Annotated in this window: 60 protein-coding genes; 38 read left to right on the top strand and 22 right to left on the bottom strand. The window is 73.1% G+C overall.

What is annotated here, in order from left to right; genetic code table 11:
* Window positions 1–13: 13 nt before the first annotated feature.
* The 8 genes from O2V61_RS03680 to O2V61_RS03645 all read right to left on the bottom strand — a co-directional run bounded on the left by O2V61_RS03680 (window position 14) and on the right by O2V61_RS03645 (window position 6,486).
* The gene (locus O2V61_RS03680) at window positions 14–775 is read right to left on the bottom strand and encodes a hypothetical protein (RefSeq protein ID WP_269181974.1); all 762 of its coding nucleotides are present in this window, start codon (window positions 773–775) and stop codon (window positions 14–16) included.
* Window positions 772–1,119 (bottom strand): hypothetical protein, encoded by a 348-nt coding sequence (locus O2V61_RS03675; protein WP_269160031.1) that lies wholly within the window; start codon window positions 1,117–1,119, stop codon window positions 772–774. The genes O2V61_RS03680 and O2V61_RS03675 overlap by 4 nt, the downstream gene beginning before the upstream one ends.
* A 190-nt stretch (window positions 1,120–1,309) precedes the next feature.
* Window positions 1,310–2,407, bottom strand: a complete 1,098-nt coding sequence (locus tag O2V61_RS03670; RefSeq protein WP_269181973.1) for a flagellar biosynthesis protein FliA — start codon at window positions 2,405–2,407, stop codon at window positions 1,310–1,312.
* Window positions 2,408–2,510: 103 nt separating this feature from the next.
* Entirely contained in the window at window positions 2,511–3,104 is a 594-nt protein-coding gene (locus tag O2V61_RS03665; RefSeq protein WP_269181972.1) for a hypothetical protein, read from the bottom strand.
* Between the two features lie 142 nt (window positions 3,105–3,246).
* Complete coding sequence (gene csrA, locus O2V61_RS03660; protein WP_269181971.1) at window positions 3,247–3,495, bottom strand: carbon storage regulator CsrA; 249 nt, start codon at window positions 3,493–3,495, stop codon at window positions 3,247–3,249.
* Window positions 3,496–3,636: 141 nt separating this feature from the next.
* Complete coding sequence (gene flgL / locus O2V61_RS03655; protein WP_269181970.1) at window positions 3,637–4,548, bottom strand: flagellar hook-associated protein FlgL; 912 nt, start codon at window positions 4,546–4,548, stop codon at window positions 3,637–3,639.
* Window positions 4,549–4,552: 4 nt separating this feature from the next.
* A complete protein-coding gene (flgK, locus tag O2V61_RS03650; RefSeq protein ID WP_269181969.1) occupies window positions 4,553–6,001 on the bottom strand; it encodes a flagellar hook-associated protein FlgK in 1,449 nt (482 codons plus the stop codon).
* Complete coding sequence (locus O2V61_RS03645) at window positions 5,998–6,486, bottom strand: flagellar protein FlgN (protein ID WP_269181968.1); 489 nt, start codon at window positions 6,484–6,486, stop codon at window positions 5,998–6,000. The genes flgK and O2V61_RS03645 overlap by 4 nt, the downstream gene beginning before the upstream one ends.
* Window positions 6,487–6,672: 186 nt before the next feature.
* On the opposite strand from O2V61_RS03645, the gene O2V61_RS03640 reads away from it, so the two are divergent.
* The 34 genes from O2V61_RS03640 (at window position 6,673) to O2V61_RS03475 (ending at window position 39,514) form a co-directional block, all read left to right on the top strand.
* Window positions 6,673–7,596 (top strand): sigma-70 family RNA polymerase sigma factor, encoded by a 924-nt coding sequence (locus tag O2V61_RS03640; RefSeq protein ID WP_269181967.1) that lies wholly within the window; start codon window positions 6,673–6,675, stop codon window positions 7,594–7,596.
* A gap of 143 nt (window positions 7,597–7,739) precedes the next feature.
* The gene (locus O2V61_RS03635; RefSeq protein ID WP_269181966.1) at window positions 7,740–8,903 is read left to right on the top strand and encodes a flagellin N-terminal helical domain-containing protein; all 1,164 of its coding nucleotides are present in this window, start codon (window positions 7,740–7,742) and stop codon (window positions 8,901–8,903) included.
* Between the two features lie 127 nt (window positions 8,904–9,030).
* Window positions 9,031–10,308 (top strand): flagellin N-terminal helical domain-containing protein, encoded by a 1,278-nt coding sequence (locus tag O2V61_RS03630; RefSeq protein ID WP_269181965.1) that lies wholly within the window; start codon window positions 9,031–9,033, stop codon window positions 10,306–10,308.
* A 215-nt stretch (window positions 10,309–10,523) separates the two neighbouring features.
* Complete coding sequence (locus tag O2V61_RS03625; protein WP_269181964.1) at window positions 10,524–11,801, top strand: flagellin N-terminal helical domain-containing protein; 1,278 nt, start codon at window positions 10,524–10,526, stop codon at window positions 11,799–11,801.
* 104 nt (window positions 11,802–11,905) lie between these two features.
* Window positions 11,906–13,294 (top strand): flagellar filament capping protein FliD, encoded by a 1,389-nt coding sequence (gene fliD / locus O2V61_RS03620; protein ID WP_269181963.1) that lies wholly within the window; start codon window positions 11,906–11,908, stop codon window positions 13,292–13,294.
* A gap of 37 nt (window positions 13,295–13,331) precedes the next feature.
* Window positions 13,332–13,718 carry a flagellar export chaperone FliS gene (gene fliS / locus O2V61_RS03615; RefSeq protein WP_269181962.1) on the top strand — a complete coding sequence of 129 codons (387 nt, stop codon included), beginning with the start codon at window positions 13,332–13,334 and terminating at the stop codon, window positions 13,716–13,718.
* On the top strand, window positions 13,715–14,089 hold the full coding sequence (locus O2V61_RS03610; protein ID WP_269181961.1) for a hypothetical protein: 375 nt from the start codon (window positions 13,715–13,717) through the stop codon (window positions 14,087–14,089). Before fliS ends, O2V61_RS03610 begins: the two co-directional genes overlap by 4 nt.
* A gap of 283 nt (window positions 14,090–14,372) precedes the next feature.
* Entirely contained in the window at window positions 14,373–14,702 is a 330-nt protein-coding gene (locus O2V61_RS03605; protein WP_269171957.1) for a flagellar basal body rod protein FlgB, read from the top strand.
* A complete protein-coding gene (locus O2V61_RS03600) occupies window positions 14,702–15,106 on the top strand; it encodes a flagellar basal body rod protein FlgC (protein ID WP_269181960.1) in 405 nt (134 codons plus the stop codon). Before O2V61_RS03605 ends, O2V61_RS03600 begins: the two co-directional genes overlap by 1 nt.
* Before the next feature lie 2 nt (window positions 15,107–15,108).
* On the top strand, window positions 15,109–15,435 hold the full coding sequence (gene fliE / locus O2V61_RS03595) for a flagellar hook-basal body complex protein FliE (RefSeq protein WP_269160015.1): 327 nt from the start codon (window positions 15,109–15,111) through the stop codon (window positions 15,433–15,435).
* The gene (fliF, locus tag O2V61_RS03590; protein WP_269181959.1) at window positions 15,435–16,988 is read left to right on the top strand and encodes a flagellar basal-body MS-ring/collar protein FliF; all 1,554 of its coding nucleotides are present in this window, start codon (window positions 15,435–15,437) and stop codon (window positions 16,986–16,988) included. The genes fliE and fliF overlap by 1 nt, the downstream gene beginning before the upstream one ends.
* Before the next feature lie 137 nt (window positions 16,989–17,125).
* Window positions 17,126–18,202: a flagellar motor switch protein FliG gene (fliG, locus tag O2V61_RS03585; protein WP_269181958.1), complete on the top strand. Its 1,077-nt coding sequence runs from the start codon at window positions 17,126–17,128 to the stop codon at window positions 18,200–18,202.
* Entirely contained in the window at window positions 18,186–19,037 is an 852-nt protein-coding gene (locus tag O2V61_RS03580; protein ID WP_269181957.1) for a FliH/SctL family protein, read from the top strand. The genes fliG and O2V61_RS03580 overlap by 17 nt, the downstream gene beginning before the upstream one ends.
* Window positions 19,034–20,362 carry a FliI/YscN family ATPase gene (locus tag O2V61_RS03575; protein WP_269181956.1) on the top strand — a complete coding sequence of 443 codons (1,329 nt, stop codon included), beginning with the start codon at window positions 19,034–19,036 and terminating at the stop codon, window positions 20,360–20,362. Before O2V61_RS03580 ends, O2V61_RS03575 begins: the two co-directional genes overlap by 4 nt.
* A gap of 10 nt (window positions 20,363–20,372) precedes the next feature.
* Window positions 20,373–20,843, top strand: coding sequence for a flagellar export protein FliJ (locus tag O2V61_RS03570; RefSeq protein WP_269181955.1), 471 nt, complete (start codon window positions 20,373–20,375; stop codon window positions 20,841–20,843).
* Window positions 20,831–21,781 carry a transglycosylase SLT domain-containing protein gene (locus O2V61_RS03565; protein ID WP_269181954.1) on the top strand — a complete coding sequence of 317 codons (951 nt, stop codon included), beginning with the start codon at window positions 20,831–20,833 and terminating at the stop codon, window positions 21,779–21,781. Before O2V61_RS03570 ends, O2V61_RS03565 begins: the two co-directional genes overlap by 13 nt.
* Window positions 21,778–23,181, top strand: coding sequence for a flagellar hook-length control protein FliK (locus O2V61_RS03560; RefSeq protein ID WP_269181953.1), 1,404 nt, complete (start codon window positions 21,778–21,780; stop codon window positions 23,179–23,181). Before O2V61_RS03565 ends, O2V61_RS03560 begins: the two co-directional genes overlap by 4 nt.
* Before the next feature lie 15 nt (window positions 23,182–23,196).
* Window positions 23,197–23,646, top strand: coding sequence for a flagellar hook capping FlgD N-terminal domain-containing protein (locus O2V61_RS03555; RefSeq protein WP_269181952.1), 450 nt, complete (start codon window positions 23,197–23,199; stop codon window positions 23,644–23,646).
* Between the two features lie 44 nt (window positions 23,647–23,690).
* On the top strand, window positions 23,691–24,989 hold the full coding sequence (locus O2V61_RS03550) for a flagellar hook protein FlgE (RefSeq protein WP_269181951.1): 1,299 nt from the start codon (window positions 23,691–23,693) through the stop codon (window positions 24,987–24,989).
* Window positions 24,990–25,185: 196 nt separating this feature from the next.
* Window positions 25,186–25,473 (top strand): flagellar FlbD family protein, encoded by a 288-nt coding sequence (locus tag O2V61_RS03545; protein ID WP_269160005.1) that lies wholly within the window; start codon window positions 25,186–25,188, stop codon window positions 25,471–25,473.
* A 3-nt stretch (window positions 25,474–25,476) separates the two neighbouring features.
* Window positions 25,477–26,247, top strand: a complete 771-nt coding sequence (locus tag O2V61_RS03540; RefSeq protein WP_269160004.1) for a motility protein A — start codon at window positions 25,477–25,479, stop codon at window positions 26,245–26,247.
* Window positions 26,244–27,191 (top strand): OmpA/MotB family protein, encoded by a 948-nt coding sequence (locus tag O2V61_RS03535; RefSeq protein WP_269181950.1) that lies wholly within the window; start codon window positions 26,244–26,246, stop codon window positions 27,189–27,191. The genes O2V61_RS03540 and O2V61_RS03535 overlap by 4 nt, the downstream gene beginning before the upstream one ends.
* Window positions 27,188–27,667 (top strand): flagellar basal body-associated FliL family protein, encoded by a 480-nt coding sequence (locus O2V61_RS03530; protein WP_269181949.1) that lies wholly within the window; start codon window positions 27,188–27,190, stop codon window positions 27,665–27,667. Before O2V61_RS03535 ends, O2V61_RS03530 begins: the two co-directional genes overlap by 4 nt.
* A gap of 197 nt (window positions 27,668–27,864) precedes the next feature.
* Window positions 27,865–28,836, top strand: a complete 972-nt coding sequence (locus tag O2V61_RS03525; RefSeq protein WP_269181948.1) for a flagellar motor switch protein FliM — start codon at window positions 27,865–27,867, stop codon at window positions 28,834–28,836.
* Window positions 28,833–29,579: a flagellar motor switch protein FliN gene (fliN, locus tag O2V61_RS03520; RefSeq protein WP_269181947.1), complete on the top strand. Its 747-nt coding sequence runs from the start codon at window positions 28,833–28,835 to the stop codon at window positions 29,577–29,579. Before O2V61_RS03525 ends, fliN begins: the two co-directional genes overlap by 4 nt.
* Complete coding sequence (locus tag O2V61_RS03515; RefSeq protein WP_269181946.1) at window positions 29,576–30,007, top strand: FliO/MopB family protein; 432 nt, start codon at window positions 29,576–29,578, stop codon at window positions 30,005–30,007. Before fliN ends, O2V61_RS03515 begins: the two co-directional genes overlap by 4 nt.
* The gene (gene fliP, locus O2V61_RS03510; RefSeq protein WP_269181945.1) at window positions 30,007–30,837 is read left to right on the top strand and encodes a flagellar type III secretion system pore protein FliP; all 831 of its coding nucleotides are present in this window, start codon (window positions 30,007–30,009) and stop codon (window positions 30,835–30,837) included. Before O2V61_RS03515 ends, fliP begins: the two co-directional genes overlap by 1 nt.
* The gene (gene fliQ / locus O2V61_RS03505; protein ID WP_036336255.1) at window positions 30,834–31,109 is read left to right on the top strand and encodes a flagellar biosynthesis protein FliQ; all 276 of its coding nucleotides are present in this window, start codon (window positions 30,834–30,836) and stop codon (window positions 31,107–31,109) included. The genes fliP and fliQ overlap by 4 nt, the downstream gene beginning before the upstream one ends.
* 7 nt (window positions 31,110–31,116) lie before the next feature.
* Window positions 31,117–31,881 carry a flagellar biosynthetic protein FliR gene (gene fliR, locus O2V61_RS03500; protein ID WP_269181944.1) on the top strand — a complete coding sequence of 255 codons (765 nt, stop codon included), beginning with the start codon at window positions 31,117–31,119 and terminating at the stop codon, window positions 31,879–31,881.
* Between the two features lie 18 nt (window positions 31,882–31,899).
* Window positions 31,900–33,033 carry an EscU/YscU/HrcU family type III secretion system export apparatus switch protein gene (locus O2V61_RS03495; RefSeq protein ID WP_269181943.1) on the top strand — a complete coding sequence of 378 codons (1,134 nt, stop codon included), beginning with the start codon at window positions 31,900–31,902 and terminating at the stop codon, window positions 33,031–33,033.
* Between the two features lie 180 nt (window positions 33,034–33,213).
* A complete protein-coding gene (flhA, locus tag O2V61_RS03490) occupies window positions 33,214–35,259 on the top strand; it encodes a flagellar biosynthesis protein FlhA (protein ID WP_269181942.1) in 2,046 nt (681 codons plus the stop codon).
* Window positions 35,260–35,353: 94 nt separating this feature from the next.
* Entirely contained in the window at window positions 35,354–38,185 is a 2,832-nt protein-coding gene (locus O2V61_RS03485; protein WP_269181941.1) for a hypothetical protein, read from the top strand.
* Window positions 38,182–38,415, top strand: coding sequence for a hypothetical protein (locus tag O2V61_RS03480; protein WP_269181940.1), 234 nt, complete (start codon window positions 38,182–38,184; stop codon window positions 38,413–38,415). Before O2V61_RS03485 ends, O2V61_RS03480 begins: the two co-directional genes overlap by 4 nt.
* Window positions 38,416–38,587: 172 nt before the next feature.
* The gene (locus O2V61_RS03475) at window positions 38,588–39,514 is read left to right on the top strand and encodes a hypothetical protein (RefSeq protein WP_269181939.1); all 927 of its coding nucleotides are present in this window, start codon (window positions 38,588–38,590) and stop codon (window positions 39,512–39,514) included.
* Between the two features lie 125 nt (window positions 39,515–39,639).
* Here the strand turns inward: O2V61_RS03475 and O2V61_RS03470 are convergent, their stop codons facing one another.
* The 6 genes from O2V61_RS03470 to O2V61_RS03445 form a co-directional block, all read right to left on the bottom strand.
* The gene (locus O2V61_RS03470; RefSeq protein WP_269181938.1) at window positions 39,640–40,935 is read right to left on the bottom strand and encodes a PhoH family protein; all 1,296 of its coding nucleotides are present in this window, start codon (window positions 40,933–40,935) and stop codon (window positions 39,640–39,642) included.
* A gap of 234 nt (window positions 40,936–41,169) precedes the next feature.
* Window positions 41,170–41,979: an ABC transporter permease gene (locus O2V61_RS03465; RefSeq protein WP_269181937.1), complete on the bottom strand. Its 810-nt coding sequence runs from the start codon at window positions 41,977–41,979 to the stop codon at window positions 41,170–41,172.
* Window positions 41,976–42,971 carry an ATP-binding cassette domain-containing protein gene (locus O2V61_RS03460; RefSeq protein WP_269181936.1) on the bottom strand — a complete coding sequence of 332 codons (996 nt, stop codon included), beginning with the start codon at window positions 42,969–42,971 and terminating at the stop codon, window positions 41,976–41,978. The genes O2V61_RS03465 and O2V61_RS03460 overlap by 4 nt, the downstream gene beginning before the upstream one ends.
* 61 nt (window positions 42,972–43,032) lie before the next feature.
* Complete coding sequence (locus tag O2V61_RS03455; protein WP_269181935.1) at window positions 43,033–43,224, bottom strand: hypothetical protein; 192 nt, start codon at window positions 43,222–43,224, stop codon at window positions 43,033–43,035.
* Between the two features lie 5 nt (window positions 43,225–43,229).
* Window positions 43,230–44,447: a DUF885 domain-containing protein gene (locus O2V61_RS03450; RefSeq protein ID WP_269181934.1), complete on the bottom strand. Its 1,218-nt coding sequence runs from the start codon at window positions 44,445–44,447 to the stop codon at window positions 43,230–43,232.
* 46 nt (window positions 44,448–44,493) lie between these two features.
* On the bottom strand, window positions 44,494–45,267 hold the full coding sequence (locus tag O2V61_RS03445) for an isoprenyl transferase (RefSeq protein WP_269181933.1): 774 nt from the start codon (window positions 45,265–45,267) through the stop codon (window positions 44,494–44,496).
* A gap of 133 nt (window positions 45,268–45,400) precedes the next feature.
* Between O2V61_RS03445 and trhA the strand changes: the two genes are divergently transcribed.
* A complete protein-coding gene (gene trhA, locus O2V61_RS03440) occupies window positions 45,401–46,222 on the top strand; it encodes a PAQR family membrane homeostasis protein TrhA (protein WP_269181932.1) in 822 nt (273 codons plus the stop codon).
* A 13-nt stretch (window positions 46,223–46,235) separates the two neighbouring features.
* On the opposite strand, the gene O2V61_RS03435 is transcribed toward trhA, so the two are convergent.
* The 4 genes from O2V61_RS03435 to O2V61_RS03420 form a co-directional block, all read right to left on the bottom strand.
* Window positions 46,236–47,234, bottom strand: a complete 999-nt coding sequence (locus tag O2V61_RS03435; RefSeq protein WP_269181931.1) for an HAAS signaling domain-containing protein — start codon at window positions 47,232–47,234, stop codon at window positions 46,236–46,238.
* Window positions 47,231–47,563, bottom strand: coding sequence for a PadR family transcriptional regulator (locus O2V61_RS03430; protein WP_269181930.1), 333 nt, complete (start codon window positions 47,561–47,563; stop codon window positions 47,231–47,233). The genes O2V61_RS03435 and O2V61_RS03430 overlap by 4 nt, the downstream gene beginning before the upstream one ends.
* 97 nt (window positions 47,564–47,660) lie before the next feature.
* Entirely contained in the window at window positions 47,661–48,911 is a 1,251-nt protein-coding gene (locus O2V61_RS03425) for a geranylgeranyl reductase family protein (RefSeq protein WP_269181929.1), read from the bottom strand.
* Between the two features lie 41 nt (window positions 48,912–48,952).
* Entirely contained in the window at window positions 48,953–49,531 is a 579-nt protein-coding gene (locus tag O2V61_RS03420; protein WP_269181928.1) for a hypothetical protein, read from the bottom strand.
* A gap of 180 nt (window positions 49,532–49,711) precedes the next feature.
* On the opposite strand from O2V61_RS03420, the gene pstS reads away from it, so the two are divergent.
* Both pstS and O2V61_RS03410 read left to right on the top strand, forming a co-directional pair.
* Complete coding sequence (gene pstS, locus O2V61_RS03415; protein ID WP_269181927.1) at window positions 49,712–50,812, top strand: phosphate ABC transporter substrate-binding protein PstS; 1,101 nt, start codon at window positions 49,712–49,714, stop codon at window positions 50,810–50,812.
* A 92-nt stretch (window positions 50,813–50,904) separates the two neighbouring features.
* Entirely contained in the window at window positions 50,905–51,984 is a 1,080-nt protein-coding gene (locus O2V61_RS03410; RefSeq protein WP_269181926.1) for a transglycosylase domain-containing protein, read from the top strand.
* A 46-nt stretch (window positions 51,985–52,030) separates the two neighbouring features.
* Here the strand turns inward: O2V61_RS03410 and O2V61_RS03405 are convergent, their stop codons facing one another.
* Window positions 52,031–52,825 (bottom strand): DUF427 domain-containing protein, encoded by a 795-nt coding sequence (locus O2V61_RS03405; protein WP_269181925.1) that lies wholly within the window; start codon window positions 52,823–52,825, stop codon window positions 52,031–52,033.
* Window positions 52,826–52,977: 152 nt separating this feature from the next.
* Here O2V61_RS03405 and O2V61_RS03400 point away from each other — a divergent pair, with 152 nt between their 5' ends.
* Window positions 52,978–53,553: an AMIN-like domain-containing (lipo)protein gene (locus O2V61_RS03400; RefSeq protein WP_269181924.1), complete on the top strand. Its 576-nt coding sequence runs from the start codon at window positions 52,978–52,980 to the stop codon at window positions 53,551–53,553.
* A 25-nt stretch (window positions 53,554–53,578) separates the two neighbouring features.
* Here the strand turns inward: O2V61_RS03400 and O2V61_RS03395 are convergent, their stop codons facing one another.
* The 3 genes from O2V61_RS03395 to mca all read right to left on the bottom strand — a co-directional run bounded on the left by O2V61_RS03395 (window position 53,579) and on the right by mca (window position 55,454).
* The gene (locus tag O2V61_RS03395; protein ID WP_269181923.1) at window positions 53,579–54,094 is read right to left on the bottom strand and encodes a phosphate-starvation-inducible PsiE family protein; all 516 of its coding nucleotides are present in this window, start codon (window positions 54,092–54,094) and stop codon (window positions 53,579–53,581) included.
* Between the two features lie 140 nt (window positions 54,095–54,234).
* On the bottom strand, window positions 54,235–54,570 hold the full coding sequence (locus O2V61_RS03390) for a hypothetical protein (protein WP_269181922.1): 336 nt from the start codon (window positions 54,568–54,570) through the stop codon (window positions 54,235–54,237).
* Window positions 54,567–55,454, bottom strand: a complete 888-nt coding sequence (mca, locus tag O2V61_RS03385) for a mycothiol conjugate amidase Mca (protein WP_269181921.1) — start codon at window positions 55,452–55,454, stop codon at window positions 54,567–54,569. Before mca ends, O2V61_RS03390 begins: the two co-directional genes overlap by 4 nt.
* Window positions 55,455–55,750: the final 296 nt, after the last annotated feature.

Raw genomic sequence — 55,750 nt, 5'->3', positions numbered from 1 at the left:
ACCACCCAGCGGGTCAGGCCCAGCCGAGGTCGGCCAGCTCCTGCCACGGCAGGGTGGCGCAGGCATCGGTCGCCTCCGCCACCAGCCGGCGCGCCACGGCGGCGTCCGCGCAGGCGACCGGCCGGTGCGGGGTGACGACGACGTGCATGTCGTGCAGCCGCAGCCCCGCGGTGGCCATCTCGACGAGCAGCTCCTCGGGGCGCACCAGCACCGCGGTGTCCACGCCGGGGACGCTCGTCGAGGTCCACAGGCCCACCGGGCCCTCGACCCGGAGCGCGGTCCGGACGATCGCGGCGCGGCCCAGCGCCGCCGAGCGCACCCGGTGGACCAGGGGCAGCGTCGCGGTGCGGGACGGGCGCCAGGGCACGAGCAGCTGCTCGCGGGCGACCACCACCCGCCAGCCCAGCGCGGTGTGCCGGGCGTCGGACCAGTCCAGGACGGCGACGCCGGTGGCCAGGGCGACCGGGTCGGGCACCGGGCGGCGGGCGAGCCAGGCACCCAGCGCGGTGGCGACCGACTCGGCCGTCACGGGCACCCGGGCCCGGGTCATCTCCGCGGCGAGCTCGGCGAGCAGGACGCGGGTGCGACGACCGGTGTCGTCCAGCACCAGCATCGGGCCGCGGCCCGTCCCGTCCAGGACGCCGAGCTCCAGGTCCGGGTGGACGCCCCGGTCGGCCAGCAGCTCCACGGCCGCCCACACGTCGGGCACCCGGACCTCGGCCCGGTTCAGTCTCTGCAGGAGCCCGGCAGGGGTGCCGAAGAGCGCTCCGGTCATGCGCTGCGACCTCCGGTCAGGGCTTCTCGGGCCACGGTCGCCAGACCGGGCAGGGACAAGACGCTCGCCAGTTCGACGGCGGACAGCCGCACCGGGACGACGTCGTCGGACCAGCCGGTGGCCCGGCGGACGCGCGCGGTGGGCGCGGGCCAGACGACCTCGCGGGCGGCGGCCACGTGCAGCTCGGTGAGCACCTCGCCCAGGTGGACGGCGGCGACCGGGTGCAGCGGTCCGCCGTCGAGCGCGGCGCGCACCGCCCGCTCGACCTCCAGCCGGTCCGGGCTGCTCAACCAGTGCGGCACCAGGACCGCCTGCGCCGGGTCCTCGGCCGGGGGGCCGCTCACTCCCCCACCGCCGGGCGCTGGGCCCCGACCGGACGACCGGCCCGCGCAGTGCGGCGAGTGGGCTCCGGCGCGTTCACGACTTGGATATCGGCAGGTGAGAGGCCCGATGGACCCGGATCGCAACCTTTTCCGCCCACCGTCGCCAGCTCCCGGACACCGAGCCGCCGCACGTGCCGGCGGCCCGGCGAGCTCAGCCGCCCAGCTCGGAGAGACGGTCCTTGAGGGCCTTCTCGGCACGATCGGCGTGCACGTTCATGTTGCGCACCGACGTGCCCAGGTCGGCCGACAGCTGCGTCTTGGTCTGCCCGCCCCAGGTCGTCAGGTACCAGGTCGCCCAGCCCAGCACGTTCGGCTGGGCCGCCCGCTGGTCCCGCCGGGCCGTCGGGTCGGGGGCGCATGCGGCGGTCAGGGCGTGCGACAGCAGGCTCTGCTCGGCCTCGCCCATGATCTCGTCGGGCACCTCGGCGCTGTCGGGGACCACGAACTCCACCGTGTCCGCCCCGCCGTCCAGGGACTGCAGGTTGCGCAGACCGTTCAGGGTGGCGACGGTCTGGGAGTTGCGGCGCAGCGTGGCCACGCTCTGGCCCATGTAGGCAGCCAGCTCCTTCTCGCTGGGCCGGCGCTGGTGCTCCGCGGTGAACGCGGCCACCGCCTTCTGCTGCTTGTTCTCCGTGTCCGCCGCGGTCCGGCCGTAGGCGTTGCGTCCCAGGTCGTGGACCCACTTGGAGAGCTGGGTCGCCAGGAAGGCGCCGAAGGGGACGGACTTGGTCTCGTCGTACTGGCTCACCGCCTTCAGCACCCACTCGGCCACCTGCTGGTCGACGTCGTCGTTGTCGGGCAGGTGCAGCCGGATCGTGCTCATGTTCCGCTGCAGGCGCTTGAGGCTGACCCGGCAGTAGTGCCGGCACAGCCCGTCGAGGAAGGCGGCGGGCAGGTCGCGGGGCGCCCGGCGGCGCACGCCGGTCTCCGGCCGCAGCCCGACCGTCGCGTAGCCCTCGGTGCCGCACCAGGCCCGGATCAGTCCGGCGAGCTCCTCGGCCGTCCCGGTCTCGCCGTCGACCCGGTACAGGCCGTCGCCCTCGTCGTAGGTCACCGTGACCTCGGCCGGCAGGGCCGCCCGGAAGGTGTCCAGCGGCAGCTCCCGGTCGGTGCGGAAGTGCACCCGGTCGCGGGGGGTGATCGGGGCCAGCGCCCAGCCCTCGGCCTCGGTGAGGCCGCCGAAGACGAGCGGCTCACGGGTCCGGGCGGGGTCGGTGGCGAGCTGGGTGGTGAGCATGTCCTGGGACACCGGTCCTCCTGAGGGGAAGTGCAGGTGGGCTGGGGTGGGGCGTGCCTGGGGTGCTGCGGCAGCGAGCGGGGAGCCGGCCACGGTGGGCCGACGGCGTCCGGCCTCAGACGAGGGCGGGCACCCCGCGGCGGGCAGGGGCGTGGACGCTGTCACCGGAGGGACGGCGGGGCGAGGGGATGCGCGGGGCCGGGACCCGCGGCGCCGGCATGCGGGGCCGGGGCGTCTCGACGGCCTCGAGCACACCGGCGGCCGCTGCGCGCTCGACCTCGTTCGGCTCGGCGACGTACACCGGCATGAAGTCGTAGAGGTCGGTGAAGAGCCCGTCCACGAAGGCGTAGGCGGCCTGCGCCTGGTCGGAGAACTTCGCGATCAGCTCGCGCGGGCCGAGCTCGACGCCCACGGTGATCCGGACGGCGCGGTCGTCGCCGCTGAGGCCGGTCAGCGCGAAGGCCACCGACTCGTGCCGGGCGGCCAGCCCCGTGAGGGCGGCGAGGCACCGGCGGGTGGCCGGCCGACGGGGGCGCAGTTGGACGTGCACGACCACCGTCTCCGACCAGGCCGCGGCAGCCGGCTCACCGGAGAAGCCGTCGACGGCATCACAGGGACGCAGGTCGTCGGCGCCGGACGGCCCGACGCGCAGGTCGACCGACAGCTCGACGCCGTGTGCCAGGCCCGATGCGAGTGCGCTGAGTTCCATGTTCGTCTCCCCCTGTAACCGTGGTGCTGTGGGGAGAGACTTGCGCACGATCGAGGCCGCCGACGGCGAGACTCGCCGCCCTGTGACTACTGTGACGGCTGGGGTGAGCTGTTATTGCGGCGTATTGACTACCCCTGTGGCACTACTTGACAGTCGACTGGTCCGGCCCTGGTGCAAATGCCGACAACGCGGCCAGCGCATCTGCGGCCACCTCGGCGGCCAGGCTCTGCGCCTCGGCGATCTGCCGGTAGACCTCTTCGCGGTGGATCGTCACCTCGCGGGGGGCCTTGAAGCCCAGCCGCACGGTCCCGCCGCGGACCTCGACGACGTAGACCTCGATGTCCTCGCCGATCCGGATGCTCTCGCCGACGCTGCGGGTGAGAGTGAGCATGGGTACCCCTCCATGGGTTCGTGTGGGCCGTCCGTGGCATCGCCCCGCCGGTCGGCGGGACCGGGCGTGCCCACCCGGGTGGGCACGCCCTGCTCCTGTTCTCTCGGCAGGTGGGCCGCGGAAAGGGCCACCTGCCGACGATCAGCGCAAGAAGTCCAGCAGAGTGGGCTGGATGGCCTTCGCGGTGGCCCCCAGCGCGGCCTCGTAACCGACCTGCTGCATCTGCAGGTTCATGATCGTCTTGGGCAGGTCCACGTTCTCGATGACCGCGGACCGGCTGGTCAGCGACAGCTCCAGGTCCTTGTTCACCTGCTGTGCCGTCTCGATCCGGTTGGTGCGCGTCCCGATGTCCGCGGCCGCCGTGAGCATGCGGTTCAGCACGGCGTCCAGGTCGTCGAGGTGCCCGGCGAGGGCGGCCGGGTCGTCGACCAGGTCGGTGGCGATGGACTGGACGACGGAGAACAGGTCACCGGTCGCCGGGTCCCCGAAGGCCTCCGGCCCGGTCAGATCGACCCGGATGGTGTCGGCGTCGGACACCTGGCGGTTGACCGGGATCACCGGCACCGGCGGCACCGTCGTGCCACCGAAGCCCTGGTACGCGCCGGTCGTGACGTCGTAGGCCGTCGACCCGCTCGTCACCCCGCCGAAGACGGGCACGCCCTGGACCGTGGTGTTCGCCAGACCCAGCAGGCTCTGCCGGATCCCGGCGACCTCGGTCTGGTACGCGGCACGGGAGGGACCGGACAGGGCGCCGTCGTTGAGGCCGGCCACCGTCTTCGCCCGGACGTTCTGCACCTGCTTGATCATGTTCTGCAGGGCGGAGTCCGTCGCGTCGAGCAGGCCGATCCCGTCGCTGATGTTCCGGGCGTACTGCGCGGCGCCGGCGAGCTCCTGGCGGGTCTGCATCGCGGCGTTCGTGCCGGTGGGGTCGTCGGAGGGCTTGTTGATGGTCTTGCCCGACGTCAGCTGCGCCTGCAGCTTCGAGATGGCCGCCCGGTTGCTGTCGATGCCCTGGAGGGCGGTGACGACGAGCGAGCGCTGGGTGATCCGCATCAGGTCACAGCCCCACTCGGCCGGTGCGGTTGATCAGCACGTCGAGCGTCTCGTCGATGACGGTGATCATCCGCGCGGCGGCGGAGTAGGCGTGCTGGAACTGCAGCATGTTCGTCATCTCCTCGTCGAGGTTGACCCCCGAGACGGACTCGCGGGACGCGTCCACCTGCGCGGCGACGACCGTCTGGGTCTTGAGGTTGCTCGTGGCCACCGACGCCTCGACGCCGAGGTCGACGATCAGCTGCCGGTAGGCGACGGCCGCCCCGGAGTCCGCCTTCGCCATGGCGGCCAGCTTCGCGGCGTTGCCGGCGTCGGCCGACGGCCTGGCGGGGACCGCCGGCGGTCCCGCGACCGCCGGGATCGGCGCCGTCGACGCGGCAGCCAGCTTCGCCGGGTCGGTGATCAGCAGGGTGATGTTCGCTGCGGTGACCGGAACGGCGGGCACGGCGCCCGAACCGAACATCGGGCCGCCCGGGGCGCCGGTCTTGTCGTAGGCGCCCGGACCGGTGTGCACGGCGTTGACCTGGTCGGCCAGCTGCTGGGCGACCGCGTCCAGCTTCTGCTGGTACCGCGGGATCGTCTGGCTCAGCGCCGTCAGCGCACCGCCCGCCGTGCCGCCGAGGGCCAGCCGGGTGCCACCGGGGTCGGTGACGAACGAGGGGTCCAGGGCGGTGGCCTCCGCGGGCACCTCGGTGCCGACGACCCGGATGCCGATCGCCGAGACGCCGGAGACCAGCATCGCGCCGGCGACGGAGACGTCGACCTGCCCGTCGTCCCCGGGGCTGGACGTGGCACCGATGGCGGTGGCCAGGTCCTGCACGAGCCCGTCCCGCTTGTCGGCCAGCTCGTTGACCGGCAGGCCGGCCTGGGTCGCGCGCTTGATCGCCCGGTTCAGGTCGGCGATCGACTGGGTCGTCGCGTTCACGTCCTGCGCCAGCGTGTCCAGGCTGTCGCGGGTCTGGGTCCACTGCTTGTCCAGGTTGGCGCTCGTGGTGTGCAGCTCGGCGACCAGCGTGGCGGTCTTCTGCAGCACGGCCGTGCGGGCGCCGTCCTCGGTGGGGTGGTTGGCGACGTCGCCCCAGGCGGTGAAGACGCCGGTGAGCTTCGCCTGGATGCCGGTCTCACCGGGTTCACGGAAGGCCTGCTCGATCTGCGCGAGGGTGGCATCCTGAGCGGTCATCCGGGCGGTCGAGGCGGACTCGATCTGCGCCCGGCTCTCCAGGAAGCCGTCCCGGATGCGGATCACCTTGTCGGCGTCGACGCCCTGGCCGACCTGGTTGCTGACCGCGTACATCGCCGGGACGGCGTTGCCGCCGATCGACTGCAGTTCCGCGCGCTGGCGGGAGTAACCGGCGGTGTTGACGTTGGCGATGTTCTGGCCGGTGACGTCGAGCCCGCGCTGCTGCGCCCAGAGAGCCGTCGTCGCCGTGTTCAGACCGGAGAAGGAACTCACAGCGCACCGTCCAGGGTGACCGAGCGGTAGGCGTTGCCGGCCGCGCGGCCGGACTGGGTGTAGGTGCCGGCCGCCGTGTTCGGCTGGGTGGTGTTCAGGGCGTCGTTGATGACGGCCAGGCCGCTCTCGATCAGCTCCTTGTTGGCGTCGGAGAGCCCGCGCAGCTCCGACACGAGGACCAGGAGGGCCTCGTGGTGCTTGGCGTAGAGGTCGTCCCACGGGGCCGGGGCCGAGTCGGCGAGCTGGCGCAGCGAGGGGTTGGCCTCCAGCCCCAGCCGGCCGGCGATCTGCTCGGTGGCCGCGGCCCGCTCGAGCTCGAGGGTCCGCAGCTGCTCCAGGACCACCTCGATCTCGTGGGCGATCCGGGCCAGCCACCGGCTCTTGCCGGTGACGATGAGGTACTGCTTCTCCTCGGCCTTGAAGAGCAGGAGGTCCAGCAGTTCCTGCTCTCGCCAGAGCAACGTCGACAGGTGCTGGTGGTCCATGCCGGCCGCCTTTCCGTCGTCGTGTGCAGCCCGTCGTGCAGGGCCTGCGCCCACCGGGACCGGCGGGCGCTGTCGATCTCCACTTCGGCACCCGGCAGCGCCCGGTCAAGCCGAGATGGCTCAAGGTCACCCGGAAATGTGCCGATGGCGGTGCCACGCGGTCGACGGTCAGCCGAGAAGGAGGGTGTGACCGCAGCCCGCCCCGTAGTGAGTGAGCGCCGACCCGCAGACGTCGACGCGCTGGTGACCACCCATCTCGCGCTCGCCCAGTTCGCGGTGAACGCGGTGGCCTCGCGCATCTCGCTGCCCAGCCACGTCAGCCGGGACGACCTGCTCTCCTGCGCCAGCGTCGCGCTGGTCGAGGTGGCCCGCCGCTTCGACCCGACCGCCGGGGCGACGTTCGCCACCTACGCCCTGCCGCGCCTGCAGGGCGCCGTCCTGGACGAGCTGCGCTCCGGCGACTGGGCCAGCCGCTCGGTCCGGGCCGCAGCGCGGCGCACGGACGCGGCGACCGATGCGCTGACGATCAGCCTGGGCCGCCCGCCGACGAAGGAGGAGCTGGCCGCCAGCCTCGGCGTGCAGCGCTCGGAGCTGGACTCCCTGCAGATCGACGTGCACCGGGCCGTGATGGTGAGCATGGACGCCGAGACCGGCACCGACGGCGGCTCGCTCGACCTGCCGGACACCGGCGACTCCCCCGAGCGCGCACTGCTGCGCGGGGAGCGGGCCCGGCACCTGCACGAGGCGATCCGCGCCCTCCCCGACAAGCTCGACGAGGTCGTGGAGCGCAACTTCTTCGGCGACGAGTCCCTCACCGACATCGCCGACTCCCTCGGCGTCACCCTCTCCCGTGTCTCGCAGATGCGGGCCCGCGCGCTCACCCTGCTGCACGCCGCGATGAGCGAGATCTGGGACGGCACCGCCGTCCCCGCCGACGGGGGTGTGCGCGCCCGCAACCAGCAGCGCGCCTACGTCGAGCGGGTCGCCGCCCGTCAGTCCGCCGGCCGGACCGCGGCGGCACCGCTCCCCTTCCCGGTCCCCCAGCCACGTGGCCGGGCCCGGCACGGCTGGGTGATCCCCGAGCGCGGCCCGGCCGCCCAACCCGCCTGAGCCGACCGCCCGGCCCCAGTCACATCCACACCACGGACCTCACCCGTTCGGGTTGAGACCGGGGTCTCCGGACCGTAGAAGAGATCGATCCCGCCGCACGGCTGCGGCGGTTCCTTCTCGTTCCCGGTCCACGGAGGGCCCGCATGAGCCTGGTCGTCAACAGCAACATCGCCGGGCTGAACTCAGCCCGCGTCCTCGGCATCGCCGATCGGCAACAGAGCACGTCGATCGAGCGGCTCTCCTCCGGCCTGCGGATCAACCGCGCCGCGGACGACGCCGCCAGCCTGGGGATCGCCGAGGGCCTGCGCACCCAGATCGGCGGGTTCAAGGTCGCGCTGCGCAACAGCCAGGACGGCATCTCGGTGCTGCAGACCGCAGAGGGCGCGCTCACCGAGACCCACTCCCTGCTGCACCGGATGCGGGACCTCGCCGTCCAGGCGGCGAACACCGGCGGGCTGGACGACGCCGCCCGGGCCAACGTGCAGACCGAGATCGGGCAGCTGCGGGCCGAGCTCGACCGGATCGCGGAGACGACGTCCTTCAACGGCCGGACGCTCCTGGACGGCAGCTACCGCGGCACCTTCCAGGTGGGCGCGGACGCGGGGCACACGATCACCGTCGGCTTCGGGCCGGCGATGAGCGCAGCCGGCCTCGGGCTGGCCGGCGTGGACGTCACCGCCGCCGGCACCGGCGGGACGACGGCCTCGTCCGCCACCACCGCCGCCGTGGGCACCGCCTCCTCGATCACCCTCGGCACCGCGACCCTCGCCGCCGCCGACTTCGACTCCCTCAGCGGGTCCGTCAGCCATGACGGCCGGACCCTCGACCTGGGGTCGCTCCGGTTCGGCCCGTCCGACACCGCCACCGAGAAGCTGGCCCAGATCGACGCGGCCCTGACGACGACCTTCGGCGCCGGTTCCGTCACGGCCACCAACTCGGGAGGGCTGGTGCTCACCGGCACGGCGCCGCCGCCCGGCGCCTCGGCCCGGGACCTGGCCGACGCGACGGTCCTGTTCTCACCCGCCACGGGAGCCACCAGGGCGCTCGAGGCGATCGATGCGGCGATCGGGCAGGTCTCCACCGCCCGCGCCGAGCTCGGTGCCGCGCAGAACCGGTTCGAGCACAACATCGCCAAGCTCGGCGTGGCACTGGACAACACCGCGGCCTCGGAGAGCCGGATCCGGGACGCCGACATCGCCGCGGAGATGTCCACGGCGACCCGGGCGTCGATCCTCACCCAGGCCGGCACGGCGATGGCGGCCCAGGCGAACCAGACGCCGCGCGGCGTGCTGCAGCTGCTGGTCTGACCGGGTCTCCCACCCGAACGGGGGACATCACCGCAACACCCTCAAGGACCCACCGGCCCACTCCGTTGACAGGGGTACGAAGGCCACGGCACGGATGCCGCGGTCACCCCGTCCAAGGAGGAACACCATGGGTCTGTCCGTGAACAACAACATCGCGGCGATGAACTCGTACCGCAACCTGTCCTCGACCGACAACCAGATGGCCAAGTCGCTGGAGAAGCTGTCCTCCGGCTTCCGGATCAACCGCGCCGCCGACGACGCGGCGGGCCTGGCCATCTCCGAGGGCCTCCGCTCGCAGATCGGTGGCTTCAAGGTCGCCGTCCGCAACACCCAGGACGGTGTCTCGGTCGTGCAGACCGCTGAAGGTGCGCTCACCGAGACGCACAAGATCCTCCAGCGCATGCGTGACCTGTCGGTGCAGGCCTCCAACGAGGGCTCGCTGAACGCCGACGCCAAGAAGAACATCCAGTCCGAGATCGGCCAGCTCAAGTCCGAGCTGGACCGTATCGCCGACACCACGACGTTCAACGGCAAGAAGCTGCTCGACGGCAAGTACGCCTCCACCTTCCAGGTGGGCGCGAACTCCGGCGAGACGATCGCCGTCAACATCTCCACCGCGATGGGGCAGAAGGGTCTCGACGTCGCCGGCGTCGACGTCACCAAGGCCGGCGCCTACACCACCAACGCCACCTCGGGCACCGCCGGTGGCGTGACCACCACCAACGCGACCACCGCGGCGAACTCCGACATGGTGTTCACCAAGGCGACCGGTGAGGCGGACTTCCAGGCCGCCAGCGGCAGCTCGGCGGCCTACGAGAACCTGTCCGGCACGATCAGCTTCGCCGGCAAGAGCTTCGACCTGAACACGGTCGACTACTCCGTGGCCAAGGCCGACAGCGGTGGCGACGGCGCCGTCAGCGACGTCGAGGCCCTCGCGGCCCTGAACACCGCGGCCAAGTCAGCCCTCGGGCTGACCAGCGCCACCGGCCCGTTCACCGCCGCCGCCGGTGACCTGACCTTCCAGGTCAACGAGGCCGTCACCGGCTACACCGGTGCCGGCGGGTTCGCCCTGGGTGGCACCGCCGCCCAGATCAACGACGCCACCCCGACCTTCACGGCCGGCAGCGGCGCCACCGACGCCATCGACGCCATCGACGCCGCGATCAAGTCGGTCTCCACCACTCGCGCCGACCTGGGTGCCATCCAGAACCGGTTCGAGCACACCATCAACAACCTCAACGTCGCCGTCGAGAACCTGACCGCGTCCGAGAGCCGGATCCGCGACACCGACATGGCCCAGGAGATGACGAACTTCACCCGGACCCAGATCCTGACCCAGGCCGGCACCGCGATGCTGGCCCAGGCCAACCAGGCCCCGCAGGGCATCCTCCGCCTGCTGGGCTGATCCACCCGCACCAGCTGAGCACCACCCGGTGAGAGGGGGAGACCTCCGGGTCTCCCCCTCTCCTCCGCGCGCCCGCGACCGCGGGCGGACCGGACCGGAAATCAGTCCTGCGTTCGGGTCAAGACCGGCTCAGTCCCAGCCGTAACAGGGAGTGCAACACCCCGCAGCACGGATGCAGCGGATGTCCCTGTAGGCCCCTTCCAAGGAGGAACACCATGGGTCTGAGCGTCAACAACAACATCGCGGCGATGAACTCGTACCGCAACCTGTCGGTCACCGACAACCAGATGAGCAAGTCGCTGGAGAAGCTCTCCTCCGGCTTCCGCATCAACCGCGCCGCCGACGACGCGGCGGGCCTGGCCATCTCCGAGGGCCTCCGCTCGCAGATCGGTGGCCTCAAGGTCGCCGTCCGCAACACCCAGGACGGCATCTCGGTCGTGCAGACCGCTGAAGGTGCGCTCACCGAGACGCACAAGATCCTCCAGCGCATGCGCGACCTGTCGGTGCAGGCCTCCAACGAGGGCTCGCTGAACGCCGACGCCAAGAAGAACATCCAGTCCGAGATCGGCCAGCTCAAGTCCGAGCTGGACCGCATCGCCGACACCACGACGTTCAACGGCAAGAAGCTGCTCGACGGCAAGTACGCCACCACCTTCCAGGTGGGCGCGAACTCCGGCGAGACGATCGCCGTCACCATCGGCACCGCGATGGGGCAGAAGGGTCTCGACGTCGCCGGCGTCGACGTCACCAAGGCCGGCGCCTACACCACCAACGCCACCTCGGGCACCGCCGGTGGCGTGACCACCACCAACGCGACCACCGCGGCGAACTCCGACATGGTGTTCACCAAGGCGACCGGTGAGGCGGACTTCCAGGCCGCCAGCGGCAGCTCGGCGGCCTACGAGAACCTGTCCGGCACGATCAGCTTCGCCGGCAAGAGCTTCGACCTGAACACGGTCGACTACTCCGTGGCCAAGGCCGACAGCGGTGGCGACGGCGCCGTCAGCGACGTCGAGGCCCTCGCGGCCCTGAACACCGCGGCCAAGGCAGCCCTCGGGCTGACCAGCGCCACCGGCCCGTTCACCGCCGCCGCCGGTGACCTGACCTTCCAGGTCAACGAGGCCGTCACCGGCTACACCGGTGCCGGCGGGTTCGCCCTGGGTGGCACCGCCGCCCAGATCAACGACGCCACCCCGACCTTCACGGCCGGCAGCGGCGCCACCGACGCCATCGACGCCATCGATGCCGCGATCAAGTCGGTCTCCACCACTCGCGCCGACCTGGGTGCCATCCAGAACCGGTTCGAGCACACCATCAACAACCTCAACGTCGCCGTCGAGAACCTGTCGGCGTCCGAGAGCCGGATCCGCGACACCGACATGGCCCAGGAGATGACGAACTTCACCCGTACGCAGATCCTGACCCAGGCCGGCACCGCGATGCTGGCCCAGGCCAACCAGGCTCCGCAGGGCATCCTGAAGCTGCTGGGCTGATCCACCCGCACCACCTGAGCACCACCCGGTGAGGGGGGAGGCCCCCGGGCCTCCCCCCTCACTGCACTCACCGTCCCGAGCACCGGAGGTACCCCATGGCAGGCATGAGCGTGAGCACCGGTCTCATCTCGGGCATCGACTACCAGACCATGATCAGCCAGCTGATGCAGGTGGAGGCGAACCCGCAGAGCCTGCTGAAGAACCAGCTGACCGCGACGCAGTCCGACGCGACCGCATACCGCGCCGTCAACACCCGGTTCGACACGCTCCGCTCGGCCGCCGCGGCCCTCAACGACCCGGCGGCCTGGACCGCCACGAAGGCCAGCAGCTCCTCCACCGCGGTCACCGCGACCGCCGGCCCCGCGGCCCTGGCCGGGTCGGTCACCTTCGCCGTCGACCGGCTCGCCACCTCCCACTCGATGATCACCGACGCCACCTGGACGGGCACCGACCAGGCCTACGGCGCCGGCTCGATCTCGATCACCAGCGGCGGCACGACCACCGCCGTCACGATCACCTCCTCCACCGCGGGCGACCCCTCCCTCGCCGACGCGGTCGCGGCCATCAACGCCGACCCGAAGGCCGGCGTCACCGCCACGGCGGTGCAGGTGAGCACGGGGAGCTACCGGCTCCAGCTCACCGCGAAGGCCTCCGGTGCTGACGCCGTCTTCACGATCGGTGACAACACCGGCTACAAGTCGGTCGTCGACGGCGTGGACGCGAAGGTCACCGTCGGCACCGGGATCGGCAAGTACGAGGTCACCTCGGCGACCAACACCTTCACCGGCCTGATGGCCGACACGACCTTCACGGTCTCCAAGGCCGACCCGGCCGCCCTCGTCACCGTCTCGGTCGCCAAGGACCCGAGCGCTGCCGCGACGAAGGTGAAGAACCTGGTCGACGCGGCGAACGGCCTGCTCGACTCGATCACGTCCTACACCGACCCCAAGAGCGCGACCGCCCTGCTCAAGGGCGACAGCACCCTGCGCGGCCTGGCCAACGAGATCCTCGACGTCGTCTCCAGCGCGATCGGCGGGGCCTCGGCCTCGATCGCCGGCGTGCAGACCACCCGGGACGGCAAGCTCACGTTCGACACGGCGGTGTTCACGGCCAAGCTGGCCAGCGACCCCACGGTCGTGCGGGACCTCTTCACCAAGAAGACGATCACCAGCACCGGCGCGGACGGGATCAGCGGCAACGCCGACGACGTCACCGCACCGGTCGGGATCGCCGCCCGGCTGGAGGCCCTGGCCAAGGGCGCGTCGGACGCCACCACCGGGTCGCTCACCCTGCTGGCCAAGAGCCAGGACGCGCGCGCCACCGACCTGACCGAGCGCATCGCCGACTGGGACACCCGGCTGGCCATGCGCAAGGACACGATCACCCGCCAGTTCACCGCCATGGAGAAGGCCCTGGGCACGATGCAGAACCAGGCCTCCTGGCTCAACTCACAGATCGCCGGCCTGCCCTCCTGGTCGAAGTCCAACTCCTGATCCCGCTGACCCGCCACCGACCTGGAGCATCTTCCCGATGAGCACCGCTTCCCTCCGCGCCCGCTACCTGGGTGACACGGTCACGACCGCCTCCCCGCAGCGCCTGCTGGTGATGCTGTACGACCGCCTCGCCCTGGACCTCGAGCGCGGGCACGCCGCCCTGACCGCGGGTGACCGTGACGCGGCGACCGAGCAGCTGCAGCACGCCCAGGACGTCGTCTTCGGGTTGCTGGAGAGCCTGCAGGTCGACGCCTGGGACGGCGCTCCCCGGCTGGCCGCCCTCTACAACTGGCTGATCACCGAGCTCGGCCAGGCGATCCTCAAGGCCGACCTGCGCCGGGTCGCCGACTGCCGCAAGATCGTCGAGCCGCTGCGCGACGCCTGGCGGGAGGCCGCGGCCTCCCTCGCCGTGGCTCCCGCGTGACCGCCGGCCCGCCCGCCGGGCGCAACCGGGTCGGGGACGTCCCCGCCCTGGCCGGCGGGCGGAACTGGCCGGCGGTGCTGGACGCGCTCGAGGGCGACGTGTACGAGGCCGAGGAGACCCTCGCCCGCGGGCGGGCCGAGGAGATCGCGGCCTGGGGCCGCCGGTCCACCGACTGGATCCCGCCGAGCAACCTGGGCCCGCTGCCCGACGACCTGCGCGAGCGCGCCGCCCGGCTGCTGCAGCACCAGCTGGCGGTCGCCGAGGCGCTGGTCGAGCAGATCACCCAGTCGCAGAAGCAGCGGGACGTCGCCGCCCGGATGTCCTACGCACCGACCCGGCCGGTCGCCTCCTTCATCGACCGGGTGCTCTGACCCCACCCGCACCACCGGCACTCCCCCGTCCCCCGCGACAGAAATGGCCATTTCTGTCGCGGGGGACGTGTGCGTTGTGTGACTGGACGCGCCCGATCGGGTGCAAGTGGTCATGACAGCCGCTGCCGCTGCCGATGACTCAAGGGCACGGAACGCACCAACTTCGCCACGGATCGGCGGCCCCCTCGCTCCCAGGTTCCCCTGGGAGCGCGTCCCGCCGTACCCGGAGGTACCTCGTGCTCCGTCGCTCCCTGCTGGGCGTCCGGTGATCACCGACTCGACCATGACGGCGCTGCACGCGTCCCTCACCGGACTGCAGCAGCGCCAGCGGGTGACCGCCGACAACATCGCCAACGTCCAGACGCCGGGCTTCCTCGCCGGCCGGGTCGACTTCGAGTCGACGCTGCAGGCCGAGATCGTCAACGGTCAGGTCCCGGCGGGTGGCCGGAGTTCCGTCACCCGCTCGATGGACCCGACCCGGACCGACGGCAACAACGTCAACCTGGACACCGAGACGGTCATCGCCACCGAGACCGGACTGCGCTACCAGCTGTCGATCAGCGCCCTGGACGGCAAGTACGCCCTGCTGCGCTCCGCCCTGCGGACGCAGTGATGGCCGTCTTCGACACGCTCCGCATCGGCGGCTCGTCGCTGTTCGTCCACCGCAAGTGGATGGACGCCGTCGCGGACAACATGGCCAACATCAACACGGTCAACGGCCCCGGCGAGGACGCCTTCCAGGAACGGATGGTCGTCGCCGAGGCGGTCCAGTACGGCTCGGGCCAGGGCGGCGTGCGCGTCGCCGGCACCGAGCTCGGCAGCGCCGAGGGCCGGATGGTCTACGAGCCGAACAACCCCCTGGCCGATGGCGAGGGCTACGTCCGCTACCCCGACATCGACCTCGGCGACCAGATGACCCAGCTGCTCATGGCCCAGCGCGGCTACCAGGCCAACCTGGCCACCATCAGGAGCGCCACCGAGGCCTACCAGCAGGCCCTCCAGCTCGGGAAGGGCTGATCATGACCTCACCCATCGCCGGCATCTCCATCGGCATGCCGGGCATCACCGACGTCACCGGCGTCGCCGGCGCGGCCAACGCCGCCGCTCCGCGCTCCGTGTCCGGGGACGGTGGCTTCGCCGCCGTCCTCACCGGCTCGATCGACTCGCTGAACGCCGTGCAGGGCAACGCGGACGCCCTCGCGCTGCAGGCTGCGACCGGTGACCTGCAGGACGCCCACGACTACATGATCGCCAGCACTGAGGCCCGGCTGGCCACCGACACCGTGGTGACCCTGAAGAACTCGGCGGTCGCGGCCTTCACCGAGATCATGCGGATGCAGATCTGATGCCCGCCGCGCTCGCCGGACCGATGGACCGGGTCCGCACGCTGCTGGCGACGATCGGCGCCGGCCAGAAGATCGTCATCGGTCTGCTGCTGGCCGGGCTGCTCCTCGGCGGCTTCTTCTTCACCCGGTGGGTCACCGCCCCCACGCTGTCGCCGCTGTTCAGCAACCTGGCCTCCACCGACGCCTCGGCGATCGTGGAGGAGCTCAACGCCCAGGGCGTCGCCTACGAGCTCACCGACGGCGGCCAGACGATCATGGTGGCCAAGGAGAAGGTCTACGACCTTCGCCTGGCGATGAGCGGCCAGGGCCTGCCGGCCGGCGACGAGACCGGCTACTCCCTCCTGGACGAGCAGGGCATCACCACCAGCGAGTTCCAGCAGCAGGTCTCCTACCAGCGTGCGCTGGAGGGGGAGCTCGCCAGCACCCTCAAGGCGCTGGACGGCGTCCGATCCGCGGTCGTGCACGTCGCACTGCCCAAGGACGACGTCTTCGCCACCGAGGAGGGCAAGCCGACCGCGTCGGTCCTGCTGGACCTCGCCCCCGGCACGAGCCTCGCCGGTGAGCAGGTGCAGGCGGTCACCCACCTGGTCTCCTCCAGCGTCCAGAAGATGGACCCGGCAGACGTCACGGTCGCCGACTCCACCGGCGCGGTCCTCTCCGCCGCCGGCGAGGGCACGTCCTCGGCCGCCGGTGACGCCCAGTCGCAGATGGAGCAGGAGTTCGAGGGCAGGCTGGCCGCCAACGCCCAGCAGATCCTCGACCGGGTCGCCGGTCCCGGCAACGCGGTCGTCTCCGTGCGCGCCGACCTGGACTTCGACCAGCGCGGCACGACGATCGAGAGCTACGACTTCAACGAGGGCACCCCGGCGCTGTCGGAGAGCACGACCATCGAGAACTACGCCGGCAACGGGGCCGCCGTCGGCGGGGTGCTCGGTGCCGAGGACCTCGGGGTCAACGGCAACGGCGAGTCCGCCTACGACAAGGAGACGGCCACCCGGAACAACGCCGTCGACAAGACCGTGGAGACCATCGAGGGAGCGCCGGGTGCCGTCCAGCGGCTGACCGTCTCGGTGGTGATGGACCAGGCTGCTGCCGGTGCGCTGAACCAGGCCCAGGTCCAGGACCTGATCGGCAACGCGGTCGGCCTGGACGTCGCCCGCGGGGACGCCATCACGGTCGCTGCGATGGCCTTCGACCAGACCGCCGCCGAGCGGGCCGCCGCCGACCTGGCGGCCGCCGAGGAGGCGGAGAAGACCGCCCAGATGTGGTCGATGATCAAGACCGGCGGCATCGCCCTCGGCATCGCCCTGCTGGTGCTCATCGTGTGGCTGCGCTCGCGGCGCAACCGCGAGGAGTACGAGGAGTACGAGGACGAGGAGGCCGAGGAGCGCATCCAGGTCGAGAGCGTCCGCGACCCGGCCCTCGACGACCGGACGGCGTTGCTGGAGGCCCAGCAGCGCGAGCGGGTGCGCGGCGAGATCTCGGAGATGGTCAGCGACCGTCCCGACGAGGTCGCCACGATGCTGCGCGGCTGGTTCGCCGACGCCAAGTGAGCACACGGCCCGGGGCCTCCCCCGGCGGGGCACCAGCCCTGCCGGGTGGGGCCCCGGACTGCCGATGCAGGAGCTGGGCGCCGGTGGCGTCCACCGGACAAGAGGACTGCCGTGAGCATCGCGAAGGGAGTTGAGCAGTGAGCATCGCCAGCGTCGAACAGCTCGTCGGGGTGCCGGCGACGACGTCGCCCGCCCAGCTCGCCAAGCCCCGCAAGGAGCTGCCGGGCCTGCGCAAGGCCGCGGTGTTCCTGGCCCAGCTGACCAAGGAGGAGGCCGGCGCCGTCCTCGCGCAGATGCGCCCCTCCGAGGTCGAGAAGCTGACCAGCGAGCTCATGGGGCTGCAGCGGGTCAACGGCAGCGACGTCGACGACGTGCTCGGCGAGTTCCACGCCCTCATGCAGGCCCGCCGCTTCGTCGGCACCGGCGGCATCGAGTTCGCCCGCGAGGTGCTCGCCGCCGGGCTGGGCGAGGAGAAGGCCGACGGCATCCTCTCCCGGCTCAACGTCGTCTACACCGAGCTGCCCTTCGCCTCGCTGCGCAACAGCGACGTCCGGCAGCTGGTCACCTTCCTCAAGGACGAGCACCCGCAGGTCGTCGCCCTGGTGCTGGCGCACCTGCCGGCGCCGCAGTCGGCCGAGGTGCTCTCGGGTTTCCCGCCGGACCAGCAGGCCGACGTCGCCTACCGGATCGCGATGATGGACCGCACCGCCCCGGAGATGGTCCGGATGGTCGAGGAGGAGCTCGGCCGCCGGATGGGCTCGCTGCTGGCCTACCAGGACATGGCGACCGTCGGTGGCGTCGAGACGCTGGTGGAGATCATCAACCGCTCCTCCCGGCCCACCGAGCGCTCGATCCTGGAGTGGCTGGAGAACAGCGACCCGGAGCTGGCCGAGCGGATCCGCTCGCAGATGTTCGTCTTCGAGGACATCGTCACCATCGACGACCGGTCGCTGCAGCTGGTGCTGCGCGACGTCGAGGCCAACGACCTGGCCACCGCGCTCAAGGGCGTGAAGCCCGACGTCCGGGACAAGGTGGTCCGCAACCTCTCCGAGCGCGCCGGGGAGAACCTGATCGAGGAGATCGAGCTGCTCGGCCCGGTCCGCACCCGGACCGTCGAGGAGGCGCAGGCCAAGATCGTGGCGGTCATCCGCACCCTCGAGGAGCAGGGTGCGCTGACCATCTCGCGGGGTGGTGAGGATGACTTCGTCGCCTGACGGCAGCGGACGCGAGACCCTGCTGCTGCGCGGGGCTCCGGCGGCCGGCGCCGTCCCCTACCAGCGCGCACCGCAGGGTGCGCCGGTGTGGGGCCGGCCGTCGGCGGTGCGCCCCGCCGCGCAGGACGCCGTCGCGCCGGCCCCGGCCGCGCCGGTCCCCCCGCCCCGGGCACCCCGGGCGCCCTCCGTCGTCCCCCCGGTCGCCGAGCACCCCACGGCGGCGCACAGCGACCGGGCCGCCACCGCACGGGTCGGGCTCCGGCTGGGCGAGGTCTACGCCGAGCAGCTGGCCCGGCTGCGGGAGGAGGCCCGCCGGGAGGGCTGGGCCGCCGGCCACGCCGAGGGCCTCGTCGCCGCCGAGCAGGTCGTCCGCGCCGCCGAGCAGGCCGCCGAGGAGCGTCTCCTGGAGGTGCAGGCCCGCTGGGAGCGCCGGCTCGCCTCGGCCACGGCGGCCATGGGCGCCGCCGTCGAGCGGCTGGACGAGACCGCCGCCCCGGTGGTCGACGAGCTGCGGGACAGCATCCTGGACGCCGTCGTCATCCTGGTCGGCGACCTGTTCGGCCGGGAGCTGGCCATGGCTGCGGAGCCCGGCCTGGACGCCCTGCGCCGGGCCCTGACCCTGTGCCCCGACGACGTGCCGGTCGTCGTCCGGCTGCACCCCGACGACCTCGCCGAGGTGCCGGCCGAGGCGCTGGCCCAGCTGCCGGCGTCGGTCACCGTCCGCGGGGACGACGCCGTCGAGCGGGCCGGCGCGCTGGCCGAGGCCGGCACCCAGCGGGTCGACGCCCAGCTGAGCGCAGCGCTGGACCGCGTCCGCGAGGTGCTCCGGTCATGAGGGCGACCGTCGACGCCCTGGACAGCAACGACCTCATCGACCGGGCGCGTGCGGCTGCCCGACCCCAGCTGACCGGGATCGTCACCGGCGCGATGGGGCTCACCCTCTCCGTCGAGGGCGTCTCGGCGGCCGTCGGCGACCTGGTCGAGGTCCGCACCGGCCCTCAGCCGCTGCTGGCCGAGGTGGTCGCCGTGCAGCGGGACCGGCTGACCTGCATGCCGCTGGGCGACCTCTCCGGCGTCCGCTCCGGCGCCCGGGTGCGGGCCACCGGCATGCCCCTGCAGGTGCCGGTCGGCGAGGCGCTGCTCGGCCGGGTGCTCGACGGGCTCGGCCGGCCGATGGACGGCGGCCCGCCGCTGGGCAGTGCGATCCGGTACGTCGACCTGACCAGCCAGACCCCCAACGCGCTCACCCGGGCCCGGGTGAACCGGCAGCTCACCACCGGTGTCCGGGCCCTGGACACCCTCGTCCCGGTCGGCCGCGGCCAGCGGCTGGGCATCTTCGCCGGGTCCGGCGTCGGCAAGTCGACGCTGATGAGCCAGATCACCCGGGGCACCGACGCCGACGTGCGCGTCATCGGGCTGATCGGCGAGCGTGGCCGGGAGGTCCGCGAGTTCCTCGAGGAGGACCTCGGCCCGGAGGGGATGGCGAACACCGTCGTCGTCGTGGCCACCTCCGACGAGCCACCGCTGGTGCGGCTGAAGGCCGCCTTCGTCGCCACCCGGATCGCCGAGGGCTTCCGCGACCAGGGCCGCGACGTGCTGCTGATGATGGACTCGATCACCCGCACCGCGATGGCCCAGCGCGAGGTCGGGCTCTCCGCCGGCGAGCCACCGGCCACCCGGGGCTACCCGCCCAGCGTCTTCGCGATGATGCCCAAGCTGCTGGAGAAGGCGGGCACCTCCACCACCGGCTCGATCACCGGCCTCTACACCGTGCTGGTGGAGGGCGACGACCACAACGAGCCGATCGCCGACACCGCCCGGTCGATCCTGGACGGCCACGTCGTCCTCACCCGCAAGCTCGCCACCGCCGGGCACTTCCCGGCGATCGACGTGCTGGAGTCGATCTCCCGGGTCGCCACGACCATCGTCCCGTCGCCGCAGATGACCGACGCCCGGGAGGTCCGCCGGATGATGGCCGCGCTGCGCGACGTGCGGGAGCTGATCGAGATCGGCGCCTACCAGACCGGCTCGGACCCGCTCGTGGACCGGGCCCGACGGCTGGTACCGCAGATCGACGCCTTCCTGCGGCAGGCCGTGGACGACCCGACCTCGACACCCGAGGCGTTCGCCCGACTGCACGCGATCGCCACCACGGCGTGAGCGACCCGCGGTGAAGCAGCCGGCCTTCCGCCTGGAACCGGTGCTGAAGCTGCGCCGGACCGAGGAGCGCGCCGCCGCGCTCGCATCGGCCCAGGCCGCCCGCGAGGCGACCGAGGCCGCCGAGCGCGCCGAGCGGGACGCCGCCGCGCTGACCGAGCGCGCGCTGCCCGGACACCCCACCGGCTCGGCGTTCATCGCCGCGATGGTCGCATCGGCCGCCGCGGCTGCCGATGTGTCTGCTGCACGGGCACTGGCCGTCGCACGCGCCGAGCAGGCCGACCTGGTCCGGGCCCGGTGGACCGCCGCCGCCCAGCGCACCAAGGGCCTCGAACGCCTGCGCGAACGGCACGTGGCGGCCCTGCAGGCAGCGGCCGACGCCGCCGAGGAACGCGTGGTCGACGACCTGGTCACCCGCCAGCACAGCACCACCCGAGCCAGCACGGACGAGATGAGCAGGGAGGAGACGACGTGGACGGACTGATCGCGGTGCACAGCCGGATCGGGCAGATCCAGGCCCGCTTCACCCCGCCGGTGACCCAGCAGACCGCCTGGGCCAGCGCGGCCTCCGCCGCCGGCCTCACCGGCAGCAGCGCGGCGGCGTCGGCCTCGGCGGCCCCCGCAGCGACCGGCACCGGCGCCGAGGTCGTCGGGGCGGCGACCAAGTACCTCGGCGTCCCCTACAAGTGGGGCGGCACCGACCCGGCGACCGGCCTGGACTGCTCCGGCTTCACCCAGCGGGTCTACGCCGACCTCGGGATCGCCATCCCGCGCACCTCCGCCCAGCAGGCCACCGCCGGCCGGCCGGTCGCCTCGCTGGCCGAGGCCCTCCCCGGCGACCTGGTGTTCTTCGACAACACGTCCTCCCGCCCCGGCATCGACCACGTCGGGCTCTACATCGGCGGCGGCAAGATGATCGCCGCCCCGCAGGCCGGCGACGTGGTCAAGGTCCAGGACGTCGGCGACCCGACCCTGATCCGCCGGGTGCTGCCCGAGGGCGCCGGCACTGCCCCCGTCGCCCCCGCGGCCGGCGGCGGCCTCGCCGGGGTGCCCTACGCCGACCTCTTCGCCCAGGCCGGGGCCCGGCACGGCGTCTCCCCCGCACTCCTGGCCGCGGTCGCCAAGACCGAGTCCGGGTTCAACAGCTCCGCCAGGTCGTCCGCAGGCGCCACCGGGCTGATGCAGTTCATGCCCGCCACCGCCACGGGGCTCGGCGTGGACGCCACCGACCCCGCGTCCTCGATCGACGGCGCCGCCCGCTACCTGAGCAGCCTGACCAAGCAGTTCGGCTCCACCGAGCTGGCGCTCGCCGCCTACAACGCCGGCCCGGGCACGGTGCAGCGCCACGGCGGCATCCCGCCCTACCCCGAGACCCAGTCCTACGTCCAGAAGGTCACCAGAGCCGCGGAGGCCTACGCATGAGCAGCCCGACCACCCTGCCGGTGATCTCGGCCCCGGCCCGATCCGGTGCCGTCACCCACGGCTCCGGCCGGTCCTCCGCCGGCGACCGCGCACCGGCGTTCGCCAGCGCCCTCGACGACGCGCTCGGCAGCGAGCGCGGCCCCTCCCACGCCTCCCAGCGGGCCGCCGAGCGGGCGGCGGAGCGGTCCGCCGTCCGGACCCCGGACCGCTCCCCCACCGGCCGGCCCGACCGCCCCACCGACGCCCCCGCCGACCGGGTCGACCCGTCGGCGGCCGACCCCGCGGCGGAGGTCGCCGACGGCAGCACCGACGCCGCTGCTCCGCCGGTCCCCCTGCAGCCCGGGCTGTGGGCGCTGCTGGCCGCGGCCGCGCCGCTGACCGCGGAGAGCACCGCGGGCCTGGGGACGACGGCCGCCGCAGCCGGCCTGATCGGCGCCGTCACCGGTGCCGGGCAGTCCGCCGACGGCGCCGTCCCCCTGCCGGGCGTACCTGCCGCTGCGGGGCCGGCGCCGGCCGCACCGGCACCGGGTTCGCCGCTGCCCGCCCCGCTCCTGCCCACCCCGCCCGTCCCCGCCGCTGCGGCCGCTGTCGACGCGACCGCAGCGCTGGCCGACGCCGCTGGGCTCATCGTCGTCGTCGATCCGGCCGGTGCTCCGGCGGCGCTCCCCGCGACTGGCCCGGTCACCGCATGCGCTCCCGGTACCGACCCGGCGACCACCACCGACGCCGCGGCGACGCCGCTGCTGCTGCCCGCCGGTGCGGCCGCGGACTCGGCGGGCACCGGGGCGGGGAACGCCGGGGACGATCCCACCCCGGCGGCCACCGGGCCGGCGCCGTCGACCGTCGAGGCCGATGCCGGGTTCGGGCTCCCCGGCCCGACGCCGGCTGCGGCTGCGTCCGCAGCGGCGGCCGGGGCTGCGGTGCCGGCCCCGGCGGAGCCCCCCGTCGCCGCCCAGCTCGGCCGCCAGCTCGCGGTGCTGCACAACGCCCCGGACGGCAGTCAGACGATGACCGTGGTGCTCACGCCAGACGACCTGGGCCCGGTGTCGGTCCAGGTCACGATCACCCGTGGCGTGCTCGACGTGAGCCTGCACGGCGCGCACGAGGCCGGCCGGCAGGCGCTGCTGGACGCCCTGCCCGACCTGCGCCGCGAGCTCGACAGCGCCGGACTGACCGCCGGCCGGGTCGAGGTCGGCGCGGACGGCGGCGACGCCGGCACCGGCGCGCGGACCGCGCAGCAGCTCTTCGACGCCCAGACCGGTCAGCAGGGCCGCTCCGGCCAGCCCGACCAGCAGGGCGGCTCCCGCGGCAGCGGGCAGACCACCGATCCCCTCGGCCGTGGCAGTGCCGCCCCGGCCGCCGACCAGTCCACGTCAGCCGGCGTGGACGTCCGCGTCTGATCTGGAGACCGTGCGATGACCACCCCGATCACCGGGACCGTCGGTACGCCGACCACCACCGCGACCACCGCGACCGACCGCTCGGACCAGATGGGCAAGGACACCTTCCTCAAGCTGCTGGTCGCGCAGATGCGCTTCCAGGACCCGAGCAACCCGACCAGCAGCAGCGAGTTCATGGCCCAGACCGCGACCTTCACCCAGGTGGAGAAGCTCGAGGAGATCGCCAAGCAGAACGCCGAGCTGCTCACCCTCCAGCGCTCGCTCAGCGCCGGCGCGCTCGTCGGCAAGCACGTGGCCTACACCGCCGACGACGGCACCACCGTCACCGGCGCGGTCTCCTCGGTGATCGTGACCGGCGGGAGCGAGCCCCGGGCGGTGGTCGGCGAGAAGACGGTGCCGCTGGGCCGGATCACCGAGATCACCGTCCCCGAGGTCGCCACCCCCGCCACCACCACCACCCGCTGACCTGGCGTCCCCGCCTCCCCACACCGATCGCGAGGAGCTCCACCGTGCTTCGTTCCATGTTCTCGGCCATCTCCGGCCTGCGCGCCCACCAGACCAAGCTCGACGTCGCCGGCAACAACATCGCCAACGTCAACACCGTCGGCTTCAAGGCCAGCCAGACCGTCTTCGAGGACACCCTCAGCCAGGTGCTGCGCAACGGCTCCGCACCCAACGGCGACGTCGCCGGCACCAACCCGGCGCAGGTCGGGCTGGGCGTCAAGGTCGCCGGCATCACCACGAACTTCGGCCAGGGCTCCACCCAGAACACCGGCCGGGCCAGCGACTTCATGATCAGCGGCGACGGCTTCTTCATGACCAAGGTCGGCAACGAGCAGCTCTACACCCGGGCCGGCTCGTTCGACACCGACGGCGTCGGCAACCTGGTCACCCCGGACGGGGCGAAGCTGCAGGGCTGGATGGCCAACGCCCTGGGCGTCGTCGACCCGAACGGCCCGATCGAGGCCCTCCGCATCCCGACCGGCCAGGTGCTCGCCCCGGTCGCCACCACCGGTTCGGCGATCAGCGGCAACCTCTCCGCCGGGGCGCTGAGCACGGACACGGCCGTCACCTCGCAGATCCAGATGTACGACGACCTCGGCAACGCCCACGCGGTCAGCGTCACCATGTCCAAGATGGCCGCCCCGGCCACCAACCGGTGGTCGGTGAACCTGGTCGACACCACCACCGGGACGACGTTGACGCCGACGGCGGTGGAGCTGCAGTTCGCCGACGGCAGCGCCACCTATCCCGACCCGGCCAACCCCGGGCAGAACCTCCCCGCCGGCACGCTCGCCGACCCGGCGCCCCCCACCTTCACCATCGCGGCTCCCACCGGGGCCGTCGCGGCCTGGACCAAGCCCGTGGTCGTCGACCTGTCCTCGCTCACCCAGTTCGGCGGCAAGAGCGACGCCGCGGCCAAGACGACCGCCCAGAGCGGCTCGGCGATGGGCGTCCTGGAGGGCTACTCGCTGGCCAACGACGGCACGATCGTCGGCATCTACTCCAACGGGCTGCGGCAGAACATCGGCCAGCTCGCACTGGCCACCTTCACCAACCCCGGTGGGCTGGAGAAGGCCGGCAACAGCTCGTTCCGGGCCGGCGACAACTCCGGCAACCCGCTGGTCGGGCAGGCCGGCACCGGGGGCCGCGGCAGCCTGTCGGCCGGGGCGCTGGAGATGTCCAACGTCGACCTGGCCGAGGAGTTCACCGGGCTGATCGTCGCCCAGCGCGGCTTCCAGGCCAACAGCCGAGTGATCAGCACCTCCGACGAGATCCTCCAGGACCTGGTCCAGCTCAAGCGCTGATGAAGGACCCCCCTCCTCCCCACCACTCGCAAGCTCGCGGCGGGCCCCTGGAGGGGGGCCATCTGGCCCGGTCACCCCGTCGGGGGGGCCGGGCCGTTCAGCTCAAGCACCGCCCTCGACACGCCGATGACCTGACTGCGGCGCGATGAGGCCCGTTCGTGGCGACACCGCCACACCCGACCCCTGGAGCAGTCCCGTGATCCGTCTGACGCGCCTCAACGGCGAGCACTTCGTGCTCAACGTCGAGCTCATCCAGCGCGTGGAGGGCCACCCCGACACCGTCGTCACGCTCCGCGACGACACCAAGTACGTCGTCACCGAGACCGTCGACGAGGTGGTCCGTGCGGTCCGCGACTACCGGGCCAGCATCCAGGCGGTCGCCTTCCAGATGGACCGCGGCGAGTACCGGATGCCGACCGCACACACCGTGAAGGGCACCGAGGACTCCTCGGTCGTGCCGTTCCCGAGCCGAGAAGAGCGCTGAGCCATGGACCCCGCCACCCTGATCGGGTTCGTCGTCTCCATCATCGCCCTGGTCGTCTTCATGATCCTGGAGGGCGCCGACCCGACGTCGCTGATCTTCCTCCCGGCGATCGTCCTGGTCGTCGTCGCCACCTTCGGCGCGGCCATGGCCAGCCAGACGATGGACGACCTGAAGAAGATGCCCACCTGGTTCAAGATGGCCGTGCTGCCGGCCAAGGTGCCGCCGGCCACCGAGCAGATCCAGACCCTGGTCAGCCTCGCCGAGAAGGCCCGCAAGGAAGGGCTGCTCGCGCTGGAGGCGCAGGTCAAGGACATCGACGACCCGTTCCTGAAGCGCGGGCTGCAGATGAGCATCGACGGCACCGACCCCGAGGACCTGCGCAGCATCCTGGAGGGCGAGATCTCGGCCAAGAAGACCGAGGACAAGGTCGCCGCCAAGTTCATGAACAACATGGGCGGCTACGCGCCGACCATCGGCATCCTCGGCTGCATCGTCGGCCTGATGAACGTGATGGGCAGCCTGAGCAACCCCGAGGCGCTGGGCCCGATGGTCTCCGCGGCGTTCATCGCCACGCTGTGGGGCGTCATGGCGGCCAACTTCTGGTTCCTGCCGATGGGCGCGAAGATCCTGCGGGTCAGCGCGCTGCAGGCCGCGCAGATGGAGCTGCTCGTCGAGGGCATCGCGGAGATCCAGGCCGGCACCAGCCCGCGGACCGTGCGGGCCAAGCTGAGCTCCCTGGTGCCGCCCAGTGAGCAGCAGCGCGAGGCGGCATGAGCAAGGGCGGCGGGCACGGCGGCCACGGTGGGGGCCGCCGCAAGAAGCACGAGGAGCACGAGGAGCACGAGAACCACGAACGGTGGTTGGTGTCCGGCTTCGACATGATGACGCTGCTGTTCGTGCTCTTCGTGGTGCTCTACGCGATGAGCTCGATCGACGCCGCCAAGTTCACCGCCTTCGCCGCCGGCGCGCGGGAGGGCGGCGGCGCCCCGATCACCATCCTCAACGACGGCGCCGCCATCGACGCACCGACCGAGAACGACAGCCCGCTCATGCCCGTCCAGGTCGCCCAGGAGGCGGCCATCGACGGCACGGCCCAGACCGAGGCGGAGCAGGCGGCTGCGGTCGCCGCCGCCGAGGCCGAGGCCCGGGCCGTCGGCGCCGAGGCGCAGTCGGCCTACGACCAGCTCGCGGCAGCACGGGCCAAGATCGCCGCAGCACTGGCCGCGGCCGGTCAGTCCGGGGCCGCCCAGTTCATCATCGACGAGCGGGGACTGGTCGTGCGCGTCGTCTCCGACCCGGTGCTCTTCGCCCCGGAGTCCGCGGCCCTCCTGCCGCAGGGCGTCACCGTGCTGAACGCCATGGGGCCGGCGATCAACGACCTGCCCAACCTGGTCCGGGTCGAGGGCCACGCGAACTCCCTCCCGGTCACCCGCGGCGGGCCGTGGCCGTCGAACTGGGAGCTGTCCGCGGTCCGGGCCACCACCGTGCTGCGGCACCTGGTCGACGCCAACGGCATCGCGCAGGACCGGATGTCGGCAGTGGGCTACAGCTCCACCCGGCCGCTCGTGCCGGACACCGATCCCAGCTACGTGACCGTGAACCGGCGGGTGGACGTCGTCCTCCTGTCCGTCGCCTCCCCGGAGGCCAACGCACTGCTGCCCGGCATCGAGGCAGCCACCCAGACCACCGGCACGACCTCCGAGGGGAGCCAGGAATGAGCAGGAAGAAGAAGGAAGAGCCCGAGGACGTCGACGGCGCCAAGGGCGGCGGCAAGAAGAAGCTGCTGATCATGGGGCTGGTCGCCGTGCTGGCGCTCGGCGCGGCCGCCTACTTCTTCGTCTTCAGCGGCAGTGGCGAGGCCGAGGCCGAACCCGCGCCGGAGGCGGGCAGCGTCGTGCTGGCGGTGGAACCGGTGGCCATCAACCTGGCCGGCGGGAGCTACCTGAAGCTCGGCTTCACGCTGCAGTTCTCCCTCGCCTACGACGAGCACGCCGGCGGCGGCGGGCACGGCGGCGGCGCCACCCCCGATGGCTCGAAGGCGATGGACATCGCCATCTCCCAGTTCTCCGGGGCTCCCCTGTCCGATGTGCAGGCCAACCGGGAGGCGATGAAGGCCGCCTTCGAGGCGGCGGTCATCGAGGCCTACCACGGCGACGTCTACGAGCTCTGGTACACGGAGTACGTCACCCAGTAGAAGGACCCCCTTGCCCCCCAGCACTCGCACGCTCGTGCCGGGACCCTGCACGGGGGCCGTTCCACCACCTCACGGGTGTGCCCGGCCGACGCTCCTCCCCCACCGGGACACACCTGCACCAGCCGGCGCCGAGCACATCGGCGCCGGCTGGTGTCCGGCGGTCAGGGTCACCGCACCCCCCGCCGATGAGGACATGCGTGAGCCTGTCCGACACCGTGGCCGACGCCCCGAGCGCCGCCCCCCGGCACCCTGAGGGGCAGGGGCGCGCCCGCCGCCGGGAACCGCGCACCTACGACTTCCGTCGCCCGACGAAGCTGTCCCGCGAGCACGTCCGGATCCTGCAGATCACCCAGGAGTCCTTCGCCCGCCAGGCGACGACGACCCTGACGTCCCTGCTCCGCACCGGCGTCCGGGTCGAGCTGACCGGCATCGAGCAGTTCTCCTACGACGACTACATCGCCACCCTGCCGCCGTCGTACTTCACGGCGACGTTCACCCTCGAGCCGCTGGCCGGCAAGGGCGTGCTCGCCTGGCCGCTGGACTCCGCGATGGCGATGGTGGACCACATGCTCGGCGGCTCCGGCGCCGGCGACCAGCCGAACCGGCCGATGACCGGCATGGAGAGCGCCATCACCGGGCACCTGCTGGGCCGGCTGCTCGACGAGCTCGGCCAGGCCTTCGCGCCGGTCACCGCACTGACGCCGACGCTGGACACTGTCGAGTACAACCCGCAGCTCGCCCAGGCCGCCTCCGGTTCCGAGACGGTCATGGTCGCGACCTACAGCATGCGGATCGGCGCCCGGGAGCCCGAGGTCACGCTCGTGCTGCCCTTCTCCTCCTTCGCCGGCCCGCTGAACAACGCCGCCTCCCCGCAGCTGTCGGACACCGCCAAGCACAAGCGGCAGCGCGCGCTCGAGGCGATCACCGAGCGGCTCAACGACGTCCCCGTCGACGTGAGCGTGCGGTTCAACCCGCTGGAGGTGCCCTCCGGTGACCTGCTGAGCCTGGCCGTCGGCGACGTGCTGCTGCTGCGCCACGCGCAGGACAGCCCGCTGCAGGTCACCACGAACGACGTGACGTTCGCCCACGCCCTCCCCAGCAACCACCGGCGCCGCCTGGCGGCCGAGATCGTCCCCGACACCGCGACCGGCGGAAAGGACCCCGCATGACCACCGCCTTCGGCACCGACCGCTCGTCGGACTCCGACACCATCGCCGCAGCCGTCGCTGCCGCGGCCCAGGCCGCAGCAGCCGCCATGCCCGCCGAGCTCGTCCTCCGGGCCGGGGAGACGGTGGCCGACCCCGAGTCGGTCCCGCTCCCCCCGGTCCCCGGCGCGGCCGTCACCGCCGCGCTGGGCGGCGAGGTCAGCGGCGACATCGTGCTCGTGCTCTCCGAGGAGATCGTCAGCGCGCTGACCAACTCCCCGGTCGGCCCGATGGACGTCGCCACCGCGCTGCGCCCTGCGCTCGAGGCCGCCGCCGGCGCCCTCGGCCGCGTGCGGGTGGCGGCCGAGCGGGTGGAGGACGTCGTCGCGGCGCTGGACGGGCTGCGGGACAAGGGCGTCTTCCTCGCCGTGCCGCTGATCAACGGCACCGAGATCGCCGCCACCCTGGCCCTGCAGGTCACCCTGCCCCGCCCGCGGGAGCGGCGCGGCAGCCTGGACCTGCTCCGCAACGTGGCCATGGAGGTCACCGTCGAGATCGGCCGGACCCGGATGACGGTGTCCGAGCTGCTCTCCCTCCACCCCGGCGAGGTCATCGAACTCGACCGCGCCGCGGGCGCCCCGGCCGACCTGCTGGTCAACGGCACCTTGATCGCCCGCGGCGAGATCGTCGTCGTCGACGAGGACTTCGGCCTGCGGATCAGCGAGATCGTGACCGAGGCCGGCGAGTACGGAGCTCCGCCGGCATGAGCTGGATGATCGTCCGCCTGGTGCTGTCGCTGGCGTTCGTGGCCGCCGTGCTGCTCTTCGCGAGCAAGGTGGCGAAGAAGCGCGGGCTCGGCGGCGCCACCGGCGTCATCGAGGTCGTCGCCCGCCAGCGGATGGGCCGGGCCAGCAGCGTCTCGGTGCTGCGGGTCGCCGGCCGGGTGCTGGTGGTCGGCTCGACCGAGGAGCAGGTCACCCTGCTGGCCGAGCTGGAGGACGACGAGCTGCAGGCCGCCCTGGCCACCCAGGTCCGCCCCGGGGCCACCGGCGAGAACGGCGCGACCACCGAGCTGCCCGCCGCGCGGGTGCCGGTGCCGCGCGCGAGCAGCGGCGCCCTGGCCGGCTCGGTGCTGGACCGCAGCACGTGGACGTCGGCCGTGCACGAGCTGCGCGAGCGGACGGTGCGCCGCTGATGGCCGCCGTCCCCGTCCGGCTGCCCGCGATGCAAGCGCGCCGCGCCGCCTGGCTGGTGCCGTTGCTGCTGCTGGGCACGGTCGTCGTGCTGCTCCTGCTGGCCGGCCCGGCCTCGGCCGCGCCCACCGCGCCGACCCCGCCGTCCGAGCCGGTCGCCCCCGTGGTGGACGACTCCGGCCTGGACATCTCCATCGGCGGGGACAGCCCGAGCACCGCGGTCACGCTGATCCTGGCGATCACCGTGCTGTCGATCGCCCCCTCGGCCCTGCTGCTGGTGACCTCGTTCACCAAGATCCTCGTCGTGCTGGCGCTGACCCGGAACGCGCTGGGCCTGCCCACCTCACCGCCGAACCAGGTGCTCACCGGGATCGCGCTGTTCCTGACCATCTTCGTGATGGGCCCGGTGCTCAGCGAGGTCAACGAGATCGCCGTCCAGCCCTACCTCGACGGCACGATCACCGCCTCGGCGGCCTACGACTCCGGCGTCGAGCCGCTGAAGACCTTCCTGCTGGCCAACACGCGGGAGGACGAGCTCAAGCTGATGGTCGGGCTGTCCCGGGAGGAGGCACCGGCGGACGCGGCGTCGGTGAGCATGCTGACGCTGGTCCCGGCCTTCGTGCTCTCGGAGCTCAAGAGCGCCTTCATCATCGGCCTGGTCGTCTTCATCCCGTTCCTGGTGCTGGACATGCTGGTCAGCGCCGCGCTGATGGCGATGGGCATGATGATGGTGCCGCCGACCATCGTGTCGCTGCCCTTCAAGCTGATGCTGTTCGTGATCGTCGACGGCTGGGCGCTCGTCACCACCGCGTTGGTGGGGTCCTACGGATGAGCGACGCCGACGTCACCGAGATCGCCACCCAGACGATGATCGTCGCGGCGAAGGTGTCCGCCCCGATCCTGCTGACCGCCCTGCTGGTCGGCTTCATGATCTCGCTGTTCCAGGCGGCCACCCAGATCCAGGAACCGACCCTGTCCTTCGTGCCGAAGATGATCGCGGTGGCGATCGCGCTGCTCGTGACCGGCAACTGGGTGCTCTCGGAGCTGGTCTCCTTCACCGATCAGCTGTTCGAGTCACTGCCGCGGCTGCTCGGCAGGACCTGAGGCCGCAGTGGACCTCGAGGTCCCCTCCGCGACCCTCGCGGCGCTGCTGCTGGCCAGCACGCGGGCCGCCGGGTTCATCGCCCTGGCCCCGCCGTTCAACTCCAACGGCATCCCGCGGGTGGTCAAGGGCGCGCTCGCCCTGTGCATCGCCCTGGTCACCTTCCCGCACATCTCGGGCACCCTGCCGGAGGTGACGGCCGGGTTCCTGGTCGCGGGCGCCGTCACCGAGGCGGTCATCGGTGCGGCGCTGGGCTTCGTCGTCCAGCTGCTGTTCAGCGCCGTCCAGCTGGCCGGCGACCTGATCGACGTGACCGGCGGCTTCTCCCTGCAACCGGCCTACGACCCGATGTCGCTGACCACGCAGGGGGTGATCGGCAGGCTGCACTACCTGCTCGCCATCACCCTGCTGTTCACCAGCAACGGGCACCTGCTGCTGGTGCGGGGGTTCGTCACCTCCTACGAGGGGCTCCCCGTCGGCGGCTCGGTGCCCACCGACCAGCTGGGCTCGGTGCTGATCACCGCGTTCTCGATGATGTTCCTGGCCGCGCTGCAGATCGCCGGTCCGCTGGTGGCGGTGCTGCTGCTCGCCGACGTCGCCCTGGCGCTGCTGTCCAAGGCCGCGCCGGCGCTGAACATCTTCGCCTTCGGCTTCCCCGTCAAGATCATGATCACCCTGACCCTGCTGGGGCTGACCTTCCCGCTGCTGCCGCCGGCGCTCGACGGGCTCCTGGACGCAGCGCTCGACGCGATGACCTCGCTGCGCAGCGGCTGACGTGGCAGGGGGTGACTGATGGCCAAGGACGGTCCCGGCGGTGAGAAGACAGAGGAACCGACACCGAAGAAGCTGAAGGACGCCCGCAAGGAAGGGCAGATCCCGCGCACCCAGGAACTGGGCACCTGGCTGGGCGCGGCTGCGGCGAGCGTGCTGCTGCCCATGCTCGTGAGCGGGGCCTTCGGCTCGATCCAGGAGCTGTTCGTGCAGGTCGGCGTGGTCGCGAACGACCCCCAGCTGGCCACGGTGAACGCGTTGTTCGGCACCGCGCTGAGCGTCTTCATGGTCGCCCTGCTGCCGATGGCCCTGGCGATGATGGTGATCGGCACCGTCGCCTCGGCGGCCCAGGGCGGGGTCACCCTCGCCACGAAGGCGATGAAGCCGACGCTGAAGAAGCTGAACCCGTTCCCGGGGATCAAGCGGATGTTCGGCAGCCAGGGCCTCTGGGAGGCGACCAAGGCGATCATCAAGACCGTCGCGCTGGCCGTCGTCATCGGCGTGACGTCCGATCGCGCCATGAACCTGGTCTCCGCCGCCGGGGCGTTGCCGCTGTCCGAGATCGTGCACACCTTCACCGACTCCGCGGTGCTGATGTTCCGGGTCGTGGGCATCACCGGCCTGGCCATCGCGGTCGCCGACTACGTCGTCGTGCGACACAAGATGCGGAAGCAGCTCAAGATGAGCGTCTACGAGATCAAGCAGGAGCACAAACAGGCCGAGGGCGACCCGTACATGAAGGCCCAGCGGCGCTCGACCCAGCTGTCGATGTCCCGCAACCGGATGATGGCCGAGGTCGCCGACGCCGACGTGCTGCTGGTGAACCCCACCCACGTCGCCGTCGCGCTCAAGTACGACCCGCTGAAGGGCGCGCCCCGGGTGGTCGCCAAGGGCGCCGACGAGATGGCCACCCGGCTGCGCGCCCGGGCCGAGGAGTGCAAGGTGCCGATGGTCCAGGACATCCCGCTGGCCCGGGCGCTGCACGCCTCCTGCGACCTGGGCCAGGAGGTGCCGGCCCAGCTGTTCACCGCCGTCGCCCGGGTGCTCGCCTTCGTGATGCACCTGTCCGCGCGCGGCGTGCGTGGCGGGGTGCACCGCCCCGGCTTCGAGGCACCGGTCACCGAGGGCCTCCCGCGCGCCGGCCGGCGCCGCTGACCGAGGGTCCCGCCCACGTCGGGTCGCCGCCGGGCTGAGGTCCGCGGCGCGGTTGTGACGCACGGTGCAGCGACCGGCGGCGCGGTACGGAGCCCTCCCCGGACTGCCGAGAAGGGCGGTGGAGCGCGCACCGGCGCACTCCTCCGCTGCCGGAGCGGCACCGCACAGGATCGAGGTCTCGTGGGAAAGCTGACGAAGGCCGCCGTCCCCATCGGGGTCGTCTCCATCGTCCTGATGCTCGTCGTGCCGCTGCCGGCGCCCGTGCTGGACGTGCTGCTGGCGCTGAACATCGTCGGGTCGCTGCTGATCCTGCTGGTGTCGATGAACATCAAGCGGCCGCTGGACTTCGCGATCTTCCCGTCACTGGTGCTGATCGCGACGCTGATGCGCCTGGCGCTCAACGTCTCCTCTACCCGGCTCGTGCTCACCGACGGCTACGCCGGCAAGGTCATCGAGGCCTTCGGGCACTTCGTCATCGGCGGCTCGCTGATCGTCGGCCTGGTGATCTTCGTGATCCTCACGATCATCCAGTTCGTCGTCATCACCAACGGTGCCGGCCGGGTCGCCGAGGTCGGCGCCCGCTTCACCCTGGACGCGATGCCCGGCAAGCAGATGGCCATCGACGCCGACCTGAACGCCGGCCTGATCAACGAGAAGCAGGCCCGCAAGCGGCGCATGGAGGTCACCTCCGAGGCCGACTTCTACGGCTCGATGGACGGCGCCAGCAAGTTCGTCAAGGGCGACGCCATCGCCGCCATCATCGTCACCCTGATCAACCTCATCGGTGGCTTCGCCATCGGCATGATGCAGAAGGGCATGGCCCCCGGAGAGGCCATCTCCACCTACTCGCTGCTGAGCGTCGGCGACGGACTGGTCTCCCAGATCCCCGCCCTGCTGATCTCCACCGCCACCGGCCTGATCGTCACCCGCTCGGCGTCCCAGGGCGACATGGGCTCGGACCTGATCAGCCAGCTGTCCCGCAACAAGCAGCCGGTGCGCATCGCCGGCCTGGGCGCCCTGGCCCTGTGCCTGATCCCCGGCCTGCCCAAGCTGCCGTTCCTGATCATCGGTGGCCTGTTCCTGTTCATCTCCACCCGGCTCACCGACCAGGTCGATGAGGACGACGACGAGAGCACCCCCGGGGACGCCGTCGCCGCGGAGCCGCAGCCGGACTCCCCCGAGGCCATCGCCGACCGGATGCGGGTGGACCCCCTCGAGCTCGAGGTCGCCTTCGACCTGGTCGAACTGGTGGACACCGCCCGCGGCGGGGACCTGCTCGACCGCGTCAAGGCGCTGCGCCGCAAGGTCGCCATGGAGACCGGCCTGGTCATCCCGCTGGTCCGCACCCGGGACAACCTGGACCTGCCCGCCTCGCAGTACGTCATCTGGCTCAACGGCGTCCCTGCCGCCAAGGGCACGTCCCCGGCCGGCACCGTCCTCGCCATCGGTGACCACCTCGACGGGCTGCCCGGCAAGGCGACCCGGGAGCCGGTCTTCGGGCTGGCCGCCAAGTGGGTGCCCGCCGAGCTGCAGCGGCAGGCCGAGATGGCCGGCGCCACGGTCGTCGACCGCTCCTCGGTCATCACCACCCACCTGGCCGAGGTCGTCCGGCAGAACGCCTCGGCGCTGCTCGGCCGGGAGGACGTCAAGGTGCTGGTCGAGATGATCCGCCGCTCGCACCCGGCCGTCGCCGACGAGCTCACCCCGGCGCTGCTCAGCCTCGGCGAGGTGCAGCGCGTGCTGCAGGCCCTGCTGGACGAGGGGGTGTCGATCCGCGACCTGGTGCGCATCTTCGAGGCCCTGTCCCTGCGGGCCAAGGTCTCCACCGACCTCGACGGCCTGGTCGAGGCGGCCCGGACGGCCCTCGGCGCGGCCATCAGCCACCCGTACGTGACCGAGGAGGAGCGACTGCACGTCATCACCCTCGAGCCGTCGTTCGAGCAGCGTCTCCTGGAGGCCGTGCGTCCGACCGAGGGCGGCCAGGTCCTCGCCCTGGACGGGCACACCGTCGACGTCCTGGTCCGTGGCTGCACCGAGCTCCTCGACGAGGCGGAGCGGATGAACCTCTCCCCCGTGCTCGTCTGCTCGCCGCAGGTGCGAGCCGCCCTGTCCCGCCTGATCCGTCAGGTCCTGCCCCGCCTGTCGGTCATCTCGTACAACGAGGTGTCCCGCACGGCACAGATCGAGTCCTTGGGAGTGGTGAGCGGTGCCGTCGCGATCCGTTGAGGCAGCCACGCGTGACGAGGCCGTCGCGGCCGCACGCGCAGAGTTCGGGGCCTCGGCCCGGGTGGTCGGGGTCCGCCGCATCCGCTCCGGCGGCATGTTCGGCTTCTTCACCAACGAACGGTTCATCGCCGAGGTCGAGGTGCCCGCGGCCGGGGCGACCCCCGGGCCGAGCACCGGTTCCTCGACCGTGCTGAAGGACCCCGCCACGCCTGCGCGGCCGACCGCCGCTGCCGGGCCGTCGATGGACGACCGGATGAAGGAGCTCGCCGACCTGCTGGGTGCGGCCGCGCAGGGCAGCCCGGACGTGGACCTCTACGGCCGGTCCGGCTCGGTGCGGACCCCGGCCGGCACGCCCGCAGCCGCCGCGCCGGCCGGGCGCACCGCTGCCGGGCGCGCGACCGGTCCCGCCGACGGCGCCCGGTCCGCAGCGCGACCGGCACGGGCAGCCGCGGCTGCGGCCGCCCCGGTGGCGGCCAAGCCGTTCACCCCCGCCAAGCACACCCTGATGCTCTCGGCGGAGGACCTCGTGCCGACGCCGGCGCCCGCACCGGTCGCCGACGAGCCGTCGGGGCCCTCCCCCTTCGCCGCAGCGCTGACCCGGATGGTCGCCTCCAGCCCGGTGCAGGCGGCAGCCGACGCCGCGGTCGAAGACGCCGCTGTGGCGGCCGCTGCCGAGCTGGCCGCGGCCGAGGCAGCCGCTGCCCAGACGGCTGCGGTCGAGGCCGCGGCCGCGGAGGCCACCCGGCTGGCCACCGCGCGCATCGAGGCGGCTGCCGCCGGGGCCGCCCGGGTGCAGGCCGAGGCAGCACGGGCCGAGGCAGCACGGATCGAGGCGGCTCGCCTCCAGGCCGAGGCCGAAGCAGCCGCCGACGCAGCCCGCCTCCAGGCCGAGGCAGCTCGCCTCCAGGCCGTGACCGAAGCAGCCGCAGACGCAGCCCGCCTCCAGGCCGAGACCGAAGCAGCCGCAGACGCAGCCCGCCTCCAGGCCGAGACCGAAGCAGCCGCCGAAGCAGCCCGCCACCAGGCCGAGACCGAAGCAGCCGCCGAAGCAGCCCGCCACCAGGCCGAGACCGAAGCAGCCGCCGAAGCAGCCCGCCACCAGGCCGAGACCGCAGCAGCCGCCGAGGCAGCCCGCCACCAGGCCGAGGCCGAAGCAGCCGCCGAGGCAGCCCGCCACCAGGCCGAGGCCGAGGCCGCCGCGGCTGAGGCAGTGCGCGTCGAAGCAGCCCGGATCGAAGCAGCCCGCACCCGGGCAGAGGCCGCTCGGGTCCAGGCCGAGGCCGCCGAGGCCGCCCGGATCGAAGCCGCACGAATCGAGGCCACCCGCCTCGAGACGGCGGCCCCGGCCCTCTCGATGGTCGAGTCCGTGCGGAGTGCGGACGAGGAGCTGGCCGACCTGCTCGAGGAGGTCCTGGCCGCCAACGGCTCCGGCCGCGGCCGGCACCGCTCCCCCGAGGCGGGTGCCGAGCGGACCGCCGCAGAGGCCGACCAGGACGGGGACGCGGCCGTCGCGGCTGCCTCGGCGATCATCGAGTCCGCGGCCGCCCGCGCGTGGCCCGCCCCGGCGCTCGCCGAGGACCGGGTGCGCGACGTCCCGCAGCCGTGGGCCTACCAGACCACCGGCGCCGAGCCCAACGCCTACGACACCAGCGCCTACCGGACCGACGCGCACGCCGGCTACGCCAGCGAGGACCGGATCGCCCAGCGGGCGGCGCAGTTCGCCGCCGCCCAGAACCTGGTCGTGGACGCCGTCGTCGTCGACGAGTCCCCGGCCGAGGAGATCCGCTTCATGGAGTCACCGTCGATCGACCAGCGCGAGCGGTTCGCCGTCCCGGTGGCCCTCTCCCCGGTCATGTCCCCGGTCGTGTCCCCGGCGATGGCCCCCGCGATGGCCCCGGAGATGGCGCGGACCGCGAGCGACCCGGCTCCGTTGCCGCTGGACGCCACCACCGTCCTGCCGCCGCTGTCGCTGATGCCGCCGCAGCACTTCGGCGGTTCGCAGCCGCTGCTGGCCTCCCGTCCCGGTGTCCCGCCGGTCCGCCGGTCGCGCCCGCCGGTGCCGGCGAGCACCCGACCCGCACTGTCCGGCCGCCCGCAGGCCCCGACCCGCCCGACGGCCCTCCCCGTGGCACCCCGGCCGGCTGCCCCTGCGCTGCCGGCCGCCGACGAGCCCGGCGGCCGCCTGGCGACCGTGACCCGGCTGGTCCCCGCACCGTCGTCCACGGCGCTCGTCCCCTACCCGATGAGCGGGCCCGAGGAGCTGGTCATCCGGCTGCTCACCCTCGGGCTGCCCGACTCCCTGCTGGGGCCGGACTTCACCAGCGACGCGGCCGCCCGCGGGGTCTACGCCGCGCTGACCCGCACCCTGTCCGAGCGCCTCCCCTCGGCTCCGCCGGCGCCGACGGAGCCCGGCGACGTGCTGATGCTCGTCGGCCCCGGCGCCGAGACGTTCGCCGCCGCCCGGTCACTGGCCTCCTCGCTGCGGCTGGAGCCCGAGGCCGTCCTGTGGGCCGCCTCCGGTGCGCTGGCCGGCCTGGCCCCGGAGGCCAGCCGGATCACCTCGGTGGAGACCGCCCTGGCACGCCGCCGGACGAGCGCGACGACCGGCGCGGTCACGGTCGTCGCCGTGGACGCCCCGCTGCGCACGTCCGGTGGGCCGTGGATGGAGCACATGCTCTCCGTCTGGTCGCCGACGGCGGTGTGGGCGGTCATGGAGGCCACCCGCAAGCCCGAGGACCTCGTGCCGTGGCTGGACGGCCTGCCCCGCCTGGACGCCGTCGTCGTCGAGGACACCGACTCGACCGCTGACCCGGCCGCCGTGCTGGACCACGTCCCGGTGCCCGTGGCCATGGTCGACGGCACCCGGGCCACCGCGCACCGCTGGGCCTCGCTGCTGTGTGAGCGGCTGGAGGAGATGGAGGCGTGATCAGCCCGTTCCGCAGGGACGTCGTGGTGACCGGCTTCGTGCTGGCCATCCCGGTGTTCCTGCTGGGACTGCGCGGTGACTTCTCCCTCGACGACGTCACCGTCCGCCTGCTGTGGTGCCTGGGCGCGGCCTGGGTCGCGGTCGGCCTGCTCCGCTGGGCCACCACCCCACCGCCCCCGACCCGACCGAGCCGCACGGCACCGGAAGACCAGCCCGCCACCCCGACCTGACCGGGCCACACCGCCGCCGCTCTGCACGCGTTTCGTGCACTTTGCTCGTGCCGCAGCGCGAGCAGACCGTGCAGAACGCGTGCAGAGCTGCGCACCGTCCACAGCGGTGGGCCGCGTCCCCAGATCGTCGAGAGGCGGGCATCGGGGCGTCGCCACCCAGCACGGTGTGGTCATGGAACCGGCCGACCCGCTCCCCCGCCTCGTCCTGCGACCACAGGCCCTCGCCGCCGGGCTCGTCGACGACGAGATCAGGCGGCGGCGCCGCCGAGGCCAGTGGTCCACCTTGCAGCGCGGCGCCTACCTGGTGGCCCCGACCGCGCTGCCCCAACGTGCCAGGCACCTGCTGGCGGTCCGGGCCACCCTCGCCGGCCTGCGCCAGCCGGCCGTCGTCAGCCACGGATCTGCAGCGGCGCTGCACGGTCTGCCGCTGTGGGGGCTGGCGTTGCGACAGGTGCACGTCACCCGCCGGCCTCCAGCACGCAGCGCGGACGAGAACCGGCTGAGGTCGCACGTCGCCCGGCTCGGCGAGGACGACGTCGTGCTGCACGGCGGGATCGCGGTCACCAGCGTCGCGCGGACGGTCGTCGACGTGGCCCGCACCGTCCCGTTCGCAGCGGCGCTCGTGGTCGCCGATGCGGCGCTGGCGCAACGGATGACCACGCCCGCCGAACTGATGACAGTGCTGCACGCCTGTGCCGGGACACCGGGCACCCGATCCGCGCGTCGGGTCCTGCTCGCCGCCGACGCCCGGTCCGAGAGCGTGGGCGAGAGCCGCTCACGAGCGTTGATGATCGACGCCGGACTGCCTCTCCCCGACCTCCAGGTCGATGTGCGACGGCCCGACGGGCGGCTGGTCGGACGCACCGACTTCGGTTGGCAGCACGAGCGACTGCTCGGTGAGTTCGACGGGCGGGTCAAGTACGGGCGACTGCTCCGGCCCGGGCAGGACGCCGGGGACGCCGTGTTCGAGGAGAAGCGACGGGAGGACGCTCTCCGAGACGAGGGTTGGACCGTCGTGCGCTGGGTGTGGGACGACCTGGCCACACCCGATGCCCTGGTGTCCAGGTGGCTCCGCGCCCTGACCCGCGCCACCCGCTGAACCCCGCATTGCACGCGTTGTGGTCACGATGCACGTGCTGCAGCACGTGCGATCCAGACGAACGGCGTGCAATGCGGGGCCAACCCGGGCAGGCCCGGCCGGCCCGGGGGCCGGGGGGCTCCACCTCAGAGGGGGAGGTCTTCCAGCATCTCGGTCACCAGGGCGGCGATCGGGGAGCGCTCGGAGCGGGTCAGGGTCACGTGGGCGAACAGCGGGTGGCCCTTCAGGCGGTCGATCACCGCGGTGACGCCGTCGTGCCGGCCGACCCGGAGGTTGTCCCGCTGCGCGACGTCGTGGGTGAGGACGACGCGGGAGTTGGTGCCCAGCCGGGAGAGCACGGTGAGCAGCACCCCGCGCTCCAGCGACTGCGCCTCGTCGACTATCACGAACGAGTCGTGCAGCGAGCGGCCGCGGATGTGGGTCAGCGGCAGCACCTCGATCAGCCCGCGGGCCACGATCTCCTCGACGACGTCACCGGAGACCAGGGCACCCAGCGTGTCGAACACCGCCTGTGCCCAGGGCGCCATCTTCTCGCCCTCGCTGCCCGGCAGGTAGCCGAGCTCCTGCCCGCCGACGGCGTACAGCGGCCGGAAGATCACGACCTTCTTGTGCGCCCGCCGCTCCATCACCGACTCGAGCCCGGCGCACAGCGCCAGCGCCGACTTGCCGGTGCCGGCCCGGCCGCCCATCGAGACGATGCCGATCTCGGGGTCGAGCAGCAGGTCGAGGGCGATCCGCTGCTCGGCGGAGCGCCCGTGCAGGCCGAAGGCGTCCCGGTCGCCGCGGACCAGCCGCACCTGCTTGTCCGGGGTCACCCGGCCCAGCGCGGACCCCCGGCCGGAGAGCAGCACCAGCCCGGTGTGCGTGGGCAGCTCCGCGGCGGCAGGCAGGAAGACCGTGCCGGCGTCGTACAGCGCCTGGACGTCGGGCTCCTCCACCGCGAGCTCGGTCATCCCGGTCCAGCCGGTGTCGACCGCGCCCAGCCCGCGGTACTCCTCGGTGTCCAGCCCCACCGCGGCGGCCTTGACCCGCAGCGGCACGTCCTTGGTGACGAGGCAGACGTCCCGGCCCTCGCTGCGCAGGTTGAGCGCGACGACCATGATCCGGCTGTCGTTGCTGTCGTTCCGGAAGCCGGGCGGGAGCACCGACGGATCGCTGTGGTTCAGCTCCACGTGCAGGGAACCGCCCTGCACGCCGACCGGCAGCGGTGCGTCCAGCCGGCCGTGCTGCACCCGGAGGTCGTCGAGCATCCGCAGGGTCTGCCGGGCGAACCAGCCGAGCTCGGGGTGGTCACGCTTGTCCTCGAGCTCACCGATCACCACCAGCGGGACGACGACGTCGTGCTCGTCGAAGCGCAGCAGCGCCCCCGGGTCGGAGAGGAGCACGGAGGTGTCGAGGACGTAGGTACGGCGAGTGCTCACGAATCGGCTCCCGTGGAGCGACACCCTGGTGTCAAGGCGCGCCCCGGCTCGAAGGTGACCGGGTCCCGGCGCAGGGGCCGGGACACGGCCCCTCTGGTGAACGAACTGCGTCGCACCAACCGGGCCTCCCGCGGAGGGCGAGGTGAGCTCGTCCTCCACCGCCGACGCTATGCCCTCACACCGACAGGAACACCCCCTTGACACGCACAGGGGTGAGACGAGACCTCCCGTTCGTCAGCTGGACTCCTGCCGGAAACGTCGGACACCGAACCACCAGCCCGCCACCCCCATCGCGACGGTGAGCGCGGCACCCCACCAGGCCGTGCCGCTGCCGTAGTCGCCGTCGAAGAAGGCGCGGGTGCCCTCGACGACGTGCTTCAGCGGGTTCACGTCGCTGATCGCCTGCAGCCAGCCGGGGGCCAGCGACATCGGCAGCAGGATCCCCGACAGCAGCAGCACCGGCAGGACGACGGCGTTGAGCAGCGGCGCGAAGGCGTCCTCGCTCTTCAGCGTCAGCGCGAGGGCGTAGGAGACCGAGGCGAACGCCGCACCCAGCAGGGCGATGACCACCAGGGTCAGCAGCACACCGACCAGCGGCGCGCGCAGCCCCAGCGGGATGGCGACCAGCACCAGCAACGTGCCCTGCACCAGCAGGACGACGACGTCGCGCAGCACCCGCCCCAGCAGCAGCGCGGTGCGGCTGGCCGGGGTGACCCGCTGGCTCTCGATGACCCCGGCCCGGTACTCGGCGATCAGCCCGAACCCGACGAAGAGCGCCCCGAAGATGCCGAGCTGGACCAGGATCCCGGGCACGAACACCTGGTAGGCGTTGCCGGCACCGAGCTGGACGGCGTCGGAGGTCAGCAGCGGGCCGAACAGCGTGATGTACAGGATCGGCTGCATCAGGCTGATCACCAGCCAGGCCGGGTTGCGCAACGACATCCGCATCGCCCGGGCGAAGACGGTGTAGGTGTCCCGGACCAGGTCGCTGGTCGCGGTGGCGCTGGTCGGCCGGGTCTCCGGCGGGGTCGCGATCGTGCTCATCGGGTGGCCTCCAGCGGCTCGGCGAGGACGGCGGCCGGCGCCCCGGTCTCCCGCAGCGACCGGCCGGTGAGGCCGAGGAACACGTCGTCCAGGCTCGGCCGGCGGCTCTCGATGCCGGCCACGGCGATGCCGGCGGCGTCCAGCTCACGGACCAGCGCGACCAGGGCAGCCCCGCCGTTCGGGGCGCGACCGACCACTCGTGGGCCGTCGACCTGGGGCGCCTCGGCCCCGGGCAGGGCGGCCATCAGACCGGCGACCTGCCCGGCCGAGTCCGCGTGCTCGGCGGTGACGGTCAGGACGTCGCCGCCGACGTCGGACTTGAGCTCGTCGGGCGTGCCGGAGGCGACGATCCGGCCGGAGTCGATGACCAGGATCCGGTCGCAGAGCGCGTCGGCCTCGTCGAGGTAGTGCGTGGTCAGGAACACCGTCGTCCCGCGCTCGGCGCGCAGACCACGGATGTGCTGCCACAGGTTGGCCCGGGCCTGCGGGTCCAGCCCGGTGGTCGGCTCGTCGAGGAAGACCAGGCCGGGGACGTGCACCAGGCCCAGCGCGATGTCCAGCCGGCGGCGCTGGCCCCCGGACATCGCCTTGGGCTGGCGCTCCCAGAGCCCGTCGAGGTCGAGCTCGCGGAACAGCTGCTTGCCGCGGGCGGTCGCCTCCTCGGTGCTGATCCCGTAGAGCCGGGCGTGGTCGACGACCTCCTCCCCGGCGCGGGCCTCGGGCGCGGTCGAGCCGCTCTGCGAGACGTAGCCGATCCGGCGGCGCACACCGACCGGGTCGGCGATCAGGTCGCAGCCGGCCACCGTGGCGGTGCCGGCGGTCGGGGTCAGCAGGGTGGTGAGCATCCGCAGCGTGGTGGTCTTGCCCGCGCCGTTGGGGCCCAGGAAGCCGACGATCTCGCCGGCCTCGACGTCGAGGTCCACCCCGGCGACGGCGTGCACCTCCTGCTTCTTCTTCCGGAAGGTGCGGGCGAGCCCGCGGGCGTGGATCACGCCGGGGATCCTCCACCGGCCCACCGACAGGAGTCGACCGGGTCCCGCTCCCGGCGGACGATCAGCGGCGGGCGCCGCGGCCCTCGCGGCGCGGCCGCAGCACCACCATCGCCCAGGCCGCCGGCACCAGCAGCACCGGCCACTGCAGCGCCACGTCGCCCAGCCACAGCAGCCCGGCCAGCAGGAAGAGGGCGATCCAGCCCGCTGTCCAGAGCCCCAGGGCCTGCCGCTCCTCCGTCGTCCCGCCCGCCACGAGGGTCAGGCGCCGGCCAGCTCGGCGGCGACGACCGCCGGGGTCAGCGGCTCGTCCAGGAGCCGCAGGAAGCGGTCGGCGACGGGCTGCCCGGCCGGCCGGGCGGCGAGCCACGTCGAGAGCAGGTCGTAGCCCTCGACGTAGGTGGAGATGTAGGCCCGCCACAGCGGGTCGGTGAGGAAGCGCAGCTGCTGGACGGCGCGGTCGTGGCTGACCAGCCCCCAGCGCTGCAGGTGCGCGATCACCACGTCCGGGTCGGCGCCGCGGTCGTGCAGCAGGATCGCGGCGTCCTGGCGCACCCGGTTCAGCGGCGCAGCCGCGGCGGCGACCCGCTCGGCCAGGTGCCCGTCGAAGCGCAGCCCCAGGTCACCGAGGACGTCGGCCGACCAGGGCCCCCAGCCGGCGCCGATCGCCGCCTCGACGCCGAGGTCGGCCAGCCCCTCGGCCATCAGGCACTCGGGGGTGTTGACCAGGAAGACGGTGTGCTCCAGGTGCTGGTCGCGCTCGACCAGCCCGCGCTCCTTGCGGCAGTGCTCGGTGTGGTGCCCCGGGTAGGACTCGTGCGCGACCAGGTGCGGCAGCTGCGCGAGCCGGTGCGGCAGGTCGGCGTTGATCGCGACCCGGGAGCGGTAGTCGCCCTCGTAGTAGTTGAACCCCGACCACGGCTTGTCGGTGACCACCTCATAGCGCACCGTCTCGGCCTCGGGCAGGCCGTACTGGCCGCGGACCCGGTCGCGGAGCGCGGAGGACAGCGCGTGCACCGCCTCCTCCAGCCGCTGGGGCGGGCACTCCTCCCGCCGCCGGTGCACCGCGTACCGCTCCGCCAGCGAGCCGCTGCCGGGCAGCAGCTGCTCGAGCTCGGCGTGCGCGGCGGCGTACTCGGCCGGGTCCCCGAGGGCGACCGACACCTGGAAGTAGGCCTCGACCTCGGCGATGAAGCCGACCGGCTCACCGCCCAGCTTGCGGGCCGTGCACTCCAGGCCGGTGAGCTGACCGCGCAGGTAGGCGGTCCGGAGGTGCGGCAGGGCGGCGGAGTCGAGCTCGGCCAGCAGCGCCCGGGCCTGGTCGCGCAGCTGGTGCGGCTGCGGCGCCGGTTCGTCGGCGACCTGCGCGCGCAGCCGCTGGTCACCGGTGTACGCGTCGACGAAGCCGGGCTCCAGCCGGTCGAAGCGCAGCCCCAGCCGCACGTACTCCAGGGGGACGTCGACCGCGCCGGCTGCCATGCCCCGAGTCTGTCAGCCCCCGGGCGCCGACCCGAGGAGGCCCGGGTCAGCCGCCGAAGCGGCGGTGCCGGGCGGCGTAGGCACGCAGCGCCCGCAGGAAGTCGACCCGGCGGAACTCCGGCCAGTAGACGTCGGTGAAGTAGAACTCCGAGTGGGCGGTCTGCCAGGTGAGGAAGCCGGAGAGCCGCTGCTCGCCGCTGGTGCGGATCACCAGGTCCGGGTCGGGCTGCCCGCGGGTGTACAGGTGCTCGGCGATCTGGTCGGCGTCGAGCACCTCGATCAGCTCCGGCAGCGTCGTCCCCCGCTGGACGTGCTCGGCCAGCAGCGAGCGCACGGCGTCGGCGATCTCCCGGCGGCCGCCGTAGCCGACCGCGAGGTTCACCGTCGCACCTGGCCGGTCCCGGGTGTCGCGCTCGGCCCGGGTCAGGACGCTGACGGTCTCCGGGGGCAGCAGCTCCAGTGCGCCCACCGCGCGCAGGTGCCACCGCCGGTCCGGGCCGGCCAGGTCACAGGCGACGCCCTCGATGATGCGCAGCAACGGGGTGAGCTCAGGAGCCGGGCGGGTCAGGTTGTCGGTGGAGAGCAGGAAGAGGGTGACGACCTCCACCCCGGCCTCGTCGCACCAGGAGAGCAGGTCGGCGATCTTGTCCGCGCCGCGGCGGTGTCCCTCGCTGACGTCCTCCAGGCCGATGGCCCGGGCCCAGCGCCGGTTCCCGTCGATGATCACGCCGACGTGCCGCGGGGTGTCGGCCCCGAGCAGCTCGCGCGCCAGCCGCTGCTCGTAGACGAGGGTGAGTGCGTCCCGGACCTTCGCGCGCACCCCCACGTCCTCACCCTAGGTCCCGCCCCCGGCCGTGGTCGGACCGCACGCCGGACCCGGCCTGCGCGTTCCCGCAGCAAGGTCACAGGCCGCCCGGGATGACGCGGTACCCACTGCTCCGTAACCTCGGCTCATGAGCGTCTCCTCAGACCGCGAGGACCACGTCCGGGTCACCGCCGACGGCGCCGAGCTCCAGGCGCCGGCCGACGAGGCGGTCTCCACCGTCCACGAGGAGGGCGAACGGGTCGAGCACCTCGAGCGCCAGGCCCAGTGGACCCGGGCGGAGCACGGCGACCCCGACCACCCCGACACCCGCCCGCGGATGCGGGGCTGGCTGCACCTGTTCGCGTTCTTCGGGTCGATCGTCGCCGCGGCGGTGCTCATCCCGCTCGCCGCCGTGCAGGGCGCCCGGGCCGGCTGGTCGGTGGCGCTGTACTGCGTCACCATCCTCGGGCTCTTCGGGGTCAGCGCGCTGTACCACCGCCGCCGCTGGTCACCGCGCGGCTGGAAGCTGATGAAGCGCGCCGACCACTCGATGATCTTCGTCTTCATCGCCGGCACCTACACGCCGTTCGCGCTGCTCGCCGTCCCCGAGCCGACCGGCTGGTGGCTGCTGGCCCTGGTCTGGGCCGGCGCTGCGCTGGGCGTGGCCCTGAAGGTCGTCTGGCCGCACGCGCCCCGCTGGCTGGGCGTGCCGATCTACCTGGCGCTGGGCTGGGCGGCGCTGTTCGTGATGGTCGACATCCTGCAGCTGGTCGGCGTCACCGCCATGGTGCTGCTGGCCGTCGGTGGCCTGCTCTACAGCGTCGGGGCGATCGCCTACGCGAGCAAGCGGCCCAACCCCTGGCCGGGGACGTTCGGTTACCACGAGGTGTTCCACGCGATGACGATCGTGGCCGCCATCTGCCACTACATCGCCGTCTGGTTCGCGCTCTACAACTCCCCGCTCGCCTGAGCCGCCCGGCCGCTCACGGCGTCGGCGGCGCCCCCGGGTCGGGCACCGGGGTCTCCCCCGGCACGGCCTGGGCCGGCTCCTCCGGCGCGCCACCGCTGGTGGGTGCGGTGCTCGGGAGCGGCATCGGGACGACGGCCTCCTGGCCGTACTCGTCCCAGCCCCGCACCTGGCGCTGCTGCGGATAGGCGTTGCCCGGCTGCAACGGCGCGTCCGGCACCGCCTCGACCTGGTCGCCGTCGAGCGTCACGTCGGCGAGGCCGTCGATCGGCCGCCCGTCCTGGTCGTAGAGCAGCACCCCGCGCAGCGGTTCGCCGGTCGAGGAGAACGGCAGGATGTTCGTGATCGGCGTGCCGTCCTCGTGCACCAGGTGGTCGGGCTGGGGGTCGTCGACGTACACCGTCTCGGCGGTGGCGACGCCGGGGCCCGCCGCCAGTCCGACCAGCGCGACCAGCGTCAGCAGCGCCAGCCCGGCGTTGGCCAGCGCGGCACGGCCCCCGGGCTCGCGCTGCTCCGCCCGGGCGCGCAGGCCCAGCCGCACCGACCAGGCGATGGCCGCGCCGGTGACGAGCAGGCCGATCGGGCCGAGCCCGAGGGTGGGCACCGGGAAGGACGTGCCGCCCACGAAGACCACGTCGACCGCGGTCACGGCGGCCCAGGCGCGCACCACCCACCACGCCGGGCGGAGCTCGGGGAGGAACGCCTCGACCTGCCGCACCGGCTCCCACGCCCGGGCCCGGCCGACCAGCTCGGTCAGCCCGACCCGGTCGTGCTCGGCCGCCGGCGCGGCGGGCAGGTCGGCGGCGGTCCGCAGCTCGTCGGCGTAGTGGCGAGGGGAACCCAGCCGGAACTCCAGCGGCGCATCGCCGTCCGCCGCCACCTCTGCCAGGTGGTCCTCGAGGTCCTCGAGCAGCTCCTCGCACCGCTCGGCCGGGACGTCGGTCAGCGCCGCTCGCACGGCCGCCGCGTACTCCCGCACCTCGGCCTGCCGGCCCACACTCGTCGCGCCGGTCATGCCGCCACCTCCGGATCGGTCAGCAGGGCCGCCATCGTGTCGGCGAAGCCGTGCCAGGTCTTGGTCGCCATCTCCAGCTGCGCCCGCCCGGAGACGTTGAGCCCGTAGTACTTGCGGTGCGGCCCCTCGGCCGACGGGACGACGTAGCTGGTCAGGTGCCCGGCGGCGTACAGCCGCCGGAGGGTGCCGTAGACCGAGGCGTCGCCGACCTCCTCCAGCCCGGCCGCCCGCAGCCGCCGGACGACGTCGTAGCCGTAGCCGTCCTCGCCGTCCAGCACCGCGAGGACGGCGAGGTCCAGCACCCCTTTGAGCAGTTGCGTGGTGTCCATCGACGTCCTCCGGGTTGGTCGGTGCACCGCACAGTACTGCGCAGAACGCAGTAGCGGCACAGCACCCGTCCGGCGCGCCGCCCGCCCGGCGGACTGTTCAGCTGAAGGGCGGGCGGTCGTCCAGGCGCACCGAGAGCCGCCCGGCCCGACGCCACAGTCGTGCGGTGAGGTCCCGGTCGGCGTCCGTGACGAGGTTGCCCATGACCCGCAGGGCCACGGTCATCAGCACCCGGGAGCGCATCCCCACCGGCCCGGCGGCCGGCAGGAACCGCGGCACGGTGAGCAGCCCGGCCAGTCGACGGGCGATGGAGAACGCCTCGCCGTAGTGCCGCCGCAGCGTCGTGGGCCAGGCCTGCGACCAGTCGTCCTCGTCGAACAGCTCGACCACGCTGCGACCGGTCTCCAGCCCGTAGTCGATGCCCTCGCCGTTGAGCGGGTTCACGCACCCTGCGGCGTCCCCGACCAGCGCCCAGTTGCGCCCGGCGACACCGGAGACCGCCCCGCCCATCGGCAGCAGCGCACTGGCGGGAGCCTGCACGGCGCCCTCGATCTGCCACTCTGCCCGCCGCTGGTCGGTGTAGAGCTCCAGCAGGGCGCGCAGCCCCACCTCGGCCGGGCGGCGCTCGGTGGCCAGGGTGCCGACGCCGACGTTGACCTCACCGCGCTCGGCCCCCAGCGGGAACACCCAGCCGTAGCCGGACAGCAGCTCCCCCTCGGCGCCGCGGAGCTCCAGGTGCGAGCTGATCCACTCGTCGTCGCTGCGCCCCGAGCGCACGTAGCCGCGCGCGGCCACGCCGTAGACCGTGTCGCGGTGCCACTCCCGGCCGAGCACCCGGCCCAGCGGGGAGCGGACCCCGTCGGCCACCACCAGCCGGCGGCAGCGGACCGTCGTCGTCGACCCGTCGGGACGGCGGAACACCACGGCACCCACCCGGTCGCCGTCCCGCTCGACGTCCACCGCCCGGGCGCCCTCCAGCGGGGTGGCCCCTGCGTCCAGCGCCACCGAGCGGATCCGGTCGTCCAGCTCCGTGCGCGGGACGGCGCCGCCGTGGTCGGGCAGCGCGCCACCGGGCCAGGGCAGCAGCAGCTCCTGCCCGAAGCCGGCCGCCCGCAGCCCCCGGTTGCGGCCGTGCGAGCGCACCCAGTCGCCGAGCCCGAGGCGGTCGAGCTCGGCGATGGCCCGGGGGGTCAGCCCGTCACCGCAGGTCTTGTCCCGGGGGAAGACGGCGGCGTCGGCGAGCACGACCTCGGCGCCGCCGCGCGCGGCCCACGCAGCGGCAGCTGCACCGGCCGGGCCGGCCCCCACCACGAGCACGTCGGTGTCGGTGGGCTCTGCGGTGTGGGGCACGGAGCCCAGTGTCCCCGATCCCCGCGCGGGCCCGGGGCGTCCTACTGGGGACCCCGGGCGCGCACCTCCTCCACGGCGGCCATCACCTGCCGCAGCTCGGCCAGCCAGTCCTCGGCGTGCTCGCCGACCAGTCGCACGGCCCAGACCAGGGCCTCGGACCGGGACCGGGCCACGCCGGCGTCGACCAGGGTGTCCAGGACCAGGCGCTCGGGCTGGCGCAGCCGGGTCATCACCGGCACCGACAGGGTGGTGAACAGCTCCCGGACGTCGCCGCAGGACGCGCCCCAGGCCACCGACCGGCCGTAGCGCTGCTGGGCGGCGTCGGCGATCGCCATCCGCTGACCGCGGGTCTGCTCGCGGAAGCGGGCGATCCGCCCGGCCCGGGCGGCCGCGGGGTCGCCGTCGCCGACGTCGGGCTCGGGGACCGACCCCACGACGGTGATCTCGTCACGGTCGACGACGAGCTCGACCGGGCCGGTGAACCACTCGTCGGGCAGCCGGCCGGCGAACCAGCCCGCGACCTCGGCGCGCTCGACCGGCGGCGGCGCGTCCGCCGCACGGCCACGGGCGCGCCCGCGGCCGGGGAAGCCCTCGGATGGGAAGCGGTGGTGTGCGTGCACGGTTCCTCCTCGTTCGGTACGGACACCATGCATCGTAATCTTGTAATCAGTTACTACCCGGCTCGTCGCTGCGCTGAGAGCGGACACCACCGCGACCCCGACCGCGTCGCGCAGGGCGGACGTACTGTTGAACGCTCGACGTCCGGCCCACCGCCGGACGACCATCCGCGGAAGGCACCAGTGACTGTCGGGAGAAAGCTCGCCGCCCTGGCCGGGGCGGTCACCGTCGGTGGCTTCGTCGTCTTCACGGCGAACTACGTCCCGCCCAACGAACGCGGCGTGGGTGCCGCGGACGTCGATCAGCTGAGCGGGACCCTGGTCGGCGCCGGTTCCAGCGCCCAGCAGGCAGCCATGCAGGGCTGGACCGCCGGGTTCAACGCCGTCCAGCCCGACGTCGCCGTCAGCTACGACCCCATCGGCTCCGGTGGGGGGCGCGAGCAGTTCCTCGCCGGCGGGACCGACTTCGCCGGCTCCGACGCCGCCCTCGACGAGGAGGAGCTGACGCAGGCCGCCGAGCGGTGCGGCCCCTCGGGCGTCTTCGAGCTGCCGAACTACATCTCACCGATCGCCGTCGTCTACAACCTCGACGGCGTCGAGGAGCTGGACCTCAGCCCCACCACGCTGGCCGGCATCTTCGACCGGCAGGTCACCCGGTGGGACGACCCGGCGGTCGTCGCGGACAACCCCGGGGCCGAGCTGCCCGACCTGCCGATCACGCCGGTCAACCGGTCCGACGAGTCGGGCACCACCGAGAACTTCACCGACTACCTCGCCGTCGCCGGCGGCGAGGCGTGGCCGCACGAGCCCGACGGCGACTGGCCGGTGGCCGGTGGTGAGGCGGCGCAAGGGAACTCCGGAGTCGTGGCCGCCGTCCGCAGCGGGCAGGGCGCCATCGGCTACGCCGACCTGTCCCAGGCCGGGGACCTCGGGGTGGCCCGCATCGGCGTGGGCGAGGAGTTCGTCGCCCCGTCGGCGCAGGCTGCCGCAGCCGTCGTGGAGAACTCGCCCCGGGTCGAGGGCCGTGGCGAGCACGACTTCGTCATCGAGGTCAACCGCGACACGACCGGCTCCGGCGAGTACCCGATCGTGCTGGTCAGCTATCACATCGGCTGCATGGACTACGCGGACCCGGAGGTCGCCGAGCTCCTGCGGGCCTTCATGACCTACGTGGTCAGCGACGAGGGCCAGGAGGCTGCGGCCCAGGTCGCCGGGTCGGCACCCATCTCCGACGGTCTCCGCCAGGAGGCCCTGACCGCGATCGACGCCGTGACCGCCTCCTGACGGCGGGCTCGCGTGTCGGCGCGACTGCGACACCTGCCTGGTCGCCGCCCGTACGATGACGGCTCCCGTCGACCCCTGGGGAGCTCCACCGCATGGCCCACGTCCCACCGGATCGCCGGCCGACTGCGCGGTTCCGCCGCCCGGCCGACGGGCCACCTGCGGACACCGCGTACCCGTTCCCGCCGTACGGCGACGAGCGGTACGGCCCGCCGCCGGACGCCGCCGGCCGACACCCGTTCCCGCCGGCTGAGGAGGACTCCCGTCCCCAGCGACGCTGGCGGCGCAGGGGCAGCGACGACGCGCCACCGCCGCCGGCCCCGGAGCCGGGCTCCGGGCAGTCCTGGCGCGACCGTCGCCCAGGCCGCCGCCGCGGCGCCCTCCGGACGCTCGCTCGGCTGGTCGCCGTCGTCTTCGTCGTCCAGGCGCTGGTGCTGGTGTCCCTGCGCTGGGTCGACCCGCCGACGACGGCGTTCATGGCCGCCAACCCCGGTGGCGCCGTCCAGCAGTCCGTGCCCGTCGAGCACGTCTCGCGGAACTTCCTCGCCGCCGTCATCGCCCATGAGGACGCCCAGCTCCCCTACCGCTCGGGGGCGTTCGAGTGGGGCGGGCTGATGGCCCGCGCGGAAGCCCACCTGCGCGGCGAGGACGACCCGTCCGGTTCGACCATCCCGCAGCAGGTGGCCAAGAACCTCTTCCTCAACCAGGAGCTGAGCGCCTGGCGCAAGGCGGTGGAGGCCGGCCTGGCCGCGGAGCTGGCGCTGGTCGTCGACGACCGGCGGATGCTCGAGCTCTACGTCAACCACGCCCAGTTCGGCCCCACGCTCTACGGCGTCTGCGCGGCCAGCTGGTACTACTTCGACACCCCGCCGGACACGCTGTACCCGGACCAGGCCGTCCAGCTCGCCGGCCTGCTGCCCTCCCCCGGGCACGTCCGCCGCGCCCCTGGGGGTGGGCTCGACTTCGACGTCGAGGACGGCCTCGGCTGGTTCTCCCGCTCGCACGTGGTCAACGCCCAGAACCGGCTGCCGGGCCACCTCGACCGGCTCGGGTTCCAGCCGGTCGAGGACCTCGGCGTCACCGGACTGGCCGCCGACGAGCCGGACTCCGGTGACGACTGCAGCGAGCGGCCCGCGGCGGTCGCCGACCTGATCGCCGCGGAGGGCACCGCCTGAGGACGGCGACGCCCGGCCGGCGTCCGCCGGCCGAGCCGCCCTCGGTTCAGCCGGTGACCTCGACCTCGATGTCGTCCCCGTCGAACGACCGGTGCCCGGCCGCCGGCAGCGCCTCCAGCAGCGGCTCCCGGTAGCGCCACACCGCGTCCTCGTACCGCCGGCCGGCGACGGTCAGGTGCTCGTAGCTCGCCACGCCCTTGTACGGGCACTCCGACGTGGTGTCGCTCGGCTCCAGGAACTCGGCCCGGACGTCGGGCTCCGGCACGTACCAGCGCACCGGCAGGCCGGTCTCGAACACCGCGATCGGCGCGGAGGTGTCGGCGACCACCTGGCCACCGACCCGGACCACCACGTGCCGGGACGAGCGCCGGGCGTCCACCCGGTGGAAGGGGTCGCGCGGGTGCGCGAGCAGCTGCTCGTCCTCGATCCACCAGGAGTCCAGGCGATCCAGGTCGAAGGAGAGGAGCCCGGCCAGCGGCGGGCAGCCGTCGATGGGCTCCGGGTAGGACCACGCCGCGTCCTCGACCCGGCGTCCGTCGACCTCCAGGTGCCAGTACCGGGCCTCGCCCTTGAACGGGCAGGTGGTGCGGGTGTCACTGGGCTGCAGGACACCGGCCACCACGTCGGTCTCCGGCAGGTACCAACGCGGCAGCAGCCCGGTCTCGTGCAGCAGCTGCGCACCTGTGGTGTCCACGACGGTGCGCTCGCCGGACACCCCGCGGATGCGCTCCTGCAGCGGGTGGAGGTACAGCGCGTGGGCGGGGGCGACCGACCACAGGTCGGCGTTCAGCTGTCCGGCCGAGGGCCGGGCGAGAGGACCGGTACCGAGGGTCAGCGACATGTCCCGACCGTAGGCGGATCCCGGGGTCGCCGCCCGGCCGCGGCGGGGGCTGTGACGCCTCGACGGCCGTACGAACGGGCAGTCACGAGATCGTCACGTTCAGCCAGCCCTGTGCGGGGGCACGACCAGGGACGACACCGAGGAGGATCGTCATGGACCAGCAACGAACGCGTTCGCGGACGCTCGTCATCGTGCTGCTCGCCGCCGTCGCACTGCTGGGCGGCACACTGCCGGCCCAGGCGACCAGCGGTCCGTACTGCGGGATCCGCTGGGGCTCGCTGCCCGAGAGCCAGCCGGCGGGCGCCTTCCCGCCGGGCACCGTCACCGACGTCCGCGCCGGGCAGCACCCGTGCTTCGACCGGCTGGTGGTCGACCTGGCTGCGGTCGGCGACACCGGCTACGACGTCCGGTACGTGGACCAGGTCGGCGCCCAGGGGTCGGGCACCCCCGTGCCCGTCGCGGGCGGCGCCGTCCTCCAGCTCGTCGTCCGCGCACCTGCTTACGACGGGTCGCGGACCCCCACCTACCTGCCCGACCGGACCCAGGTCGTCGACGTCGGTGCCGCCCGGACCCTGCGCCAGGTGGCCTGGGCGGGCTCGTTCGAGGGACAGACGTCACTGGCCGTCGGCACCCGGGCCCGGCTGCCCTTCCGGGTCTTCGTGCTCGCCGGTGCACCCGGGCACCCCGACGGCGCCCGCGTCGTGGTCGACGTCGCGCACCGGTGGTGAGGCCCGGCAGGGGCGACCCGGCCGGTCAGCCTGCCGGTGGCGCGTCGCCCTCGTCCGGCTCGCGCTCCTTCAGCCGGAGCAGCCAGGCCGTGGCCCCGAGCAGGACCACCAGCACGCCGAGGACGGCGATCTCGGTGATCCGGTCGTCGAACTCCGCGCCCTTGCCCAGCACCCCCGCCGCCTCGACCGACAGCACGACGATCTCCTTGATCGAGGCGATGATCCCGACCAGCAGGAACGGTTCGGCCACCAGCTCCCGGCGCTCCACGGTGATCCGCACGGCGAACAGCAGCTCGACGACGATGAAGACGAGCAGCAGCACGTCGAGCAGCTCGAGCACCGGGCCCTGGGAGGGGTCACCGACCATCCCCCAGGTCGTCCTCCCGGCGATGAAGAGGAGCACGAGCGCGCTGAGCACCAGGAACAGCGCGATGCCGGCGTAGACGACGTTCTCGCCGATCTCCAGGGCGCGGGTGCCCCAGCGGCCGGGGAGGGATCGGTCGTGCTGATCGGGGTCCCGCTGGGCCCGCTGCGTCGCCATCAGGCGATCATCGCCGACCACTGTCCCGGACGCGTCCGGACGGGCGGTGCGCGTCCCCCTCGGGGGTCAGGCCCCGGCCGACCAGGGCCGATCGGTACCGGACCCACCAGCCTGCACCCGGACCCACGGTGCCGGGGCGGTCAGCGAGCGGTGGGCCGCCCGCCCTGGGGTTCGTCGTCCTGGGGACGGGACGGCGCCTCGATCGCCAGCGGGGCACGCCGCAGCGTGTCCAGCAACTCGGCACCCGGCGCCCGGGCCGGGACGTCGACCATCAGCTCGGCCGGGCTGTCGGGCACCTGGTCGGCCGGGTCGAAGCTGCGCGGCAGCCCCTTGAGGTGGCCGGTCATCGACCGGCCCAGCCACAGGACCGCGATGAGCAGCAGGACGATGAGCAGGAGCCCGAACGGACCGGCCTTGCCGACGTCCTCGGGGACCTGCTGCTGGTCGACGGCGAGCAGGGTGAGTGCGGTGGTCACGAGACACGCTCCGAGGTGTGGACGCCGGCGAACAGGTCGTCCTCCGGGATGGTGGAGTCGACCAGCGAGCGGGCCAGCTCGTAGTCCTCGGTCGGCCAGGTGCGGGTCTGCAGGTCCAGCGGGACGGAGAACCACCGGCCGGTGGGGTCGATCTGGGTGGCGTGGGCGATCAGGGCGGCATCTCGCACCGGGAAGTACTCGGCGCAGGGCACCCGGGTGGTCACCCGGTGGGAGATGTCGTTGGCCGGGTCCCACTTCGCCAGCCACTCGGTGTACGGCGACTCGGCCCCCTCGGCCAGCATCGCCTCGTGCAGCGCCTTCGTGCGGGGCAGCGTGAAGCCCATGTGGTAGTAGAGCTTGCTCGGCTGCCAGGGCTCCCCGAGGTCGGGGTAGCGGTCCGGGTCGCCGGCTGCCTCGAAGGCGTGCACCGAGATGTCGTGGGTCTTGATGTGGTCCGGGTGCGGGTAGCCGCCCCGCTCGTCGTAGGTGAGCACCACCTGCGGCCGGAAGCGCCGGATCAGCTCGACCAGGGGCGCGGCGGCCTCCTCGACCGGCACCAGGGCGAAGCAGCCCTCCGGGAGCGGCGGCAGCGGATCGCCCTCGGGCAGCCCGGAGTCGACGAAGCCCAGGAACTCCTGCTCGACCCCCAGGATCTCCCGTGCCCGGGCCATCTCCTCGTTGCGGATCTCCGCCATCCGCTCCCACACCTCGGGGCGGTCCATCGCCGGGTTCAGCACGGACCCGCGCTCCCCGCCGGTGCAGGTCGCCACCATCACCCGGGCGCCCTCGGCGACGTACTTGGCCATGGTCGCGGCGCCCTTGCTCGACTCGTCGTCGGGATGGGCGTGCACCGCGAGCAGGCGCAACTGGTCCGGTTCGGTCACGTGTGCTGCTCCTCGCTCCGCTCGTCGAACCCACGCCCGACGGTGCCCTCACGCCGTACGTGACACGCACGCCCGGTCTCGGCCTCCATTGTCCCCCCGGCGGGCCGATCGCGGCAGGCACCCCGGCGACTCCTGGTGTGCCCCGCGCCACTCGCGTGTGCCTCGGGCGCAGGAGCCTCCTCGGCCGGACTCGTTCCGTTGACGGCTGCACGCTGCTCCGGTCCGGTGTTACGTTGCTCGGATTGACCAGCGGTGACCCCGCGAACAGCGGGTCGCGAAGACGAGCACCGGGAGCA

This window comes from Modestobacter sp. VKM Ac-2985 (genome assembly GCF_026967925.1).
GTDB lineage: Bacteria > Actinomycetota > Actinomycetes > Mycobacteriales > Geodermatophilaceae > Modestobacter.
The sequence above is the reverse complement of the archived record's forward strand: the minus strand, read 5'-3'. Positions and strand labels throughout refer to the sequence as shown.

What these genes read in the sequence shown, in the direction of transcription:
- O2V61_RS03680 (WP_269181974.1), bottom strand. Translation starts at nt 775, where the DNA reads ATGACCGGAGCGCTCTTCGGCACCCCTGCCGGGCTCCTGCAGAGACTG.
- O2V61_RS03665 (WP_269181972.1), bottom strand. Translation starts at nt 3,104, where the DNA reads ATGGAACTCAGCGCACTCGCATCGGGCCTGGCACACGGCGTCGAGCTG.
- csrA (WP_269181971.1), bottom strand. Translation starts at nt 3,495, where the DNA reads ATGCTCACTCTCACCCGCAGCGTCGGCGAGAGCATCCGGATCGGCGAG.
- flgL (WP_269181970.1), bottom strand. Translation starts at nt 4,548, where the DNA reads ATGCGGATCACCCAGCGCTCGCTCGTCGTCACCGCCCTCCAGGGCATC.
- O2V61_RS03645 (WP_269181968.1), bottom strand. Translation starts at nt 6,486, where the DNA reads ATGGACCACCAGCACCTGTCGACGTTGCTCTGGCGAGAGCAGGAACTG.
- O2V61_RS03635 (WP_269181966.1), top strand. Translation starts at nt 7,740, where the DNA reads ATGAGCCTGGTCGTCAACAGCAACATCGCCGGGCTGAACTCAGCCCGC.
- O2V61_RS03630 (WP_269181965.1), top strand. Translation starts at nt 9,031, where the DNA reads ATGGGTCTGTCCGTGAACAACAACATCGCGGCGATGAACTCGTACCGC.
- O2V61_RS03625 (WP_269181964.1), top strand. Translation starts at nt 10,524, where the DNA reads ATGGGTCTGAGCGTCAACAACAACATCGCGGCGATGAACTCGTACCGC.
- fliD (WP_269181963.1), top strand. Translation starts at nt 11,906, where the DNA reads ATGAGCGTGAGCACCGGTCTCATCTCGGGCATCGACTACCAGACCATG.
- fliS (WP_269181962.1), top strand. Translation starts at nt 13,332, where the DNA reads ATGAGCACCGCTTCCCTCCGCGCCCGCTACCTGGGTGACACGGTCACG.
- O2V61_RS03605 (WP_269171957.1), top strand. Translation starts at nt 14,373, where the DNA reads ATGACGGCGCTGCACGCGTCCCTCACCGGACTGCAGCAGCGCCAGCGG.
- O2V61_RS03600 (WP_269181960.1), top strand. Translation starts at nt 14,702, where the DNA reads ATGGCCGTCTTCGACACGCTCCGCATCGGCGGCTCGTCGCTGTTCGTC.
- fliE (WP_269160015.1), top strand. Translation starts at nt 15,109, where the DNA reads ATGACCTCACCCATCGCCGGCATCTCCATCGGCATGCCGGGCATCACC.
- fliF (WP_269181959.1), top strand. Translation starts at nt 15,435, where the DNA reads ATGCCCGCCGCGCTCGCCGGACCGATGGACCGGGTCCGCACGCTGCTG.
- O2V61_RS03580 (WP_269181957.1), top strand. Translation starts at nt 18,186, where the DNA reads ATGACTTCGTCGCCTGACGGCAGCGGACGCGAGACCCTGCTGCTGCGC.
- O2V61_RS03575 (WP_269181956.1), top strand. Translation starts at nt 19,034, where the DNA reads ATGAGGGCGACCGTCGACGCCCTGGACAGCAACGACCTCATCGACCGG.
- O2V61_RS03560 (WP_269181953.1), top strand. Translation starts at nt 21,778, where the DNA reads ATGAGCAGCCCGACCACCCTGCCGGTGATCTCGGCCCCGGCCCGATCC.
- O2V61_RS03555 (WP_269181952.1), top strand. Translation starts at nt 23,197, where the DNA reads ATGACCACCCCGATCACCGGGACCGTCGGTACGCCGACCACCACCGCG.
- O2V61_RS03540 (WP_269160004.1), top strand. Translation starts at nt 25,477, where the DNA reads ATGGACCCCGCCACCCTGATCGGGTTCGTCGTCTCCATCATCGCCCTG.
- O2V61_RS03535 (WP_269181950.1), top strand. Translation starts at nt 26,244, where the DNA reads ATGAGCAAGGGCGGCGGGCACGGCGGCCACGGTGGGGGCCGCCGCAAG.
- O2V61_RS03530 (WP_269181949.1), top strand. Translation starts at nt 27,188, where the DNA reads ATGAGCAGGAAGAAGAAGGAAGAGCCCGAGGACGTCGACGGCGCCAAG.
- fliN (WP_269181947.1), top strand. Translation starts at nt 28,833, where the DNA reads ATGACCACCGCCTTCGGCACCGACCGCTCGTCGGACTCCGACACCATC.
- O2V61_RS03515 (WP_269181946.1), top strand. Translation starts at nt 29,576, where the DNA reads ATGAGCTGGATGATCGTCCGCCTGGTGCTGTCGCTGGCGTTCGTGGCC.
- fliP (WP_269181945.1), top strand. Translation starts at nt 30,007, where the DNA reads ATGGCCGCCGTCCCCGTCCGGCTGCCCGCGATGCAAGCGCGCCGCGCC.
- fliQ (WP_036336255.1), top strand. Translation starts at nt 30,834, where the DNA reads ATGAGCGACGCCGACGTCACCGAGATCGCCACCCAGACGATGATCGTC.
- O2V61_RS03495 (WP_269181943.1), top strand. Translation starts at nt 31,900, where the DNA reads ATGGCCAAGGACGGTCCCGGCGGTGAGAAGACAGAGGAACCGACACCG.
- O2V61_RS03485 (WP_269181941.1), top strand. Translation starts at nt 35,354, where the DNA reads ATGTTCGGCTTCTTCACCAACGAACGGTTCATCGCCGAGGTCGAGGTG.
- O2V61_RS03475 (WP_269181939.1), top strand. Translation starts at nt 38,588, where the DNA reads ATGGAACCGGCCGACCCGCTCCCCCGCCTCGTCCTGCGACCACAGGCC.
- O2V61_RS03465 (WP_269181937.1), bottom strand. Translation starts at nt 41,979, where the DNA reads ATGAGCACGATCGCGACCCCGCCGGAGACCCGGCCGACCAGCGCCACC.
- O2V61_RS03450 (WP_269181934.1), bottom strand. Translation starts at nt 44,447, where the DNA reads ATGGCAGCCGGCGCGGTCGACGTCCCCCTGGAGTACGTGCGGCTGGGG.
- trhA (WP_269181932.1), top strand. Translation starts at nt 45,401, where the DNA reads ATGAGCGTCTCCTCAGACCGCGAGGACCACGTCCGGGTCACCGCCGAC.
- O2V61_RS03435 (WP_269181931.1), bottom strand. Translation starts at nt 47,234, where the DNA reads ATGACCGGCGCGACGAGTGTGGGCCGGCAGGCCGAGGTGCGGGAGTAC.
- O2V61_RS03430 (WP_269181930.1), bottom strand. Translation starts at nt 47,563, where the DNA reads ATGGACACCACGCAACTGCTCAAAGGGGTGCTGGACCTCGCCGTCCTC.
- O2V61_RS03410 (WP_269181926.1), top strand. Translation starts at nt 50,905, where the DNA reads ATGGCCCACGTCCCACCGGATCGCCGGCCGACTGCGCGGTTCCGCCGC.
- O2V61_RS03405 (WP_269181925.1), bottom strand. Translation starts at nt 52,825, where the DNA reads ATGTCGCTGACCCTCGGTACCGGTCCTCTCGCCCGGCCCTCGGCCGGA.
- O2V61_RS03400 (WP_269181924.1), top strand. Translation starts at nt 52,978, where the DNA reads ATGGACCAGCAACGAACGCGTTCGCGGACGCTCGTCATCGTGCTGCTC.
- O2V61_RS03395 (WP_269181923.1), bottom strand. Translation starts at nt 54,094, where the DNA reads ATGGCGACGCAGCGGGCCCAGCGGGACCCCGATCAGCACGACCGATCC.